At 68.3% G+C, this 56,422-nt stretch carries 51 protein-coding genes and 1 pseudogene (1 of these 52 running past the window's edge); 41 read left to right on the top strand and 11 right to left on the bottom strand.

Going from position 1 to position 56,422, the window contains the following annotated elements:
- The 3 genes and pseudogenes from MAY35_RS12885 to MAY35_RS12875 all read left to right on the top strand — a co-directional run.
- A pseudogene (locus MAY35_RS12885) lies at nt 1-432 on the top strand (serine/threonine protein kinase); the annotation flags it as partial.
- Nucleotides 433-611: 179 nt separating this feature from the next.
- The gene (gene dnaE / locus MAY35_RS12880) at nt 612-4,163 is read left to right on the top strand and encodes a DNA polymerase III subunit alpha (protein WP_238421681.1); all 3,552 of its coding nucleotides are present in this window, start codon (nt 612-614) and stop codon (nt 4,161-4,163) included.
- Nucleotides 4,164-4,271: 108 nt separating this feature from the next.
- Nucleotides 4,272-4,541 carry a hypothetical protein gene (locus tag MAY35_RS12875; RefSeq protein ID WP_238421680.1) on the top strand — a complete coding sequence of 90 codons (270 nt, stop codon included), beginning with the start codon at nt 4,272-4,274 and terminating at the stop codon, nt 4,539-4,541.
- Here MAY35_RS12875 and MAY35_RS12870 read toward each other — a convergent pair.
- Nucleotides 4,484-5,395: an SMP-30/gluconolactonase/LRE family protein gene (locus MAY35_RS12870; protein WP_238421692.1), complete on the bottom strand. Its 912-nt coding sequence runs from the start codon at nt 5,393-5,395 to the stop codon at nt 4,484-4,486. The genes MAY35_RS12875 and MAY35_RS12870 overlap by 58 nt on opposite strands.
- Nucleotides 5,396-5,694: 299 nt before the next feature.
- On the opposite strand from MAY35_RS12870, the gene ilvA reads away from it, so the two are divergent.
- Nucleotides 5,695-7,071 (top strand): threonine ammonia-lyase IlvA, encoded by a 1,377-nt coding sequence (gene ilvA / locus MAY35_RS12865; protein WP_238421679.1) that lies wholly within the window; start codon nt 5,695-5,697, stop codon nt 7,069-7,071.
- Nucleotides 7,072-7,228: 157 nt separating this feature from the next.
- A complete protein-coding gene (locus MAY35_RS12860) occupies nt 7,229-7,555 on the top strand; it encodes a hypothetical protein (protein WP_238421540.1) in 327 nt (108 codons plus the stop codon).
- A gap of 49 nt (nt 7,556-7,604) precedes the next feature.
- Here MAY35_RS12860 and treZ read toward each other — a convergent pair whose 3' ends face one another.
- Nucleotides 7,605-9,356: a malto-oligosyltrehalose trehalohydrolase gene (treZ, locus tag MAY35_RS12855; RefSeq protein WP_238421678.1), complete on the bottom strand. Its 1,752-nt coding sequence runs from the start codon at nt 9,354-9,356 to the stop codon at nt 7,605-7,607.
- 354 nt (nt 9,357-9,710) lie between these two features.
- Here treZ and MAY35_RS12850 point away from each other — a divergent pair, with 354 nt between their 5' ends.
- From MAY35_RS12850 to MAY35_RS12810, 9 genes are read left to right on the top strand one after another with little or no spacing between them, the layout of a single operon-like run.
- The gene (locus MAY35_RS12850) at nt 9,711-10,568 is read left to right on the top strand and encodes an ABC transporter permease (RefSeq protein ID WP_238421677.1); all 858 of its coding nucleotides are present in this window, start codon (nt 9,711-9,713) and stop codon (nt 10,566-10,568) included.
- Nucleotide 10,569: 1 nt separating this feature from the next.
- On the top strand, nt 10,570-11,436 hold the full coding sequence (locus MAY35_RS12845) for an ABC transporter permease (RefSeq protein ID WP_238421676.1): 867 nt from the start codon (nt 10,570-10,572) through the stop codon (nt 11,434-11,436).
- 10 nt (nt 11,437-11,446) lie between these two features.
- Entirely contained in the window at nt 11,447-12,787 is a 1,341-nt protein-coding gene (locus tag MAY35_RS12840; RefSeq protein WP_238421675.1) for an MlaD family protein, read from the top strand.
- Nucleotides 12,784-13,818, top strand: a complete 1,035-nt coding sequence (locus MAY35_RS12835) for an MCE family protein (RefSeq protein WP_238421674.1) — start codon at nt 12,784-12,786, stop codon at nt 13,816-13,818. Before MAY35_RS12840 ends, MAY35_RS12835 begins: the two co-directional genes overlap by 4 nt.
- Nucleotides 13,815-14,804, top strand: coding sequence for an MCE family protein (locus tag MAY35_RS12830; protein WP_238421673.1), 990 nt, complete (start codon nt 13,815-13,817; stop codon nt 14,802-14,804). Before MAY35_RS12835 ends, MAY35_RS12830 begins: the two co-directional genes overlap by 4 nt.
- Complete coding sequence (locus MAY35_RS12825; protein ID WP_238421672.1) at nt 14,798-15,919, top strand: MCE family protein; 1,122 nt, start codon at nt 14,798-14,800, stop codon at nt 15,917-15,919. The genes MAY35_RS12830 and MAY35_RS12825 overlap by 7 nt, the downstream gene beginning before the upstream one ends.
- Entirely contained in the window at nt 15,916-17,073 is a 1,158-nt protein-coding gene (locus MAY35_RS12820) for an MlaD family protein (RefSeq protein ID WP_238421671.1), read from the top strand. The genes MAY35_RS12825 and MAY35_RS12820 overlap by 4 nt, the downstream gene beginning before the upstream one ends.
- The gene (locus MAY35_RS12815; RefSeq protein WP_238421670.1) at nt 17,070-18,242 is read left to right on the top strand and encodes an MlaD family protein; all 1,173 of its coding nucleotides are present in this window, start codon (nt 17,070-17,072) and stop codon (nt 18,240-18,242) included. The genes MAY35_RS12820 and MAY35_RS12815 overlap by 4 nt, the downstream gene beginning before the upstream one ends.
- A 44-nt stretch (nt 18,243-18,286) precedes the next feature.
- Nucleotides 18,287-19,231 carry a hypothetical protein gene (locus MAY35_RS12810; protein WP_238421669.1) on the top strand — a complete coding sequence of 315 codons (945 nt, stop codon included), beginning with the start codon at nt 18,287-18,289 and terminating at the stop codon, nt 19,229-19,231.
- 92 nt (nt 19,232-19,323) lie between these two features.
- Here the strand turns inward: MAY35_RS12810 and treY are convergent, their stop codons facing one another.
- The 4 genes from treY to MAY35_RS12790 all read right to left on the bottom strand — a co-directional run bounded on the left by treY (nt 19,324) and on the right by MAY35_RS12790 (nt 27,206).
- Nucleotides 19,324-21,630, bottom strand: a complete 2,307-nt coding sequence (gene treY / locus MAY35_RS12805; RefSeq protein WP_238421668.1) for a malto-oligosyltrehalose synthase — start codon at nt 21,628-21,630, stop codon at nt 19,324-19,326.
- Between the two features lie 4 nt (nt 21,631-21,634).
- The gene (gene glgX, locus MAY35_RS12800; protein WP_238421667.1) at nt 21,635-24,187 is read right to left on the bottom strand and encodes a glycogen debranching protein GlgX; all 2,553 of its coding nucleotides are present in this window, start codon (nt 24,185-24,187) and stop codon (nt 21,635-21,637) included.
- Between the two features lie 109 nt (nt 24,188-24,296).
- Entirely contained in the window at nt 24,297-26,495 is a 2,199-nt protein-coding gene (locus MAY35_RS12795) for an acyltransferase family protein (RefSeq protein ID WP_374237951.1), read from the bottom strand.
- Nucleotides 26,496-26,648: 153 nt separating this feature from the next.
- Nucleotides 26,649-27,206, bottom strand: coding sequence for a TetR family transcriptional regulator (locus MAY35_RS12790; protein WP_238421666.1), 558 nt, complete (start codon nt 27,204-27,206; stop codon nt 26,649-26,651).
- A gap of 134 nt (nt 27,207-27,340) precedes the next feature.
- On the opposite strand from MAY35_RS12790, the gene MAY35_RS12785 reads away from it, so the two are divergent.
- Genes MAY35_RS12785 through MAY35_RS12760 form a run of 6 tightly spaced genes read left to right on the top strand, consistent with a single transcriptional unit; the run spans nt 27,341 to nt 32,699 of the window.
- A complete protein-coding gene (locus MAY35_RS12785) occupies nt 27,341-28,675 on the top strand; it encodes an adenosylmethionine--8-amino-7-oxononanoate transaminase (RefSeq protein WP_238421665.1) in 1,335 nt (444 codons plus the stop codon).
- An 11-nt stretch (nt 28,676-28,686) separates the two neighbouring features.
- Nucleotides 28,687-29,889 carry an 8-amino-7-oxononanoate synthase gene (locus MAY35_RS12780; RefSeq protein WP_238421690.1) on the top strand — a complete coding sequence of 401 codons (1,203 nt, stop codon included), beginning with the start codon at nt 28,687-28,689 and terminating at the stop codon, nt 29,887-29,889.
- Nucleotides 29,886-30,707, top strand: a complete 822-nt coding sequence (gene bioD / locus MAY35_RS12775) for an ATP-dependent dethiobiotin synthetase BioD (RefSeq protein WP_238421664.1) — start codon at nt 29,886-29,888, stop codon at nt 30,705-30,707. Before MAY35_RS12780 ends, bioD begins: the two co-directional genes overlap by 4 nt.
- Before the next feature lie 41 nt (nt 30,708-30,748).
- Nucleotides 30,749-31,786: a biotin synthase BioB gene (bioB, locus tag MAY35_RS12770; protein WP_238421663.1), complete on the top strand. Its 1,038-nt coding sequence runs from the start codon at nt 30,749-30,751 to the stop codon at nt 31,784-31,786.
- Between the two features lie 32 nt (nt 31,787-31,818).
- A complete protein-coding gene (locus tag MAY35_RS12765; RefSeq protein WP_238421662.1) occupies nt 31,819-32,058 on the top strand; it encodes a hypothetical protein in 240 nt (79 codons plus the stop codon).
- Nucleotides 32,055-32,699: a DUF2567 domain-containing protein gene (locus MAY35_RS12760; RefSeq protein WP_238421661.1), complete on the top strand. Its 645-nt coding sequence runs from the start codon at nt 32,055-32,057 to the stop codon at nt 32,697-32,699. Before MAY35_RS12765 ends, MAY35_RS12760 begins: the two co-directional genes overlap by 4 nt.
- Here the strand turns inward: MAY35_RS12760 and MAY35_RS12755 are convergent.
- On the bottom strand, nt 32,662-33,381 hold the full coding sequence (locus tag MAY35_RS12755) for an NUDIX hydrolase (protein WP_238421660.1): 720 nt from the start codon (nt 33,379-33,381) through the stop codon (nt 32,662-32,664). The two genes, MAY35_RS12760 and MAY35_RS12755, sit on opposite strands and share 38 nt — an antisense overlap.
- Before the next feature lie 56 nt (nt 33,382-33,437).
- On the bottom strand, nt 33,438-34,211 hold the full coding sequence (gene map, locus MAY35_RS12750; RefSeq protein ID WP_238421659.1) for a type I methionyl aminopeptidase: 774 nt from the start codon (nt 34,209-34,211) through the stop codon (nt 33,438-33,440).
- 134 nt (nt 34,212-34,345) lie between these two features.
- On the opposite strand from map, the gene MAY35_RS12745 reads away from it, so the two are divergent.
- The 4 genes from MAY35_RS12745 (at nt 34,346) to nadC (ending at nt 37,302) form a co-directional block, all read left to right on the top strand.
- Complete coding sequence (locus MAY35_RS12745) at nt 34,346-34,606, top strand: helix-turn-helix domain-containing protein (RefSeq protein WP_238421658.1); 261 nt, start codon at nt 34,346-34,348, stop codon at nt 34,604-34,606.
- Nucleotides 34,603-35,139: a DUF1990 family protein gene (locus MAY35_RS12740; protein WP_238421657.1), complete on the top strand. Its 537-nt coding sequence runs from the start codon at nt 34,603-34,605 to the stop codon at nt 35,137-35,139. Before MAY35_RS12745 ends, MAY35_RS12740 begins: the two co-directional genes overlap by 4 nt.
- 187 nt (nt 35,140-35,326) lie before the next feature.
- The gene (nadA, locus tag MAY35_RS12735; RefSeq protein ID WP_238421656.1) at nt 35,327-36,394 is read left to right on the top strand and encodes a quinolinate synthase NadA; all 1,068 of its coding nucleotides are present in this window, start codon (nt 35,327-35,329) and stop codon (nt 36,392-36,394) included.
- On the top strand, nt 36,391-37,302 hold the full coding sequence (gene nadC, locus MAY35_RS12730) for a carboxylating nicotinate-nucleotide diphosphorylase (RefSeq protein ID WP_245403982.1): 912 nt from the start codon (nt 36,391-36,393) through the stop codon (nt 37,300-37,302). The genes nadA and nadC overlap by 4 nt, the downstream gene beginning before the upstream one ends.
- A 4-nt stretch (nt 37,303-37,306) precedes the next feature.
- Here the strand turns inward: nadC and MAY35_RS12725 are convergent, their stop codons facing one another.
- From MAY35_RS12725 to MAY35_RS12715, 3 genes are all read right to left on the bottom strand, one after another.
- Nucleotides 37,307-37,627 (bottom strand): hypothetical protein, encoded by a 321-nt coding sequence (locus MAY35_RS12725; RefSeq protein ID WP_238421654.1) that lies wholly within the window; start codon nt 37,625-37,627, stop codon nt 37,307-37,309.
- Between the two features lie 102 nt (nt 37,628-37,729).
- Entirely contained in the window at nt 37,730-39,346 is a 1,617-nt protein-coding gene (locus tag MAY35_RS12720; RefSeq protein ID WP_238421653.1) for an HNH endonuclease signature motif containing protein, read from the bottom strand.
- A gap of 204 nt (nt 39,347-39,550) precedes the next feature.
- A complete protein-coding gene (locus tag MAY35_RS12715) occupies nt 39,551-40,006 on the bottom strand; it encodes a hemerythrin domain-containing protein (protein WP_238421652.1) in 456 nt (151 codons plus the stop codon).
- 158 nt (nt 40,007-40,164) lie between these two features.
- Here MAY35_RS12715 and hisD point away from each other — a divergent pair, with 158 nt between their 5' ends.
- From hisD to gltB, 17 genes are all read left to right on the top strand, one after another.
- Entirely contained in the window at nt 40,165-41,508 is a 1,344-nt protein-coding gene (gene hisD / locus MAY35_RS12710; RefSeq protein ID WP_238421651.1) for a histidinol dehydrogenase, read from the top strand.
- Between the two features lie 14 nt (nt 41,509-41,522).
- Nucleotides 41,523-42,650 carry a histidinol-phosphate transaminase gene (locus tag MAY35_RS12705; RefSeq protein WP_245404012.1) on the top strand — a complete coding sequence of 376 codons (1,128 nt, stop codon included), beginning with the start codon at nt 41,523-41,525 and terminating at the stop codon, nt 42,648-42,650.
- Nucleotides 42,647-43,285: an imidazoleglycerol-phosphate dehydratase HisB gene (hisB, locus tag MAY35_RS12700; protein ID WP_238421649.1), complete on the top strand. Its 639-nt coding sequence runs from the start codon at nt 42,647-42,649 to the stop codon at nt 43,283-43,285. Before MAY35_RS12705 ends, hisB begins: the two co-directional genes overlap by 4 nt.
- Nucleotides 43,282-43,923 carry an imidazole glycerol phosphate synthase subunit HisH gene (gene hisH, locus MAY35_RS12695; protein WP_238421648.1) on the top strand — a complete coding sequence of 214 codons (642 nt, stop codon included), beginning with the start codon at nt 43,282-43,284 and terminating at the stop codon, nt 43,921-43,923. Before hisB ends, hisH begins: the two co-directional genes overlap by 4 nt.
- Nucleotides 43,920-44,249 carry a hypothetical protein gene (locus tag MAY35_RS12690; RefSeq protein ID WP_238421647.1) on the top strand — a complete coding sequence of 110 codons (330 nt, stop codon included), beginning with the start codon at nt 43,920-43,922 and terminating at the stop codon, nt 44,247-44,249. The genes hisH and MAY35_RS12690 overlap by 4 nt, the downstream gene beginning before the upstream one ends.
- A gap of 66 nt (nt 44,250-44,315) precedes the next feature.
- Nucleotides 44,316-45,059 (top strand): bifunctional 1-(5-phosphoribosyl)-5-((5-phosphoribosylamino)methylideneamino)imidazole-4-carboxamide isomerase/phosphoribosylanthranilate isomerase PriA, encoded by a 744-nt coding sequence (priA, locus tag MAY35_RS12685; RefSeq protein ID WP_238421646.1) that lies wholly within the window; start codon nt 44,316-44,318, stop codon nt 45,057-45,059.
- Complete coding sequence (locus MAY35_RS12680) at nt 45,059-45,880, top strand: inositol monophosphatase family protein (protein ID WP_238421645.1); 822 nt, start codon at nt 45,059-45,061, stop codon at nt 45,878-45,880. The genes priA and MAY35_RS12680 overlap by 1 nt, the downstream gene beginning before the upstream one ends.
- 77 nt (nt 45,881-45,957) lie before the next feature.
- A complete protein-coding gene (gene hisF, locus MAY35_RS12675; protein WP_238421644.1) occupies nt 45,958-46,731 on the top strand; it encodes an imidazole glycerol phosphate synthase subunit HisF in 774 nt (257 codons plus the stop codon).
- 40 nt (nt 46,732-46,771) lie between these two features.
- Entirely contained in the window at nt 46,772-47,233 is a 462-nt protein-coding gene (hisI, locus tag MAY35_RS12670) for a phosphoribosyl-AMP cyclohydrolase (RefSeq protein ID WP_238421643.1), read from the top strand.
- Between the two features lie 75 nt (nt 47,234-47,308).
- Nucleotides 47,309-47,488: a tautomerase family protein gene (locus MAY35_RS12665; protein ID WP_004021167.1), complete on the top strand. Its 180-nt coding sequence runs from the start codon at nt 47,309-47,311 to the stop codon at nt 47,486-47,488.
- Complete coding sequence (locus MAY35_RS12660; RefSeq protein ID WP_238421642.1) at nt 47,485-49,077, top strand: anthranilate synthase component I; 1,593 nt, start codon at nt 47,485-47,487, stop codon at nt 49,075-49,077. The genes MAY35_RS12665 and MAY35_RS12660 overlap by 4 nt, the downstream gene beginning before the upstream one ends.
- 26 nt (nt 49,078-49,103) lie before the next feature.
- Nucleotides 49,104-49,832, top strand: coding sequence for a TIGR02234 family membrane protein (locus MAY35_RS12655; RefSeq protein WP_238421689.1), 729 nt, complete (start codon nt 49,104-49,106; stop codon nt 49,830-49,832).
- A gap of 170 nt (nt 49,833-50,002) precedes the next feature.
- Nucleotides 50,003-50,821 carry an indole-3-glycerol phosphate synthase TrpC gene (trpC, locus tag MAY35_RS12650; protein ID WP_238421641.1) on the top strand — a complete coding sequence of 273 codons (819 nt, stop codon included), beginning with the start codon at nt 50,003-50,005 and terminating at the stop codon, nt 50,819-50,821.
- Between the two features lie 66 nt (nt 50,822-50,887).
- Complete coding sequence (gene trpB / locus MAY35_RS12645) at nt 50,888-52,237, top strand: tryptophan synthase subunit beta (RefSeq protein ID WP_238421640.1); 1,350 nt, start codon at nt 50,888-50,890, stop codon at nt 52,235-52,237.
- The gene (gene trpA / locus MAY35_RS12640) at nt 52,234-53,043 is read left to right on the top strand and encodes a tryptophan synthase subunit alpha (protein WP_238421639.1); all 810 of its coding nucleotides are present in this window, start codon (nt 52,234-52,236) and stop codon (nt 53,041-53,043) included. Before trpB ends, trpA begins: the two co-directional genes overlap by 4 nt.
- Nucleotides 53,044-53,143: 100 nt before the next feature.
- A complete protein-coding gene (gene lgt / locus MAY35_RS12635) occupies nt 53,144-54,925 on the top strand; it encodes a prolipoprotein diacylglyceryl transferase (RefSeq protein ID WP_245404007.1) in 1,782 nt (593 codons plus the stop codon).
- Between the two features lie 312 nt (nt 54,926-55,237).
- Nucleotides 55,238-56,422 carry the 5' portion of a glutamate synthase large subunit gene (gene gltB, locus MAY35_RS12630; protein ID WP_238421637.1) on the top strand. 3,387 nt of this gene lie beyond the right edge of the window, so only the first 1,185 of its 4,572 coding nucleotides appear in the window; it begins with the start codon at nt 55,238-55,240; the stop codon falls past the right edge of the window.

Here is a 56,422-nt window from a genome sequence, read left to right as displayed (position 1 = left end):
CCCCCGAACCCGAAGCCCCCGATCCCGAAGGTCCCGAATTCCGCGCCCCCGCCACCCCGGCCGCATCGGCCCGCCGACCCGACGCCCGGGCCGCCGCGATCGCGGACCGTACGGCCGACGACCGGCGCCGATCCGGCGGTATGGCAGCACCCCCCGTCGAACCCGGTGCGCCAGAGCAACGATCACCTCCGGGCCACCCAGCCGCGTGCCGATCGGTTCCGCGCGGAGCCGTCGAGCGGTGGCGTCCCCCGTCAGGTCGCGGGCCGGCCCCTGTCGCCCGGTACGGGTCATCCCGCACCGGGCGGGCGTTCGATGGATGCGGTCCACGGCACCGAGCCGACAGGCGGCACGGGGAACCGATTGCCCGTGATCCTGGCCGTCGTGGCCCTGGTGGCGGTGATCCTGATCGTCGTCCTGCTGGTGGCGCTGTAGGCCGGATGGGGCCCGCCGCCGATACCACAGCCGTCACATCCGTCACGGTGCGGAGTGGCACCGGGGAGGTGTCGGTGGACGCGCCTAAAGTGGAGCCCGACTCGGACCCGGCAGACCCCTCACCGACTGAACGCATCCCCCGACTCGCACCCCCGACTCGCACCCCCAGAAGAGGCACAGTGACGGACTCGTTTGTACACCTGCACAACCACACCGAGTACTCCATGCTCGACGGTGCGGCCAAGGTGTCCCCGTTGTTCGCCGAGGCCAAACGGCTGGGGATGACCGCGATCGGCATGACCGACCACGGAAACATGTTCGGCGCGAGCGAGTTCTACAACACCGCCGTCAAGAACGACATCAAGCCGATCATCGGCATCGAGGCCTACATCGCCCCGGGCTCGCGGTTCGACACCAAACGCATCCAGTGGGGTACCCGCGAGCAGAAGAGCGACGACGTCTCCGGTTCGGGTGCGTACACGCACATGACGATGGTCGCCGAGAACGCGACCGGCCTGCGCAACCTGTTCAAGCTGTCGTCGCTGGCGTCGATCGAGGGACAGCTCGGCAAGTGGTCGCGGATGGACGTGGACCTGATCGCCGAGCATGCCGAGGGGATCATCGCGACGACGGGCTGCCCGTCCGGTGAGGTGCAGACGCGGCTCCGGCTCGGGCACGATCGTGAAGCTCTCGAGGCCGCGGCGAAGTGGCAGGAGATCTTCGGCAAGGACAACTTCTATCTCGAGTTGATGGAGCACGGCCTCGAGATCGAGCGGCGCGTGCGCGACGGTCTGCTCGACATCGGCCGCAAGCTCGGCATCAAGCCCATCGTCACCAACGACTGCCACTACGTCACCAAGGAGCACGCCGCGGCGCACGAGGCGCTGCTGTGTGTGCAGACCGGCAAGACCCTCTCCGACCCGACCCGGTTCAAGTTCGACGGTGACGGCTACTACCTGAAGTCCGCGGCCGAGATGCGCGAGCAGTGGGATTCGATCGTCCCCGGGGCGTGCGACAACACCCTCGAGATCGGCGAGCGCGTCCAGTCCTACAAAGAGGTCTTCACCCACCGCGACCGGATGCCGGTCTTCCCGGTGCCCGACGGCGAGACCCAGCAGACCTTCCTGCGCAAGGAGGTCGCGAAGGGACTCGCCGAGCGGCGGTTCGCCGGCACCGAGGTACCCGAGGAATACCTGCAGCGCGCCAACTACGAACTCGACGTCATCATCCAGATGGGGTTCCCGGCGTACTTCCTGGTGGTCGGCGACCTCATCCGCCATGCGCTCGAGGTGGGCATCCGCGTCGGACCGGGTCGTGGCTCGGCCGCCGGTTCGCTGGTCGCCTGGGCCCTGGGCATCACCAACATCGACCCCATCCCGCACGGACTCCTGTTCGAGCGGTTCCTCAACCCCGAACGTGTGTCGATGCCCGACATCGACATCGACTTCGACGACCGTCGGCGCGGCGAGATGGTGCGGTACGCCACCGATCGGTGGGGCAGCGACAAGGTCGCCCAGGTCATCACCTTCGGCACCATCAAGACCAAGGCCGCGATCAAGGACTCGGCCCGTGTCCAGTTCGGACAGCCGGGCTTTGCGATCGCCGACCGCATCACCAAGGCCCTGCCGCCGCCCATCATGGCCAAGGACATCCCGGTCTGGGGCATCACCAACCCCGAGCACGAGCGGTACAACGAGGCCACCGAGGTCCGCACACTCATCGAGACCGACCCGGACGTCAAGAAGATCTACGACACCGCGATCGGCCTGGAAGGCCTGATCCGCAACGCGGGCGTGCACGCCTGCGCGGTCATCATGTCGTCGGAACCGCTCACCGATGCCATCCCGGTGTGGAAGCGCGCGCAGGACGGCGCCATCATCACCGGCTGGGACTACCCGTCGTGCGAGGCCATCGGCCTGCTGAAGATGGACTTCCTCGGTCTGCGCAACCTCACCGTCATCGGTGACGCGCTCGAGAACATCAAGCTCAACCGGGGCATCGACCTCGACCTCGACGCGCTGCCCCTCGAAGACCCCAAGACCTACGAGCTCCTCGCCCGCGGAGACACCCTCGGCGTGTTCCAGCTCGACGGCGCGGCGATGCGCGAACTCCTGAAGATGATGCAGCCCACCGGGTTCGAGGACATCGTCGCCGTCCTCGCGCTGTACCGTCCCGGTCCCATGGGTGTGAACGCACACACCGACTACGCCAAGCGCAAGAACGGTCTGCAGGACATCCGGCCGATCCATCCGGAGCTGGAGGAACCGCTCAAGGAGATCCTCTCCGAGACCTACGGCCTGATCGTCTACCAAGAGCAGATCATGCAGATCGCCCAGAAGGTCGCCGGGTACTCGCTCGGACAGGCCGACCTGCTCCGACGCGCGATGGGCAAGAAGAAGAAAGAGATCCTCGACGAGGCCTACGACGGCTTCGCGGAGGGCATGCGCAACAACGGTTTCTCGCAGGCCGCGATCACCGCGCTGTGGGACACCGTGCTGCCGTTCGCCGGTTACGCGTTCAACAAATCGCACGCCGCCGGGTACGGCCTGGTGTCGTTCTGGACCGCCTACCTCAAGGCCAACTATCCCGCCGAGTACATGGCCGGCCTGCTGACCTCGGTCGGTGACGACAAGGACAAGGCGGCGATCTACCTCGCCGACTGCCGCAAGCTCGGCATCACCGTCCTGCCGCCCGACGTCAACGAGTCGCAGCGCAACTTCGCGGCCGTGGGCGCCGACATCCGGTTCGGTCTCGCCGCGATCCGCAACGTCGGGTCCGGTGTCGTCGGGTCGATCATCGCCGCGCGTGAGGAGAAGGGGAAGTTCACCAACTTCTCCGACTACCTGGGCAAGATCGACGTGACCGCCTGCAACAAGAAGGTGACGGAGTCGCTGATCAAGGCGGGCGCCTTCGACTCGCTCGGTCATCCGCGCAAGGGCCTGTTCCTGATCCACGGTGAGGCCGTCGAATCGGTCATCGGCACCAAGAAGGCCGAGGCGATCGGGCAGTTCGATCTGTTCGGCGGAGCCGGCGACGACGACGCTGCCGATCCGGGGCTGGCCGAGGTGTTCGCCGTCAAGGTTCCCGAAGAGGAGTGGGACACCAAGCACAAGCTCGCGATCGAGCGAGAGATGCTGGGGCTCTATGTGTCCGGCCACCCGCTGAGCGGCGTCGAACACGCGATCGCAGCGCATACCGACACCTCCATCACGACGCTCCTCGAGGGGAACGTCGCCGACGGCGCGCAGATCACGATCGGCGGCATCATCTCCTCGGTGACCCGGCGCGTGAACAAGAAGGGTGAACCCTGGGCCGCGGTCACCCTGGAGGACATGGTCGGTGGTGTCGAGGTCTACTTCTTCCCGCGGGCATATGTCGCGTACGGGATGGACATCGTCGCCGACAACATCGTTCTGATCAAGGCTCGGGTGAACCTGCGCGAAGACAGCATGATGATCAGCGCGAACGACCTGGCGGTGCCCGACCTCGAGACGGCCGGGGCGACCAAACCGGTGGCGCTGACCCTTTCGGCCCGGCTCTGCACGCCTGACCGGGTCCAGGCGCTCAAGCAGGTGCTGACCCGTCATCCGGGGATGGCCGACGTCCATGTCACCTTGGTGAGCGACAAGCGCCAGACTCAGCTGAAACTCACGGAGTCACTGCGAGTGGCGCCGAGCTCGGCTCTCATGGGCGACCTGAAAGCACTGCTCGGACCCAGCTGTCTGAGCTGACCGCGGTCTGCCGACACCACAAGTTCGGGCCCCCGAACATTTTCCTTCGTCAGGCGCTATACTCGACGTCACGTCCTGTACGGCGACCGGCTTGGGAGTGGTTTCGCGATGACGACACTGATCGACGTCAACCCTTGTCGCCCTGCGCCGCGTGCGGCACGCACCGTCGAGGTTCTCGGCGTGAGGTGGCCCGCGCACAAGGCCCACGCGGTCGTCGCGGGCCTTGTGGCGGCGGTGTTCGGACTGGTCTTCCTCGGGTCGCCCCAGGTCACGGCCTGGGTGACCGGTGTCGTGGTCCTCGCGGTCTGGTGGGGGGAGCGTTACCTCCCCGGGAAGGCCGCGGTCGCGCCGGCGTCGAATCCGCCGGGGATCTCGTAGATCCGTCCGTCGAATCCCGCCCGGAAGAGCCGTCCTGCCGAGAAGCCGCGGTTTCCGCGTCCGTAGGACACCACGCTCGACGTCGGTAGTCCTGTCGCGAGAACGCAGTAGCGACCGGGCGACGTGACGCGGACGACCTCGCCGGTGGCGTTGAAGGGCACGATCGGGCGGTCACGCGAATCCAGGGTCAGTCCGTCCGGGGTCGACGGCGCGCCCACCCCGAGCAGGCTCTGCACGATGCGAGGGTTCGCGGTCGAGATCCGGCTGACTCCGGGGTTGACGAAGGTTCGCGAGACGTAGAGCCATCCGTCGCCCCGACCGAGCACGGCCCCGTTGGCGCTCGGCAGCGCCCCCCACGCGGCCTGGACTGCGCCGTTCGGTGCCACCCGTCCGATGAGATTGCCGAAGTCGTTGGTGGCGTAGACATTTCCTCGCGCGGAGACGTCCATTCCGTTGGCCGCGGACAGTCCCGACACCCACGGTCGCAGCGCGCGAGTGGTGATGTCGAGTCGCGCGATCGAAGCATGGCGCAGGGCATCGCCGACGAAGACCCGCGGGTCCGCGCCGTACCCGACGAGCAGTGTGCCGCCCGGGGTCCAGGCGAGGGCCCCGGCGCCGCTGCCGCCGGGGACGCGTGCGATGGGTACGGCCGGCGCGCCGGGGCCGGCGAGCCGGTACACGCGGCCGGACACGAGATCGGTGGTGTACAGGCGGCCGCCCGCATCGACCGTCAGACCTTCGAGGGCGGCCCCCGGAACGGACCCGACGAGTCGTGCCGGTTGTCCGGCCCCGGGACAGACCGGGGCCGCGGAGGCCGGCGCGGGGTCGACCGCCGCGGCGAGTCCGAGTGTCAGTGCAACGGCGGCGCCGGCGGCGGCCAGTCGCGACAGGCGCCGCGCCCCGAGTGGAGGGCGTCGGTGGCCGGGCAAGAATCGGTGACGAGATCGGGTGGGACGTTGAGCTGTCATGGGCTGCTCCCGGGTGAGTTGGCGGAACTACGGCCGTATGGTTCCCGTTCTGCGCACTTTCACACGCGCCCGTCCAGTGTTACGCCTGCGCAGTGGTGCAGGAGGCGGCTTCGGGGTATCGATATCGCCCGCTGACGACCGTCGGGGTAACCCGCGCCGACGGATCGGGCGTCGACAGTGAGACCATGGCAGGCGTGAGTACGCACCACGTCCCGGTTCATCAGCAGGCCCTGTCGGTAGACGCGATCGAAGCCGCGTCGATCCGCATCGCCGATGCCGTGGCCCGTACTCCGCTGGAACCGTGCCCCCGGCTGTCGGCCGACGTGGGTGCCGACATCTTCCTGAAACGGGAGGATCTTCAGGCCGTCCGCTCGTACAAGCTGCGCGGCGCCTACAACGTGATGGCGCAACTGTCGGCGGCGGAACTGTCGCGTGGGGTGGTCGCGGCGAGCGCCGGCAACCACGCACAGGGCGTGGCCTTTGCGTGTCGCAGCATGAAGGTTCCCGGCCGGATCTATGTGCCGACCACCACCCCCAAGCAGAAGCGGGACCGAATCCTCTGGCACGGAGGCGAGTTCGTCGAACTGAAGGCGGTCGGGGAGACCTATGACGCCGCTGCCGCCGCTGCGCAGGACGACGTGATCCGGACGGGTTCGGCGTGGATACACGCCTTCGACGACCCGCGTACCGCGGCCGGCCAGGGCACGATCGCCCACGAGATCGTCACGCAGATGGGCCGCGTCCCCGACGTCGTCGTCGCGCCGGTGGGCGGCGGCGGATGTCTGGCCGGGATGGCAACGTATTTCCGCGGGTTGTCCGATGACGTCACCATCATCGGCGTCGAACCGACCGGCGCGGTGTCGTTGAGCGCCGCGCTGGTCAACGGCGGACCGGTCACCCTGGACGAGATCGACCCCTTCGTCGACGGTGCCGCGGTCAAACGGATCGGCACCATCGGACATCGGGTGCTCGCGCAGCTGGATGCCACGGTCAGCGACCATCCCGTGCTGTCCCAGATCACCTCGACACCCGCGACACGCATCCTGCCGGACGAATCCTTCTCGCCCGCATCGGGTTCCGCGCACATCATGCACGTCGACGAGGGAGCGATCTGTTCGGCGATGCTGGAGCTCTACCAGAACGAGGGCATCATCGCCGAGCCCGCGGGCGCGCTCGCGATCGCCGCCCTCGACAAACTGCAGCTGCCCGACGACGCCGCGGTGGTCTGTCTGATCTCCGGTGGCAACAACGACGTCTCCCGGTACGGCGAGATCATCGAGCGCTCGCTTGTGCATCGTGGCCTCAAGCACTACTTCCTCGTCGACTTCCCGCAGGAGCCCGGCGCCCTGCGCCGGTTCCTCGACGAGGTCCTCGGTCCCGACGACGACGTCACGATGTTCGAGTACGTCAAGCGCAACAACCGCGAGACCGGCGCCGCACTCGTCGGCGTCGAGCTCGGCCATCGGGACGGTCTCGGGGGTCTCATGGAGCGCATGGACCGCTCGCGACTCCATTGCGAGCGGCTGGAACCGGGTTCCCCGGCGTACGAGTACCTGACCTGAGGTCGGTGGTGCCGGGGGATACCCCGACACCACTACGCTCAGCCCCGCCATGTCGGCCGCTCGAACGACTCCTGCCGACCCGGGAACATTCCGGCCCGGTGCCGCCTCCAAGTACATGAACCGCCCAGAAGCACCACACCACTTGGAAGGACACACCATGAGCACCGAGATCCCCGCCGACGCCGTTCTCGTCGACACCGATGGCGACGGCATCGTCGACGCCGCACTCACCGACGTCGACGGCGACGGCACCACCGACGCCGTCCTCGACACCGACGGCGACGGCCAGGCCGACTCCATCGCCTACGACACCAACGCCGACGGTGAGATCGACATCATCGAAGCCGACACCGACGCCGACGGATACACCGACATCGCCGTCGCCGACACCGATGCCGACGGCACCTTCGACACCGCCGTCGACGACGAGGGCAACGTCGAGGTCGGCGACTTCGGCAGCATCGACGGCGGCGACGCCGTCTGACCCCACCCGCACATCCATAGCCCGAAGCCGCGGTCACCGCGGCTTCGGGCTATGAGACGGTCTCGGTGCGTACCCCGATGATCACGTTGTGGCCCGGCGACTCGAGTCGGCCGTCCGCCGATTCCACTGCGTCCCACGACAGTCGGACATCCATTGCGACCGGCACCGAGACCGCTGCCGCACCGGGAACGCACACGACCGACCAGTCCCCGCGTTCCATCGTGAACCACCCGGCGTTCTCGTCGAAGTCGACCGACACCGATGCGAAGCGCGGATCATGCAGAGCCGGTTCGGATCTGCGCAGCGCGATCAGGGTTCGATAGAAGTCGAGGAGGCGCGCGTGGGCGGGCTCGTCGGGTTCGGTCCAGTCGAGTGTCGACCGCTCGAACGTCTCCGGATCCTGCGGATCGGGCACATCGTCACTGTCCCAACCGTGTTCGGCGAACTCGGACTTGCGTCCCTCCGCCGTCGCGCGGCCCAGCTCCGGTTCCGGGTGGGAGGTGAAGAACTGGAACGGCGTCGCCGCGCCCCATTCCTCGCCCATGAACAGCATGGGGGTGAAGGGGGACAACAGGACCAGTGCGGCCTTGATGGCGAGCTGTCCGCCGTCGAGATAGGCGCTCGGCCGGTCGCCGATCGCGCGATTGCCGACCTGGTCGTGGTTGCAGGTGTACGCCAGCAGCGCCGACGCGGGGACGACGTCGGTCGGAATCGGCCGGCCGTGGCACCGACGCCGGAACGACGAATAGGTGCCGTCGTGGAAGAAGCCCCCCGTGAGGACCTTGGCGAGACACTCGAAGCTCCCGAAGTCGCTGTAGTACCCCTGCCGCTCGCCCGACACCAGGGTGTGGATCGCGTGGTGGATGTCGTCATCCCACTGTGCGGTCAACCCCAGACCGTTCACCGTGCGAGGCAGTATCATTCGCGGATCGTTGAGATCGCTCTCGGCGATCAGTGAGAGCGGCCGTCCGAGTTGGGCCGAGAGGGCGTCGGTCGCCGCTGCCAGCTCTTCGAGGATGTGGACCGCCCGGTGGTCGACGAGTGCGTGGACGGCATCGAGACGCAGGGCGTCGACGTGGAACTCGGTGAACCACCTCAGCGCGGTGCCGGTGATGAAAGCGCGCACCTCGTCGGAATCCGGATCGGACAGATTCACCGACGATCCCCAGGACGTCACACCCTGGCTCAGGTAGGGGCCGAAGTCGGGCAGGTAGTTGCCCGACGGTCCGAGATGGTTGTAGACGACGTCGAGAACGACGCCGAGTCCCTTTCCGTGGCAGGCGTCGACGAAGCGCGCCAGCGCCGCAGGTCCGCCGTAGGTCTCCTGCACCGCATACCAATCGACCCCGTCGTATCCCCAGTTGTGCACTCCGTTGAACGCGTTGACCGGCATCAGTTCGACGAAGTCGACCCCGAGCCCGACCAGATGGTCGAGGCGCTCGATCGCGGAATCGAGCGTTCCGTCGGGGGTGAACGTGCCGAGGTGTAGCTCGTAGACCACCGAACCCCGGATGTCGCGCCCCGCCCAGTCGCCGTCATGCCAGAACGAGTCGTCCACGGTGAACAGCGCCGAGAGTTCGTGGACGCCCTCGGGCTGCCGCACCGAGCGCGGGTCCGGGCGCGCCGGGCCGCCGTCTACCGAGAAGCCGTATCGGGCGTCGGGCCCGGCGGTGAGCGCGGCGCCCGCGTCGACCCGCCACCACCCGCCGGGCTCGGCCGACATGGGCACGGATTCTCGCGGCGTGCCGGGCCCGTCCGGCTCGACGACGAGCTCCACGACCTGCGCATTCGGTGCCCACACGCGTACCTCGTGCAGAGTGCGCGGCGACCGGAACGGAGTCGCAATGGAACGAAGTGGTAGGTTTTGTTCCCGTTGGTCGCTCGCCCAAGTTATTGTGCTCTGGTCATCAGCGGTAGCGGTCGGGGGATTCGTCACATCAAGCAAGGTATGTCGAACCTCGGGACAGTGCAGTCGAGCGCTACTGTGAGGCCGGACACAATCGCACCACGGAAATGAGGTACGTTACCCGCGACGCTTAGCCCGCGGGGGGCACGCGACGCAGTTCTGCGGAAACGATGACGCGAGTTCGAATGGACGCGCGCCGTCGAGACCTGACGGCCGGTGAACGGGTTAGCCGAGACGCAAGGGTAGGGATTGAGCACAAACGCAGTCACCTCGGAGAACGAGGAGGTCGGTCGCAAGAGACCGGGTGCGGTGCGGTCGTGGTTCAACGGCCACGTCGTGGCGTCGTTCGACACGTTCGGACGCCAGCTGGGCATGTTCGTCGAGGTGTTCCGGACGCTGTTCGTGGACCTCGCGAAGCGACGCTTCCCCTTCGGAGAGTTCGTTCGTCAGTGCGCTTTCATGGCCAGCACGTCGGTGTTCCCGACGCTGCTCGTCGCCATTCCGATCGGTGTGATCGTGTCGATCCAGGTGTCCAACATCGCCGGTCAGGTCGGCGCGACGTCGTTCTCGGGCGCGGCCACCGGTCTGGGCGTCATCCGCCAGGGCGCGCCCCTGGTCACCTCCCTGTTGCTCGCCGGCGCCGTCGGGTCGGCCATCGCCGCCGACCTCGGTTCGCGCACCATCCGCGACGAGATCGATGCCATGCGCGTGATGGGCGTCAACCCCATCGAACGCCTGATCTCGCCGCGTCTGCTCGCGACCATGGTCGTCAGCTTCCTGCTCTGCGGTTTCGTCTGCTTCGTCGGCTTCATCACCGGCTACGTCTTCAACGTGTACTTCCAGGGCGGCACGCCAGGCAGTTACACGGGTACCTTTGCGTCCTTCGCGACCACCGCCGACCTCATGTTCGCACTGGCCAAAGCGGTGATATTCGGCGCGATCGTGGCGATCGTCGCCTGCGATCGCGGCCTCTCGACCAAGGGCGGACCAGCGGGGGTGGCCAACTCGGTCAATGCTGCGGTCGTCAACTCGGTCCTGTTGCTCTTCACCGTGAACGTCATCTTGACGCAGCTGTTCACGATCCTGTTCCCGGCGAAGGTGGTGTGAGATGGCCGCGTCTCGGTATGTACCACCGGCCCTGCGACCGCTCGAGGCCGCGAAGTCGGTGTATCGCGGTCCGCGCGACGCGCTCGCGGCGATGGGGCACCTCATCACGTTCCTGGTCCGCTCCATCGGCGCGGTTCCGATGGCCTTCCGTCACTACAGCAAAGAGGTCTGGCGCCTGCTCGCAGACGTGGCCTGGGGTAACGGTGCCATCGTCGTGGGCGGCGGCACGGTCGGCGTCATGGTGATCCTCGGGGTCATGGGTGGCGCCACCGTGGGCATCGAGGGGTACACCGCGCTCAACCTGCTGGGCATGTCGCCGGTGACCGGCGGTCTGTCGGCGTTCGCGACGACCCGCGAGATCGCGCCCCTGCTCGCCGCAACGGCGTTCACCGCGCAGTCGGGGTGCCGCTTCACCGCACAGCTCGGGTCGATGCGGATCGCCGAGGAGATCGACGCGCTCGAAGCGATCGCGATCCGGCCGCTGCCGTACCTCGTCACCACCCGGATGTGTGCCGCGGTCCTGGCGATCGTCCCGCTCTACTCGGTGTCGCTGGCCGCGAACTACCTCGCCTGCCAGTTCATGTTCATGGTGCAGAGCGGCCAGGGTGAGGGCACCTACCTCTACTACTTCAACCAGTTCCTCGTCTCGTGGGACATGTTGTTCTCGTTCATCAAGGTGATCGTCTTCGTCCTGCTGACGACGTTCATCCAGTGCTACTACGGTTACTTCGCCTCAGGGGGGCCCGAGGGAGTGGGAGTCGCTGCGGGACACGCGATCCGCCTGGCGATCATCGTGATCGTGTTCGCGAATCTGGTCATGACACTGGTGTTCTGGGGCACGTCGCCCGGGATCAAGATCTCAGGATGAGGGGGAGACCGTGAACATCGCGACCGACGGGCGCAATCCCTCGCTGCTGCAATACGTTCTGCGCGGCGTCGCATTCCTCTTGGTGCTGCTGGTGATCTTCGTCCTGCTGTTCATGCGGTACCAGGGGACCTTCAGCAAGACAGTGGCCGTGACCGCAGACCTGGTCGACGTCGGCGACGGACTCGCCACCGGTGCCGACGTCCGCTTCAACGGTCTGATCGTCGGGACGGTCAAGTCCATCGCCGTCGACGGTGCGGCCCAGACCGATGCCGCGAACGTGACCAAAGCGGTCGGCATCGACATCGAGCCCGCACAGGCCGACGGCATCCCGGCCGCGGTGACCGCGCGCACGGTCCCGTCGAACCTGTTCGGCGTCAACTCCGTCGAACTCGTCGCGCCCGCTGAGGTCAACGGTGACCGGCTCGCCGCCGGCGACGTGATCGCGGCCGACACCTCGCTCGAGACGATCAAGCTGCAGGATGCGCAGAACGAGCTCAAGCAGATACTCGACGCGGTGCCGCCGGAGGAACTGGCCCAGGTTCTCGGGACCATCGCCGACGCGTTGAAGGGCGGCGGCTCGGTGTTCGGCTCCTTCGTGGGAGTGCTGCGGACCTACTTCGACTCGATCAACAACCAGTTCCCGCCCGGGGCGCCTCCGGGGTTCGACAACTTCGACAACGCGATGCAGGGTCTGTCGCAGTCGGCTCCGCAGCTGCTCGACACACTCGGGCGCAGCGTGATCCCGGCGGTGACCATCGCCGAGAAGCAGCGCGATCTGACCGCGGTGCTCACTGCCAGCCAGGGGATGCTCGATCAGACCCAGTTGCTGTTCGCCCGCAGCGGCAACGGGGGTCAGCGCCTCGTCACCGATCTCAACCGGATGCTGGGTGCACTCGTGCTCGAACCGAACTCGTTGCCGCAGGCCATCATCGCGCTGAACAATCTCGCCGCGCGTGTGCTGACGGTGTTCACCGGTGTCAACGGGCATGTGACACTCAATGCCGGTGTCAGCTTCGGTGCGTTCGAGCGCTACACGCGCCAGAACTGCCCGGTCTATGACGGCGGCCCGTACGGCACCCTCCGCGGACCCGGATGTGTGGGTCCGGGAACCGGCACGGGACCGACGATGTCGGGCCCGCTGGCGATCTACCCGTCCGACGGGATGCGCCGCAACAAGCCGGTCGGCAACGTGACCACCGACGCGGACAACAAGACGCTCGGCGCGGTGCTGCGCCGTACGCCGTCGGCCGCGGACACCATCATGCTCGGACCGCTGGTGCAGTCGCTCGAGGTTCGCGACGCCGCCGACGGTCCCCGGAAGACCACCGTCGGCCAGGGAGGGGGACGATGAGCGCGGCCTCAGACTCGATCCGCAAACCGCTGATCGGGTTCACCATCTTCGGCATCGCCGCGTTGCTGGTGACCTATGTGATCTTCTCGACGCTGCAACGTTCGGTGTCGGGGACGACCAACAGTTACACCACCTTCTTCGGCGACGCGTCGGGATTGGCCACCGGCGACGACGTCCGCATGGCGGGCGTCCGTGTCGGGCGCGTCGACAAGATCGACCTCGACGACGGCCGCGCGCGTGTCACCTTCGAGGTACAGAACGACCAGACGGTCTTCACCAACACCCGCGCCGCGATCCGCTACCAGAACCTGATCGGCCAGCGGTACCTCAACCTCACGCTGGTCGAGGGGCGCGACAGCCGGCCGCTGGACCCCGGGGCCACCCTCGAACTGCCCTCCGAGGACTCGTTCGACGTCACCAAGCTGCTCGCCGGCTTCCAGCCGGTGTTCGAGACGCTCACCCCCGAACAGGTGAATGCGTTGTCGCAGGGCCTGCTCGAGGCGTTCCAGGGCAACTCGGTGTCGCTGAGCTACACGGTCGCGGAGGTGGGCCGTCTCGCGGAAGACACGGCCAATCGCGACGTCGTCCTGGGGGCGATCATCAACAACCTGAGTTCGGTCATGCGCGACCTGTCCCGTCAGGGCGGGCAACTCGGCACGGTCATCGAATCCATGTCCGCGCTGATCGCCAACCTCAACTCCAACTCGGCGGCCTTCGGCAGTGCGGTATCCGACATCGGGCGCACGGCAAGCGGTTTCGCCGACGTTCTCAGCCGCAGCCGGCAGAGCCTCGCCGACGCCGCGACCGACGGCAGGCTGGCGACCAAGACGCTGATCCAGAACGGCGCCAAACTCGACCGGATGGCCGTCGACGCCCCGGTCTTCCTCGGTCACTTCCCGCTCGTGCTCGGTGAGGGTGCATATTTGAACATCTACGCATGCGATCTGGACATCGCCATCGGCGACGTGCTCCTGCCGCCCGGGATCTTCAACAAGATCGGCGGCACGAATCACTCGGTGGTGTGCCGATGAGCTGGTTCCGTAGGAGTTTCCGAGACAACCGGCGGGTGTGGTTCGGTCTGATCGGTGCCGTCGTCATCGTCGCCCTGTTGCTGGGCGTCACCGCGCTCGCCGGCGCGCACCTGGGCAAGAAGACGCTCACGGGTGACTTCGCCCAGGCCGGGGGAATCCGGCCGGGTGACAAGGTGCGAGTTGCCGGCATCGACGTCGGGGAGGTCACCGACACGGAACTGGCGGGCGACCACGTGGCGATCACGATGAAGGTCGACAGCGACGTACGGGTCACCGCCGACGGGTCGGCGGAGATCAAGATGTCGACGCTCCTCGGCCAGCGTTACATCGATGTCTCGCTGGGGGATTCGCCCGAAGAGGCACCCGACGGGCACATCGGCAAGACCGCCGTGCCCTACGATCTGCAACGCACCATCGAGGAGGGCGCACCGATCCTCACCGGTATCGACGACAAGACTCTCTCCGAGAGCATCCGGACGTTGAACCGGCAGTTGGCCGGCGTTCCCGCGATCACCGAGCCCACGTTCGAGGCCCTGACGCAGATGTCGAAGGTCATCACCAATCGCAAAGACCAGATCAATCAGCTGATCACCGACACCAAGACGATCACCAACATCGTCAACGACAATCAAGCCCAGCTCGCGATCATCGTCGGCCAGGGTCGCGATCTCACCCAGAAGATCGTCGCCCGTGAGGATCTCGTGACCCGCATGCTCGACGGTATCGCCGAACTCACCGAGCAGGCGAGCGCGGTCGCCGGCGAGAACGCGAATCAGTTCGCGCCGCTGATGGCCAACCTCAACACGATCACCCAGGGCCTCGAGAAGAACCGCAACAACCTGCGCAAGCTGCTGGAGATCCTGCCGGTGACCGCACGCCTGACGAACAACGTGATCGGCGACGGTCCGTATGCCAACGGTTACCTGCCCTGGGGGATCTTCCCCGACAACTGGTTGTGCCTCGCCCGGGTGGTGGACGGATGCTGACTTCACGAAACACTGTGCGCGCCAACGGAGCACGGCGACCGGTCATGCTGGTGGGCGTCGCATTGCTCGGCATCCTGGGACTGTCGGGTTGCTCGATGATCCCCGGCAGCTGGAAAGCGGCTGTCGGTCAGGCGATCGAGGTCACGGCCTACTTCGAGAACGTGGCCGGACTGTATGTCACCAACGACGTCGCCGTCCTCGGCATGCCGGTCGGCCAGGTGACCGCCGTGGAACCCCAGGGCGAACGGGTCAAGGTGACCATGACGATCGACGACGAGGTCCCCGTGCCGGCGGACGCGACGGCGGCGATCGTGAACACCTCGATCGTCACCACCCGCCACGTCGAACTCTCTCCCGCCTATCAGGGTGGGCCGAAGCTCACCGACGGCGCGGTGCTCAAGGAGACCAAGAGCCCGGTGTCCGTGGGCGAACTGTTCGACGCCATCGACGGTCTGGTGGTCGCCCTCAAGGGACAGGGCGGCGGTCCGGGGCCGCTTGCGGAGATGATCGACATCACCTCGGGAATCGCGACGGGCAACGGCGAGGAGATCCGGGCCGCACTCGACGAACTCGGTTCCGCCTCCGATGTCGTCGCCGGCAACAGTGACGCCCTCGTCGACATCATCGAGACCATCGAGGCCCTGACCACCAAGCTCGTGCAGAACTACCCGAAGATGACCGAGTTCTCCCGGTCCATCAACCAGGTGTCCGAGCTGCTGGGTGCCCAGTCGCCAGGTCTTCTCGCGACCCTGCGCAACCTGAACCAGACACTGCTCAACACCACCGCGTTCCTGCAGAACAACACGAACACCATCTCCGTGTCGTTCGACCGGCTCGCGGCACTCACCGCCAATCTCAGCGATTACTCGCGCCAGGTGGTGGAGACCATCGACGTGGGTCCGTTGCTGTTCCAGAACCTCAGCAATTCGATCTCGGCCGAGCAGGGCGCCTGGCGTGCACAGGCGTTGCTCGACAAGTCTCTGGTCGACAACGAGTTGCTGGCCGAGTTCTGCGAGGCGATCAACCTCCAGAAGGATGGCTGTCGCACGGGCAAGCTGAAGGATTTCGGTCCCGACCTCGGTATCTACTCGGCCATGCTGGAGCTGACGAAATGAGAGTGGTCACCAGGGAAGCCCTGGACACGCGGCCGGGTGCGTCCGGTTCGCGACGGCACCGCGCGCGGCGCGGCGGCGTACTCGCGCTGCTGGTCGCCGCTCTCATGGGTCTCACCGGTTGTGGTGTGCTCCCGAGCCTGACGGTCGAGGACATCCCGCTGCCCGCCCCGGGCGGGATCGGCGACTCGATCACCCTGAAAGCCAAGTTCGACAACGCGTTGAACCTGCCCGCGCAGGCCAAGGTCAAGTTGAACGGCACCGACGTCGGTCAGGTCACCGATCTCGTCGCCAAGGATTACACGGCCATCGTCACGATGAAGGTCAGCAAGAAGACCAAGCTCCCGGTGGGCACCGGCGCCGAGTTGCGCCAGGCGACTCCGCTGGGTGACGTCTTCGTGGCGCTGATGCCCGCCATCGAGGCCCGGGACGGCTACATGGTCGACGGCGACACGCTCACCGGCCCGACCTCGGCCGCCGCGACGGTCGAGGACCTGCTGATCAGCATGAGTGGCGTGGTGGACAGCGGCTCACTGAACTCGCTCACCGTGATCCTCACCGAGCTGAGCAGTGCGGTGTCGACCAACCCGTCCGACCTGAACGGCGCCATCCGCGGCCTCACGACCGGCATCCGGAAGCTCAATCAGAGTTCGGCCGCGGTCGATCGCTCCCTGGCGAGTACCCGCGTCCTCACCGGGCAGCTGGCCGACGGGCGGGCGCAGATCATGGCGTCGATCAACAAGCTCGGCCCCGCGCTCGAGGCGCTCAACGGTCAGATCGGCACGATCCTGACCACCCTGGACAAGACCCAGCAGGTCACGGCGGCCACCAATGACTTCCTCGACACCGACCAGGACAACCTCGTCGAGATGCTGGGACATCTCTCGACGGTGATGGCCGGCCTACGGCAGGCCGCGGGCCCGCTCGGGTCTCTTGCCGACAACCTGCACACGCTCACGCCGAAGTGGGTCAAGTCGACCCCGGGTAGCGCGGCCGCGGTGTCGGCGAAGGTCTACTGGCTGACCCCGGGCGTCGGATTCGACTCGGCCAGCAGACTTCCCGAGGTCCAGGACGTCGACGAGGCGTCGGCGGCGCTGCAGCAGACGCTCACCCGCATCCTGGCGCGGATCACTGGGACGAGGGGGTGTTGCGGATGAGCGGCCTGTTCGGCGTCCTGCGCAGGAATTCGGTGCTCGTGGGCAACATCGCCCTGGTGCTGGTGATGGTGGTCGGCCTGGCGTACCTCGCCCTCGGCGTCCTTCGATGGCAGCCGTTTGCCGACAAGTACTCGCTGACCATCGAGTTCCCCATCTCCGGTGGCCTGCAGGAGACCTCGGGGGTCACCCTCCGCGGTGCCCGGGTCGGCGACGTGGATTCGATTCAGGTGCAACCCGACTCGGTCAAGGTCCGGGTGTCGGTCGACGACCGGTACAAGATCAACCGGGACGCCGTCGTCGCGGCGCTCGGTCTGTCCGCGGCCGGTGAACAGTACGTCGACTTCCAGCCGCCGACCTCCGACGGTCCCTACCTGAAGGACGGCGACGTCATCAGGGCCGAGCAGACCGAGGTGACCGTTCCGTTCTCCCAGCTGCTGGAATCCTCACTCGAACTCATCAACCAGATCGACCCGGCGAAACTCCGCTCGGCCGTGGACAATCTGAAGATCGCGCTGTACTCCGAGGACGGCACCAACGACCTGTCGGTGATCTTCGACTCCGGCGGAACGATCTTCGCCGACCTCTACACGGCGCTGCCCGAGACCACCAAGTTCATCCAGAACGCGGGCACGATCTTCAAGACGACAGCGCAGATCCAGCCGGACCTCGGTGACACCGTGGCGGGGCTGAGCAGCCTGGTCAACTCGGCGGCGGCATCGGACAAGGAACTGCGGACCCTCCTCGACCGCGGGCCGTCCCAGTTCACGAGTCTCGCCGGTTCGATCAACCAGCTCACCGATCCGGTCACCGACGTCACCAAGCAGTTCGTCGACATCGCTCAGCAGGGCGCGCTCCGGGCACCGGCGCTGGCCACGCTCATGCCGGCCATCCGGGACGCGAGCATCAAGAGCCTCACCATGTTCCACGACGGCGCCTGGTGGGCACTGGCATCGGTGTACCCGCGGCCGAGCTGCAACTACCCGGTGACCCCCCGTCGGCCCACCCAGATCCTCGAACTCACCATTCCGACGAATCTGTACTGTGTGACCGAGGATCCGCGTCAGCAGATCCGTGGTTCGGCCAACGCTCCGCGACCGCCGGGTGACGACACCGCGGGGCCGCCTCCGGGTTACGACCCGAACGCGCGCACCGTGCCACTCGACAAGTGACCGCCGTTCGGCACCAGACGACAGACAAGTTGTGTGACCTGTAGATGACTGACCGGAATGACCCTGACGTGACATCGAAGCCCGCGAAGGAGGCCGACGCCGTGGCGCCCGAGACCGACACCGGTTCGGGGACGGAGAGCTCGAACGCCGACGACACCGGCACGACCGATACCGGCACGACCGGCACCGGCACGACCGACACCGGGGCGGCTCCGCGCGGCAAGTCCGCGCGTCGTTCCGGATCGGCAGTGGGTTTGTCGAAGCCGGCCGCGGACGACGATTCGGGCGAGTCGCGAACGGCGCTGTCGGACAAGGGCTCGGGCAAGGGCTCGGACAAGGGTAAGGGCAAGGGCCCCGACTCGGATCGTCGTGAGTTCTCCTTCACGGTCACCGGGAACGGCATCAAGAAGCTTCTCGCGGCGGTACTGGCGATCGCACTGGTCGCCCTCGTCGGATTCCTGGGCTGGCGCGCCTACGATCTCCAGCGCGAGGCGGACGCGTTCGCCGACTCGAAGACGGCGTCGGCGGACTTCGTCACCAAGCTCGTCACCACGCTCAACGCCGCGAACGCCGGCAATTCCAAGGAACTCCTGGGTCCGCTGTCGACGGGCGAGCTGCGTGATCGTCTCGAACAGGAGCGTGCCGACACCGAGGCCAACGTCGAGTCGTTGAACATCGAGGTGTCGTCGACGATCAGCGTCGTCGCGGTCGAGGCCATGGCGGCCGACACCGCCAAGACGGTGGTGATGGCGGAGGTCACCGGTCGTAGCTCCAAGTTGCCCAACGGCGGTACCAGTCTGATGGTGTTCCGACTGGATCTGAGCAAGGAGGACGGCAAATGGTTGGTGTCGAAGGTCGACGGCCCTCCGGGTAGCCCCAGCGGTCAGATCGACCCATCGCAATCACTGCCGGGCGGGGGCGCGCCGGCGCCGCAGCAGCCACAAGCTCCGCAGCAGGCACCGCAGCCCGCGCCTGCACCCGCCGGCTGACGGACTCGTTCGCCCCGGACCGACGAACTCACGCACCGCCGATGGGTGGTGCGTGAGTTCGTCTGTCGAGGGGTCTGTCGGGGGGGCTGTGCTCAGTCCCGCACGAGAATCGCCACCGGATGCGTCTGCCGGGCGGTGGCCAGGTCGACGGTTCCGTCGTGGACCGCGCCCGTTCGCACGTCGCGCCACCGCGATCCGGCGGGCAACCCGATCGTCGTCGCGCCCGCCGAGGCGGCGTCGAGGCTGTGGGTGTAGCGGGCGGTGATCGTCACCACCGTCGCCGCGTCGGCGGTGCCCCGAGCGAAGGCGATCACGTGATCGGATGCCGGGCCGTCGGCGTCCAGCCCGCGGTAGGTGCCCGCGGTACCGAACGCGTCCGGATGGGCGGCGCGGGTCGTCAGCGCCGACCGGACGAGGTGCGATTTCGGATGGTCGAGGGACCGGCCGAAATCCACCGGTCGTCGATTGTCCGGGTCGACGAGTGAGTCCTCCCACCACTCGGTGCCCTGGTAGATGTCGGGCACCCCGGGAGCCAGGATGGCTATCGCCTTGCGTGCGAGGGCTTCTTGCTCCCAAGCCGATGTCACACGCCGGACGAGTTCGGTGACCTCGGCCGCGACGGGACCTGTCGTGACCTGATCGATCCACGTGTGCACCGCGGTCTCGAAGTCCTCGTCGACATCGGTCCACGTGGTGCGCAGACCGGCTTCGCGTGTGGCTTTGCGGGCGTACTCGACGAGCCTGTCACGCAACTCGTCGGTGATCTCCCCGTCGGCGGGCCAGACCCCGAAGACGTTCTGTAGCAGGAAATAACAGGTGAAGTCGTCGGGGATGTCGGTGTCGCGCCACACCGTCTCGACGAGTCGCGACCACCGGTCGGGAACCTGTGAGAGAACCGCGATACGGGCGCGCACGTCTTCGCCGCGTTTGGTGTCGTGGGTCGACGACGCGGTCATGGCGAGCGGCCAGTGTTCGGCGCGTTCGGTGTAGTGCTGGTGGAACTCTCGGATCGACAGGATCGGGTTCGCCGGGTCGCCTCCGACTTCTTGTGCGGACACGAGGCGCGCCGTGCGGTAGAACAGGCTGTCCTCGACGCTCTTCGCGGTCACCGCACCGCATGTCTGCGCGAGTCGCGAGGTGGCGGCGCCGGGAACCGCAGTCGCGCGGACGATGAGGTCCAGCGCCGCGCTGAGCTCGGGGTTCTGGTCGGCGATCCGGGTGGCGACGGCCACCAGTCGCGGCCGCAACGACGGATAGTCGGCTCGGTACACGCCGAGTGCGGCGATCAGTTCGGCGCAGGCCGCGGCGATGTCGTCTCGATCGGCCGAGGGGTCGGAGTCGGCGACGGCGCGGACGAGTCGCCTGAGCTCGGTCGGGAAGGACTCGCGCAGCGTCGTGAGCTTGCGCTGGTGCTCGGCGGCCTCGATCCATCGCCCGTCACCGGTCTCGCCGGTGATCCGCTCGTGCAGTTCGGTCAGCTGCATCACCCCGGACGGTGCGACGAACAGCGCGTCGATGATCCGCATCTGGTCGTACCCGGTTGTTCCCTCCACCGGCAGAGTCGGCTCGAGGGGCTCATCGGGGCCGAGGATCTTCTCGATGTAGAGCAGGCGGTCGTCCCCGACATCGGCCCGCAGGCGTCGTAGGTAGTCCTGGGGATCCCAGAGGCCGTCCGGGTGGTCCACACGGACCCCGTCGATGAGGTCGGCGTCGAGTAGATCGCGGAGCCAGCCGTGGGTCGCGTCGTACACCTCGGGGACCTCTTGACGGAGTCCGGCGAGCTCGTTGACCGTGAAGAACCGGCGGTAGCCGATGAGTCCGCTGTTCCAGGGAACGAGCCGATAGTGCTGGCGGTCGTGCACCTGCACCGCGGTGCCGTCACCGGTGCCCGGTGCGACCGGGAACGCGTGGTCGTAGTAGCGGAGATGCCCGTCGGCGTCGATCTCGAGAGGACTCAGATCGCCGTCGGCGGCCACGACGGGCAGGGCGATCTTGCCGCCCACCCCGTTGTCGTCGGTGAAGTCGACGTCGAAGTAGGTGGCGTACTCCGAATCCCGGCCGTGGCGAAGGAGATCGGCGAACCACGGGTTGGCGAGGGCGTCGGCGACCCCGGTGTGGTTCGGCACGATGTCGATGATCAGGCCGAGTCCGCGGGCGGTCGCCGCGGCCCGCAGTTCCCGCAGCCCGTCGAGGCCACCGAGTGCGGGTGCGACCGCGGGTGGAGGCAGCCAGTCGTACCCGTGCGTCGATCCGGCCGACGCCGTGCCGATCGGGGAGAGGTAGACGTGACTCACCCCGAGTTCGACGAGATGGTCGAGTACGGCGGCGGCATCGGCGAAGTCGAAGTCGCTGTGCAGTTGAAGACGGTAGGTCGCTCGCGGCTCCGGGCGCGTGGTCATCTGGTCAGGACGTCTTTCGCAAGACCAACACCGAGCGTCCGCCTACAGAGACGGCCTGTCCCGCCTCCGCGGTCAGTTCGGTCTCGCCGGTGGGATGGGTGGTGTCGAGCTCGCCGACCCACTCGGTGCCGTACCACTCCGGCGGCAGGGCGAACTCGAGGTCCTCGTAGTGGGCGTTGAAGCAGATGAAGAACGAATCGTCGACGACCGGTTCGCCGCGTTCGTCCTTCTCACCGAGGCCGTTCCCGTTCAGGAAGACCGCGAGGCTCTTGCCGAACCCGCTGTCCCAGTCCTCGGCGGTCATCTCCTCGCCGGCAGGGGTCAGCCATGCGATGTCGAGAGCCTGGTCGCCCCATCGGATCGGCTTGCCGCCGAAGAACTTCCGCCGGCGGAACACCGGGTGGTGGGTGCGCAGCGCGATGGCCTTGCGGGTGAACTCGAGCAGGTCGGCGTTCTCCTCGGCCAGGGTCCAGTCCATCCAGGACAGTTCGGAGTCCTGGCAGTAGACGTTGTTGTTGCCCTGCTGCGTACGGCCGATCTCGTCACCGTGCGCGAGCATGGGGGTGCCCTGGGAAAGGAACAGCGTCGCCAGGACGTTGCGTTGCTGGCGTGCCCGCAGCGCGTTGATCTCCGGATCGTCGGTCGGCCCCTCGACCCCGCAGTTCCAGGACCGGTTGTGGCTTTCGCCGTCCCGATTGTCCTCGCCGTTGGCCGCATTGTGTTTCTCGTTGTAGGACACCAGGTCCCGCAAGGTGAAACCGTCGTGTGCGATGACGAAGTTGATGCTGGCGAGCGGGCGTCGCCCGGTGGCCTCGTACAGATCCGACGACCCGGTCAACCGCGAGGCGAACTCACCCAGCGTCGACGGTTCACCGCGCCAGTAGTCGCGCATGGTGTCGCGGTACTTGCCGTTCCACTCGGTCCACAGCGGGGGGAAGTTGCCGACCTGGTAACCGCCCTCGCCGACGTCCCACGGCTCGGCGATGAGCTTGACCTGGCTGACGACCGGATCCTGTTGCACCAGATCGAAGAACGCTGACAATCGGTCGACGTCGTGCAGCTCGCGAGCGAGCGTCGAGGCGAGATCGAATCGGAAACCGTCGACATGCATCTCGAGGATCCAGTACCGCAGCGAATCCATGATGAGCTGCAGCGTGTGCGGGTGACGACCGTTGAGGCTGTTACCGGTTCCCGTGTAGTCCATGTACATCTCGGGTTCGCCGTCGACGAGACGGTAATAGGCCGCGTTGTCGATGCCGCGGAACGACACGGTCGGACCCAGATGGTTGCCCTCGGCGGTGTGGTTGTAGACCACATCGAGGATGACTTCGATGCCCGCGTTGTGGAACTCGCGCACCATCGCCTTGAACTCGGTGACCGCGCTGGCCGGCTGGTCCGGGTTCGACGAGTATTCGATGTGGGGTGCCAGGAACCCGAAGGTGTTGTAGCCCCAGTAGTTCCGGAGTCCCTTGTCGCGCAGCACGAAGTCCTGCATGAACTGGTGGACCGGCATGAGCTCGATGGCGGTGATCCCGAGGGACTGGAGATGCTCGATGATCACGGGGTGGCACAGTCCCGCGTACGTGCCGCGCAGGTGCTCGGGTATGCCGGGATGCGTGGCGGTCATGCCCTTGACGTGGGCTTCGTAGATCACGGTCTGGTGGTACGGACGGTTGGGAGCGCGATCGTTCTGCCAGTCGAAGTACGGGTTGATGACCACCGACAGCATCGTGTGACCGAGCGAGTCCAGCTGGGGCATCGGATTCGGCTCGGGTTCGGGGGCCTCCTGCGGCTGGGCGGGTTCGGGGACGTCGCCGGACGGCTCTGCGGCGTCCGTTGCGGAATCCGCGGCGCCGTCCTGCCCGGCAGTGCCGGCGGAATCGTCCCCGCCGTCCGGGTCGGCGTCGACCTCCGGGCTGCCCTCGGCCGGGTCCTGGCCGGGTGCGGCGGACTCGGCCGTGCCGTCCTCGGGTGAACCGTCGGAGTCGTTCTCGTCGGGAGGCGTCGGCAACGGGTAGGAGAACAGCGAGGCGTCGCCGTCGAACTCCCCGTGGAATGCCTTGCCGTACGGGTCGAGCAGGAGCTTGCTCGGGTCGCAGCGGAGTCCCTGCGAGGGGTCATACGGGCCGTAGACGCGGAAGCCGTAGAACTGCCCGGGACCGATGTTGGGGAGATAGCAGTGCCAGCAGTAACCGTCCACCTCCTCGAGGCGGATGCGACGCTCCTTGCCGTCCCGATCGATCAGACACAGCTCGACTGCCTCGGCGACCTCGGAGAACAGTGAAAAGTTGGTTCCCACACCGTCATAGGTCGCGCCGAGCGGGAATGGAGTCCCCGGCCACACGGGGATGGGTTCCGGCTCGGGCTCGACGAGGACATCGGTGTGCGCGGGGTCGGCCGGTAGCTCCACCGAGCGGCCGCCTGCGTCCTCGCCCGACGGGGTGTCGGCGGCGCCGGTCGAGGTGTCCGGCTGAGGGGTCTGGGGAGAGGTGTTCGGATCGTCCGGCTGCTCACCGGGGGACGGCGGCACGGACTCACCCGCCTTCGGCGACGTCATGAGTCGACACTAGTCGCGTTGCGGCGGACGGTCATCTCGGAACGCCGGGGCGCTTCCGCGATGAGAGATGTCCCACGCGACGCCCTCGCGGGGGTTGGCCGGGCGCCGGTCAGGGTACCTGCGGGCCCGTCCACGGGAGCTGAGTCGCCATCTGCCGTCCGAGCTCGTCGGTGAGGCTGCGGACGTAGGTGGCGCTCAGGTGGTGGGGATCCTTGTAGACGGTGATGTTGCCGACGATCGCCGGGCACCGCTCGGCGTCGCAGATGCCGTCGGACATGTCCAGGGGATGGAAGTCGGGTCGGGTCGCGGCGAGGGCGGCCGCGGGATCCTCGGGAGCGAGGACGGCATCGCGGCGTGACCCGCAACTCTCGGCGTCGCCGCCGTCGGCGAGACAGATCGGGGTGTCGATCGTGCCCTTCGCGTTCTTCGGCCACGGGGTGTCGCGCATGCCGAGCACGGGGATCCCGGCGTCGAGGAAGCGATCGAAGATGGGTACGTAGTCAGGCGGTACCCAGTCGCCGGGCTCGTAGTCCCGGGGTCGGGTGGAGTTGGTGAGGACGGCATCGGGTTTGTCGGCGATGACCCGGTCGATGACGCGCTGGCCCCAGTCGTAGCACTCGGGGTAGGGGACCCCGCGCTGCTTGGGGACCGGGTTGGTCGACAGCGGACACCCCATCTTGAGGTAGGTCGTCACCTTGAAGCCGTTGCGTTTGCCGAGGATGTCGAGGGCGGAGATCCACATCTCGGCATGTGAGCCACCGGCCAGGGCGATGGTCCGGGTGGCGTTCGGGTCGCCGTAGACGCCGACATGGATGTCGTTGTCGGTGAAGTCGCTCATGTAGCCGTCGGTGGAGGTCTCCGGGAAGTCCTTGATCACGGCCAGCGCAGACGGCTGCGGGTCGACGGCGGGTACCGGCCAGCCGTCGAGCAGTGCACGCGCACCGGGGTAGGAACGCGGATCGAGGTTCTTGGTGTCGACGACGATGTTGGCGACGTGTCGTTCCCATACGGTGATCCCGATGCCGGTGACCAGGGTGGCCACCACCAGGATCGAGGTGACCACCGAGGTGTACGAGAGCCATCGGGACCGCCCGTCGCGCGTGCCACGGACGAGCGCCGACCGGTTGCCGCCACGTAGCGGATCTTCGATGTAGCGCTTGGTCAGCCAGGCGAGCCCGACCGAGACCGCGAGGATGCCCACGCCTTCGATGAAATTCGCGTGGTTCTTGTCGCGCCAGGTCAGGTAGAAGATGAGCAGCGGCCAGTGCCACAGGTAGAGCGCATAGGCAATGGTGCCGAGCCACACCGGCCAGCTGCCGGCGAGCCAGCGGTTGACGACGGGCATCTCCTGCGCGGCGGCATGGGCGCCGCTCGGTGCTTTCTGCAGGGCGGTGCCGCCGGCCCAGATGATGAGCAGCGTCGCGCCGACCGGGACGAGGGCCATCGGTCCCGGGTAGGCGTTCACGCCGTCGATCCAGAACCCGCAACTGACGATCAGTGCCAGAGCGAAGACCGTCGCGATGTTGCGCACCCAGTTGGGGACCCGCAGGGTCGGCAGCCAGATCGCCAGCAGACCACCGGCGAGCGGCTCCCACAGGCGCGACAGGGTGTCGTAGTAGTTGTAGGGCTGGTTGATCGCGAGCCCTCGATGCGCCCAGTAGAACGACACCAGCGCCACGAGCAACAGTGCACCGCCGACGACGAGTCGGATGATCCGCGGGTCGGCGAACGGCTGCGCCAGGCGGGCGCCGAGCTTGAGCAGCGCCGCGAACGCGAGTGCGACGAGGAGCGTCAGGACGAAGAACTGGCCCTGGACCGACATCGACCAGATGTGTTGCAGGGGACTGTTGGCCGAGCTCGCCGCGAGGTAGTCCTGGGAGTTCTGCGCCAGGTACCAGTTCTGGTAGTAGAGCGCGCTCGCGATGACCTCGCGTCCGACGTTGGCCCAGCGCGTCTGGGGCAGGATCAGAAGGGTGAGCAGCGTGACTGCGATCAGCACCGTGAACAGTGCCGGGAGCAGCCGCTTGAGGAGGCGTTTCAGTCGCGGCCACGGATTGAGCGTGTCCCGGAAGGTGACGTGCGGGGCCTGACTGGAGATCGCGTGGCGGAGCAGCGACCCGATGAAGAAGTAGCCGGACAACGTGAGGAAGACGTCGACTCCGCCGGAGACCTTGCCGAACCAGACGTGGAAACAGGCGACGAGGGCGATGGCGATGCCCCGCAGGCCGTCGAGGTCGGTTCGGTAGGCGGGCGTCGTCGGAGTCGAGGGCGCCGACTCCGGTGCCACCACTCGCGTCGTCGATGCCACAGAAGGTGTCTTTCCGGTCGGGGGTGGGCCGCCTCTCGCGGGGTCGGGCCGGGGCTGATCGGCTAGCAATGTACCCGCCGAAGCTGTGAAATTCCGATTCCGGCGGATGCGACACCCGGCCGATCGGGCCGCCCGGGAGCTGCCATCCGTAACCTACGCAGTCCGTCGCGTCCGGGCCCCGTCGAGGATGATCGACAGCCCGTCCCGGAACTCACCGCCGAAGTCGCGTCCCGACGGTTCGATGACACCGAGCCGTTCCATCTGCGCGCGGGTCTGTTCCTCGATGGTCAGGCCGATGACCAGCTGACACAGCGCCGTGCTCACGGCCTCGGCGTCACGGATCGACAGCCCGCCGGCGTGGCCGGCGGCGATGATGTCGGCGGTGATCGTCTTCGCGGACAGACCGCTGGCCCAGCTCGACGAGACGATCTCCGCGCTGTCGGGGACCTCGAGGAGTGCCGCCCGCATGTCGGTGGCCAGCCGGTCCAATCGGTCGTCCCATCGGATTCCGGCGTCGGGGATGGCGATCGAGCCGAGGATGTCATCGGCCAGCGCTGCGAGAAGCGTCTGCTTGTTCGGGAAGTGCCAGTACAGCGCGTTGGGCCGCACGCCGAGTTCGGTGGCCAACCGTCGCATCGACAGGTCGGCCAGGCTGTGCTCGCCGAGGATGTCGCGGGCAGCGCGGAGGACGTCGGTGCGGCTGTTGCTCACCAGCGTCAGCGTAGTGACCTCGGCGCAAGGCGCCGGAACCAGCCGCCTGTACACCGTCCAGGGTTGCCTGTACGGTGTTCAGGACTCCTGGACGCTGTCCAGGACTGCCGCCGTTGCCGAGAGGAGGGTGCACCGTGGACCCCGACGAGATCAGTCGCGTCGACGCCGAGCACATCTGGCATCCCTACGGTGCGATGCCCGCGCCCGCCAGCCCGCTGGTCGTCTCGTCCGCGTCGGGGGTTCGCCTGCAACTCGCCGACGGGCGGTCGGTCGTCGACGGGATGAGTTCCTGGTGGGCGGCGATCCACGGCTATCGGCACCCGCGCCTCGACGCCGCTGCGACCGCGCAGCTGGGCCGCATGTCGCACGTCATGTTCGGCGGCCTGACCCACGAACCCGCCGCTCGCCTCGCCCGGTTGCTGGTCGAGGTGACCCCGGCGCCGCTGCAGAAGGTCTTCTTCTGCGATTCGGGCTCGGTGTCGGTCGAGGTCGCGGTGAAGATGGCGCTGCAGTACTGGCGCAGCCGCGGGCAGTCGGGGCGTACGCGGTTGCTGACCTGGCGCGGCGGCTATCACGGCGACACTTTCACCCCGATGAGCGTCTGCGACCCCGACGGCGGGATGCACTCGATGTGGTCGGGGGTGCTGGCTCGACAGGTCTTCGTCGACGCCCCGCCCGCCGACTTCCGCCCCGAGTACGCCGCGCGTCTCGAGCAAGCGGTCCGCGAACACCGGGACGAACTCGCCGCGGTCATCGTCGAACCGATCGTGCAGGGCGCGGGCGGCATGCGTTTCCACGACGCGCAGTACCTGCGCACCCTCCGCGACATCTGCGACCGGCATGACGTCCTGCTGATCTTCGACGAGATCGCGACGGGCTTCGGCCGCACCGGCACCATGTTCGCCGCCGATGCCGCCCCCGGGTCGGCCGACCGGGCATCGACGACACCGGGTGTGTCGCCGGACATCATGTGCGTCGGCAAGGCCCTGACGGGTGGCTACATGACGCTCGCCGCCACGCTGTGCACGACCCGGATCGCCGAGGTCATCAGCGCGGGGGAGGCGGGCGGCCTCGCCCACGGGCCCACCTTCATGGCCAATCCGCTCGCCTGCGCGGTCGCGATCGCAGCGATCGAGTTGTTGCTCGAGTTCCCGTGGGCACAGCGGGTGCGCGCGATCGAACAGGGTCTGGCCGGAGGTCTGGCGCCGCTGAGGGAGGTCGACGGCGTGGTCGACGTCCGCGTGCACGGGGCCATCGGCGTCGTCGAACTCGACCGTCCGGTCGACATGGCCGCCGCCACCGAGGCCGCGGTGCATGCGGGCGTGTGGCTGCGGCCGTTCCGGAACCTGGTGTACACGATGCCGCCGTTCATCTGCTCGGACGAGGACATCGCCGTCATCGTCCGCGGGATCGGCGCCGCCGTCCGCGCGAGCGTCGGCGACCGCCGACCGGTGGGAGCAGGCGCATGACCTCCATCCAGATGCCGAGCGGTGTCGGTACCGATGGCCGCGTCGACGACGGTGAGGTCGGCGGTCAGGTCGGCGGCACTGACGTGGGGCTCGCGTGGCTGGCCGGCGCCGCACGTGACCGGCTCGAGGCCGGGCTGCATCGTGAGCCGCATGTCCGGCAGGCCGATGCCGACGAGATCAACCTCGGCTCCAACGACTACCTCGGCCTGTCGACGCACCCCGCTGTCGTCGCCGGCGCGCAGTCCGCCGCACAGCAGTGGGGCGGCGGTGCGACGGCCTCACGCCTCGTGGTCGGGACGACCAGTGCGCACACCGACCTCGAGGACGAGCTCGCCGCCTTCCTCGGTTTCCCTGCCGCACTGGCCTTCTCGTCGGGGTATCTCGCGAATGTCGGGGCGATCACCGCGCTGGCGCAGCGCGGCGACCTCATCGTGAGCGACACCGGGACGCACGCGTCGCTCATCGACGGTTGCCGGTTGTCGCGTGCCCGCGTGGTGGTCGTCGACCGCGGCGACCACGAGGCCGTCCGGTCCGCGCTGGCACAGCGCACGGAACGGCGCGCACTGGTCGTCACCGATTCGGTCTACAGCATCGACGGTGAACCGGCTCCGGTCGCCGACCTCTACGCCGCGGCGCGCGCTCATGGTGCCGTGTTGCTGGTCGACGAGGCGCATGCGCTGGGGGTTCGCGGACCCGGTGGTCGTGGGCTCCTCGCCGAGCACGGTCTGTCCGGGGCGCCCGACCTCGTGATGACGACCGTGCTGTCGAAATCTCTGGGGTCGCAGGGCGGGGTGGTGCTGGGGTCGGGACTTCTGCGGTCACATCTGATCGACTGCGCGCGCCCGTTCATCTTCGACACCGGTCTCAACCCGGCGGCGGTGGGAGCCGCGCGCGCAGCACTCGATGTCCTGCGCTCCGATCCCGGGCTGCCGGAACGGCTGCGCGACAACACCCGTCATCTCGCGCGGGCCTGCGGCGCCGACGAACCCGCCGCGGCGGTCATCTCGATCATCGTCGGTGACCCGCAGCGTGCGGTCGCGGCCGCCGCGGCGTGCCGGGCCCGAGGTGTCCTGGTCGGATGCTTCCGGCCCCCGTCCGTGCCGCCCGGTACCTCACGCCTCCGGATCACGGTGCGAGCCGATCTCGACGTCGCGACCCTCGACCATGTCGCCGGCGTGGTCGACGCGGCGCTTCGCGAGGTGGGGTCCCGATGACCGCGTCCACGCGCGGTCGCGTGCTCGCCGTCACCGGTACCTCCACCGATGTCGGCAAGACGATCGCGACCGCCGCGCTCGCCGCCGCGGCACGTGGCACTCCGCTCCCTGAGGTGCGCGGAGCTGTGCTCCCTGAGGTGCGCGGAGCGCAAGCGACGAGCCTCGAAGGGCCCACCAACCGGGTCGCCGTCTACAAACCGGTGCAGACCGGGATGGGTCCCGGCGAACCGGGGGATCTGGCCGAGGTCGTACGACTCGCCGGCGAGGTCACGACCGTGGAATCGTTCCGGTACCCGGAACCGCTCGCACCCGACACCGCCGCGCGGCGTGCCGGGATGGCGCTCGCCGATCCCGCCGCGATCGTCCGCACGGTGGACGAACTGGCCGAGTCGCATCCCCTGACCCTGGTCGAGGGAGCCGGCGGGGTGATGGTGCGGCTGGGTGAGACGGCCACGCTGCTCGACATCGCCGCCCGGACGCTCGTGCCGGCCACACCCGACGGCGTCGTCGTGGTGGTGACACCTGGTCTCGGCTCGCTCAATCATGCCGAGCTGACCGTCGATGCCGTGCGGTCGCGCGGGCTCCGACCGGCCGGCCTCGTGATCGGCTGGTGGCCGGACGATCCCGACCTCGCGATGCGCTGCAACCGCAGCGATCTGCCGCGCGTGACCGGCGTGCCCGTCGTCGGCGTCCTGCCCGCAGGCGCTGCAGCCCTGGAACCCGCGCGGTTTCGTCGGCTTGCACAGTCCTGGTTCGACCCGGACTGGCTCGCCACCACCTTGTCCGATCTTCCGGAACAGCTCGTCCGGACTTCGTAACCCGTTCCCGTCGAGGGACATACATCTCGAGGAGTACACCAGTGACCCAGGCAACCGTCGATGCCGCCGGCACGACCGAAACCGCCGACGACATCCTCGCCGTCGCCCGCGAGCAGGTGCTCGAGCGCGGCGAACCGCTCGATCAGGATCAGGTCCTGCGCGTTCTGCGCCTGCCCGACGAGCGCCTCACGGAGCTCCTGCAACTGGCGCACGACGTGCGGATGCGCTGGTGCGGACCGGAGGTCGAGGTCGAGGGCATCATCTCGCTGAAAACCGGTGGATGCCCGGAGGACTGCCACTTCTGTTCGCAGTCGGGACTGTTCGCCTCGCCGGTGCGCAGCGCCTGGATCGACATCCCGTCTCTGGTCGAGGCGGCCAAGCAGACCGCGAAGACGGGTGCGACCGAGTTCTGCATCGTGGCCGCGGTCCGCGGACCCGACAAGCGGTTGCTCAGTCAGGTCGCAGCGGGTATCGAGGCCATCCGCAACGAGGTCGACATCCAGATCGCGTGCAGTCTCGGCATGCTCACCCAGGAGCAGGTCGATCAGCTGCGCGACATGGGCGTGCACCGCTACAACCACAACCTCGAGACGGCGCGCAGCCACTTCCCGAATGTCGTGACCACCCACACCTGGGAGGAGCGGTGGGACACCCTGCGCATGATCCGCGACGCCGGCATGGAGGTCTGCTGCGGCGGCATCCTCGGCATGGGCGAGACCCTCGAGCAGCGAGCCGAGTTCGCGGCCGAGCTCGCCGAACTCGAACCCGACGAGGTGCCCCTCAACTTCCTCAATCCGCGTCCGGGAACCCCGTTCGGTGATCTCGACGTGCTGCCCGCGTCCGAGGCCCTCAAGTCGGTCGCGGCGTTCCGGCTGGCGCTGCCGCGCACGATCCTCCGGTTCGCCGGCGGGCGTGAGATCACCCTCGGTGATCTCGGTGCCAAACAGGGCATCCTCGGCGGCATCAACGCTGTCATCGTCGGCAACTACCTCACGACCCTCGGCCGGCCGGCGGAGGACGACCTCGACCTCCTCAGCGATCTGTCGATGCCGATCAAGTCGCTCAACGACACAATCTGACGGTGGGTTCCGGAGATCGGTAGCGTGTTCTCATGATCGACACCGTCCCGGGTCCTCTCGCCGAACCGTGCAGGTTCGGTGTTTACACCGGACTCGAACTGGAACTGCAGGCGCCCGAAGCGATTCCGCCGGCGGCCCGGCTCGGTCTCGAGCCGCCGCGCTTCTGCGGACAGTGCGGCCGGAGGATGGTCGTCCAGGTGCGGCCCGACGGCTGGGACGCCCGCTGCTCGCGCCATGGCACCGTCGACTCGACGGAGCTGGGTCGACGATGACCGTGCCCGACGGTCCGCAGCATCAGGAGCTGGACACCGGATCGCCGCGACGGCTGGACCGACCGCTCTCACGGCTGATCGCCGTGGCGCTCGGAGTGGTGGCGCTCGGTGCCGTCGCCGGCATCATCTGGGGGCTCCTCACCCCCGCTTCGACGGGGATCGTCGTCGAAGGTCTGCGCCGGGACGACGTCTCGACCGACTTCGGTGGGGTCGGGGCGTTCGCGCTCGTGATGTTCGCCTACGGCGGCATCGCAGCACTGGTGGTGTGGTTCGCGGCCAGGGCCTGGCGCGGGGTCAGCGGTTTCGTGTGGCCGGTACTGGCGAGCACTGCGGGTGGGGCGCTGGCGGCGGCGGTCGGCATGTGGGTTGCGGGCCTGCGTTTCCACGACGATCCGGCCTCGATGCCCGTCGAGGCGGTCTACCGCGTCGCGCCGGAGCTCTGGCTCGACGGCGGCACACGATCCGGACCCAGCGACCCGTGGACGCTGCTCATCTGCGCACCGTTCGCATTCGCGGTGGTGTACCTGGTGTGCGTGTTGTCCTCGCGGACCGCCGATCTCGGCGTCGGTGATCTCGACGAGGTGGACTGGTCGTCGAGCGACGTCACATCGGCGGACGCAGCGTCGCGAACTCGTCCGTGACGCGCAATTCCTTGTCGGCGAAGGCGTAGAGAGCCGGGGGCCGGCCACCGGAACGGCCGGTCTTGCCGACGGTTCCGGTCGCGACCACGACGGCGCGGCGACTGAGGATGCGCAGGAGGTTGGTCGTGTCGACAGGGTATCCCAGTGCGGCACAGTAGATCTCGGAGAGTTGCGACATCGGGAACCGGGCCGGCGCGAGAGCGAAGGCGATATTGGTGTAGGAGAGTTTCGCGGCCAGCCGGTGCCGGGCCGCGTGGATGATGTCCCCGTGATCGAAGGCGAGAGAGGGCAATCCGTCGACGCCGAACCAGGCGGCTCCGTCGGGCAGCGAGGCGGACGCGTCCGAGGGCACCAGACCCATGTAGGTCGACGCGATCGTGCGGACCACGGGCACCCGCCGCGGATCGGAGAACACCGACAACTGTTCGAGATGCGCTATCTCCCGGACGTCAAGGGTGTCGGCGACCAGTCGGCGGGCACTCGCCGACAGCGTCTCGTCGGTCCCGACGCCGCCTCCGGGAAGGGTCCAGCAATCGGCGGACGACCGGGACAGCAGCACACACAGCGAGGCCTGGTCGTCGGCGCCGGGCGAGGCCATCCGGATCTGGAAGACGACGCTGAGCACTTCCACCCGGAGCGTCGTGCCGTCGGCGATGGGCGGCTCGGACCCGGCGGCTGGCATGCGCTCGATTGTAGGGCCCGGCTCGCCGCATCGTGCCCGCCGGTGACGAGGTGACGCTACTGCGGTTCGTTCGACGTCAGGATCAGCGCCTCGCCGTCGGTGACCGCGATGGTGTGTTCGCTGTGGGCGCCCCGCGAACCGTCGAAAGAGCGGATGGTCCACCCGTCGGCATCGAACTTGATGCGGTCGGAGCCCAGCGTGAACCAGGGTTCCAACGCGAGGGTGAGTCCGGGGCGGAGCGTCATGCCGCGACCCGCCCTGCCCACGTTGGCCACGTGAGGGTCCTCGTGCATGGTGCGTCCGAGTCCGTGACCGCCGAACTCCGTGTTGACGCGATATCCGTACGACTTGGCGACCGCACCGATGGCGGCGGAGATGTCCCCGAGGCGGCCCTCAGGTCGTGCGGCGTCGATGGCGGCCGCCAGTGCCTCCTCGGTGGCGTCGACGAGACGTCGGTCCTCGGGTCTCGGTGTCCCGACGATGATGCTCCGGGCGGAGTCGGCCACCCAGCCGTCGATCGACACCGCGATGTCCATCGACAGCAGATCTCCGTCGGCGAGCACATGATCGTGCGGAAGGCCGTGCAGCACCGCATCGTTCACCGAGAGGCAGATGACGTTGCGGAACGGTCCGCGCCCGAAGGAGGGGGAGTAGTCCCAATAGCAGGACTGAGCACCGCGCGCGGCGATCAGCTCGCGTGCGCGTTCCTCCAGATCGAGGAGGTTCACTCCCACGTCGGCGCGGTCGGTCAAGTCGTCGAGCAGGTCGGCGATGAACCTTCCGGTCACCCCCATCGCGGCGACCTCGTCGGGTGTCTTCAGTTCGACCATCTGGTGTCCTTCGGTATGTGGTGAGCGTTGTCGAGTCGAGGCGGTATGAGTCCGGGCGCTGCCGGTCCGGGCATCGACGGTATAGAAATACCGTCGTTCCGGTATAGGTATACCGGATCGGCTACGATCGCCGCATGGTGCGTAACCCGTTGACCCCGGAACAGATCGCCGCCGGCCGCCGGCTGGGGGCTCGGTTGCGCGAGTTACGCGGGGGACGCCCGCTCGGCGATGTCGCGGTCGGCGCCGGGATCTCGCCCGAGACGCTCCGCAAGATCGAGACCGGGCGCATGCCCACACCGGCGTTCGCGACGATCGCCGCCCTCGCCAGGGCCCTCGACACCTCCCTCGACGACCTCGCCCTGGTGCTCGAGGCCGAGGTGGCACGCGCCGGATGACGACCCCGCGCCAAACGCCGGAAGGACGATCGGCCCTGACCTACCGGGAGGTCGGTGCCACGGCCGGAGAGCTGCCGGAGGGCTATCACCACGTGCGGCGCTCGCGCGTGGTCGGCACCGGACAGGACTGCTTCGTCACCGCCTCGTCGCGAATCATGAACTGGGACATGCATCGTGGTGCCGGTCTCGAGGTCGTCGCCGAACGCGACGGCGGGCTTCCGGCCGTGACGGTCGGCGCGTCGGTCACCCTGCGCCTGGGGATCGGGCGCGTGGGGCTGCCCGCACGATGCCGGGTGATCGAGGTGATCGACACCGACCGTGAGCGAGGCTTTGCCTACGGCACGCTGCCCGGGCATCCGGAGTCCGGCGAGGAGCGGTTCTGGGTGCAATGGTGCGACGACGACACGGTCGTCGGGCACATCGTCGCCTTTTCCCGGCCGGGTCGATGGTTCACCCGGCTCGGTGGCCCCATAGGCAGGTTCGTCCAGTCGAGGATGACCGACCGCTATCTCGACGCCCTCATGTGTTCCTGATCGGGCCGGTGCGCGATCACCGACGCGCCGCCGACGACCGTCGCGGGAATGCCGCCGGTGTGGCGAATGTTACGATGCATAGCGTTTTCGACCACGAGTCGAAAACCTGCCTCGGACACACGGCCCGTGATCTGGGGAACGAGCGTCCCGGAGCCGATCGTCGTTCCGGGCAGCCAGAGGAGTGGCAATGAGCATCACCAGCGATCGCCCGGCGGCCGTGACCGCGCCTGCAGTGCAGGCGCTCAACGATGCGCAGTGGTACGACGCGCCCGGCGGATACACCGGCGTCGAGCCGACCCAGGAATGGGCAGACGAGGTGCGGCGTCTCGCCAAGGCGCGCAACGCGACCCTGCTCGCCCACAATTACCAGCTCCCGGCCATCCAGGACGTGGCCGACCACGTGGGCGACTCCCTCGCGCTGTCGCGGATCGCGGCCGAGGTCGACTCGGACGAGATCATCTTCTGCGGCGTCCACTTCATGGCGGAGACCGCCAAGATCCTCAGCCCGGAGAAGCGTGTCCTGATCCCCGACGAGCGTGCCGGTTGCTCGCTGGCCGACTCGATCACCGCCGACGAACTGCGCGCCTGGAAGGCCGAGTTCCCCGACGCGCTCGTGGTGTCCTACGTCAACACGACCGCCGAGGTGAAGGGGCTCACCGACATCTGCTGCACGTCGTCGAATGCCGTCGACGTGGTGGCCTCGATCGATCCCGATCGCGACGTCCTGTTCCTGCCCGATCAGTTCCTCGGCGCACACGTCAAGCGTGAGACCGGCCGCGACAACATCCACATCTGGGCGGGCGAGTGCCACGTCCACGCCGGCATCAACGGTGATGAGCTGACCGCGCAGGCGAACGCCCACCCCGACGCCGACCTGTTCATCCACCCGGAGTGCGGCTGCGCGACGTCGGCGCTGTACCTGGCGGGCGAGGGTTTCGTGCCCGAGGAGAAGGTGAAGATCCTCTCGACCGGAGGCATGCTCGATGCGGCCCGCAAGACGGGTGCCAAGCAGGTCCTGGTCGCCACCGAGGTCGGGATGCTGCACCAGTTGCGCAAGGCCGCCCCGGGTGTCGACTTCCAGGCCGTCAACGACCGCGCGTCGTGCCCCTACATGAAGATGATCACCCCCGCCGCCATGCTCCGGTGCCTGCGGGAGGGTCGCGACGAGGTCTTCGTCGACGCCGATGTCGCCGAGAAGGCGCGCAAGAGCGTCGAGCGGATGATCGCGATCGGCAACCCCGGCTCGGGCGAATGAGCGCTGGCGTGAGCGACGATTTCGTCGGTCAGGCCGCGGGCGGCGAACTCGGAGTCGCGGTCACCGACGAGGTCCGCGCGTTGATCCGGACCGCCCTCGACGAGGATCTGCGGTACGGACCAGACGTCACGACCGCGTCCACGGTGCCCGCCGACGCGGTCGTCGACGCGGCGATCGTCAGTCGCGCGCACGGCGTCATCGCCGGTGTCCCCGTCGTCGAGGCGGTCTTCGACGAGGTGATCGGCGCGGGCGAGTACACGATCAGGACCCGGGTCGACGACGGCAGCCGCGTCGAACCGGGCACCGTCGTACTGTCCGTGCACGCCCCGACGCGCGCGCTGCTGACCGCGGAACGCACTGCGCTGAACCTGATCTCGCACATGTCGGGGATCGCGACGGCCACCGCGGCCTGGGTTTCGGCCGTCGAGGAGACGGGCGCGAGGATCCGGGATTCGCGCAAGACGCTGCCCGGAATGCGTCACCTGCAGAAGTACGCGGTGCGGGCAGGCGGGGGAGTCAACCATCGCATGGGTCTCGGCGACGCGGCGCTCATCAAGGACAACCACGTCGCCGCAGCCGGTTCGGTCGCGGCGGCGCTGCGAGCGGTGCGGGACGCGGCGCCCGGGCTGCCGGTCGAGGTGGAGGTGGACTCGCTGTCGCAGCTCGACGAGGTCCTCGAACTGAGGCCACAGCTGGTCCTGCTCGATAATTTCGAGCCGTGGGAGACGCAGATGGCCGTCCAGCGACGCAACACGCGCTCGCCGGAGACCAAATTGGAGAGCTCCGGTGGCCTGTCGCTCGACGTCGCCATCGACTATGCCCGCACCGGCGTCGACTACCTCGCGGTCGGTGCGCTGACCCATTCGGTCACCGTGCTCGACCTCGGGTTGGACATCCCCGCGCCCTGAGAGATCAGCTGCCCGGATCGCCGGTCCGGACATCGACCTCGAACACCTCGGTACGGGCGATGACCCGGTCCCGTTCGTCGGCGAGCGCCGTGCGACGCGGATCGGCGAGATAGGCGTCGAGTGCACCGCGGTCGGCGAGACGCAAGATCTGCACCTCGTGCGGCGTACCGCCCTGTCCGTCGCCGATCACCCGGCTGAGCACGACACCGTCGTGCTCGGGAAGCAGATCGAGAACGGTGTCCTCGTAGCGGGTCAGGGCACCGGCCGCGTCGTCGTGCGCCCAGAGCAGGCAGCAGACGTGTAGCGGCTTGTGAGGTTCGGGCACGGACCGGAGGCTATCGAAGTGAGCCGCAGGTGGCGACGGAATTGTCGCGCCGCGGTCGGGTCGTTGAGGTTCGTTGGTGGTGGGTGTCGCTCCGGGCACAGGTCAGAGGGTGGCGAGGAGCGTCGTGAGATGCGCCTCCACGAGGGACGGGCGAGGCGTCGGTGGTCCGGGTCGGGGTGGTCGGACGTCGATGACGTGGCTGATGTTCAGGCGCAGGTCATCTGGGCGTGCGTCATGGCCGGACGGCGTTGGTGGTCCGTGGATCTCGTCGCGCACGGTGTTGAGGTGGTGGGCGAACCACCGGGGTATGTCGGGTCGGCGGTTGATGTGTTCGGGGTTGGGTGGCGCGCCGGGTTCGGCATTCAACCTCCAGACGCAGCGGCCTTCGTCGGGTCCGGACCGTTCGATCCGGGTGGTGTACTGCCCGGGCTGATCACCGACCATCCGATTGTGCCGCGGACAGGCCGGGGCGAGGTCGTCGATGTCGGTGAGACCACCCTTGGCCCAGTCTTTCTGGGCGTGGTGGAGTTCGACGTGGGTGGCGGGCTGATCACAACCGGGCGCCGAGCACACCTCACCGTCGGGGCGGGCGAAGGAAGCGAGGCGTTGTGCACGGGTGGCCAGACGTCTGCCGCGTCCGAAGTGCAGCGGCACCGCGGTGGCGTCTTTGAAGATCGCCAGCCACGGCTGAACGTCGGCGGCCATCGCGATCAAGTCGGGGATGGGCAGCAGGGTTCCGGTGGCGGTCGTGGCCAGCCCGGCTTCGCGGATCAGGTCGTTCAGGTCGGCTTTGATGATCAGCTGCACGGGCAGCCCGCGGTGAGACTTGCCGAGCAGTCCGTCTTCGAGCACCGCTTTCAGCAGGGCATTGAGTGCGTCGTGGTTGATCTGGGCGGGCGTGCGGTCGTCGCGGTCGGCTGCTGCAGCCAGGGCGTCGGGGTCGGCGTCCTCGACTGACCCGGTGGGCGAATACGGATCGTTGGGGTTGTTCATTCCGGGCTTGGCCCAGACGGCAAGCAACATGGTCACCCGGGCAGCCAACTCGGGGGTGAGGGTGGCTGTCATCTTCGCGGTGCCGTCGGCTCGTTGGCGGTTGACCCATAGGTTGCGGCGCCGTTTACGGTCGGAGTCGTCGGCCAGGGTGCCGTCGGGGTCGAGGTGGGCGAGCAACCGCGCACCGAGTTGGGTGATGTCGGCAGGGGTGTGATCGGCGGCGATCTCGGCCATCTGTCGTTCGGCGGCGACTTTCACGTCGTGGGCGACGGCCAGTGGGATGCGGTCGAGGACGTCGAGGGCGGCCTGGACGTGGGCGGTCCCGACCGTTCCTGCGGCGAATGCTGCGGCCAGGGTGGGGTGTTCGGGTTCGAGGCGGTCGCCGCTGAGGCACGTGAGCGTGGCGGTGGCGTTGAGGTGCTTGCGCCGCCGAACCGGGTTGGTGACGCGGAGTCGGTGGTTCATGAACTGGATGAGGGTGCGGTACCCGGTCTTGCGTGGCAGGTCACGACCCTCGACTTCGGCGACTTGCCGGTCACCGGCGTAGGTGGTTCGGGCGATGGCGCGTTCGGTCGCGGCGGCGACCTCGATCAATTCTTCGTCGGTGCACGGAGACAGATTGACGGTCTGCAGTTCGTCGAGGATCGCATGCAGCTCGGCCACCAGCTCGACGGCACGCGGTTGGGGCGCAGCCGAATCATCGACGACAGATGTGATGTCGGCCATGACGGTTACCTCCCCTGAGAACCGTTGCTGCGAATGTACGTTCGAGTGTACCCGAGAATCGGGTAACGGAGAATTCGAAATATGTTGTCGCGCAGAGCTTTCACTCAATCTGGGGCGGTGGGAGCTGTCGGTGTCGTGTGGTAGGCGCCATCTGGTCAGCCCGGCGACCAACTTCAGGCCGGCGTGTGGGTACCCTCCCGACGCCTACACGCCGTGGTCGAGCAGTTTCTCCCCGGGATGCGCCTGCTGCCAGGCGACGATCGCGGCATCCCACTGATCGCCGTCGAGGGTCGTCACCGACGCAGGGAACAGCGCGTCCTCCTCTTTCGCGATGTGCTGGTGGAGCCCGTCGACCTCGCGTCGGAACCGGTCGCGGTCGGCAGGATCGGACAGGTCCATCGACGTCAGGAACGCGTCGAGCTCCCGGTGCTCGGCGATGAGCGGGTCGATGTACCCGGCGAAGAGGTCCCGGTCGGTGTCGAGCAACTGGACGAACAACCCGTCTTCCTCGCCCCGCCAGTGTGACCGCAGTTCGACGACGAGCCGGTCCGCGAGCCGGCGGGCGGTGTCACGGTCGTCGGCATCGAGCGCCCGCACGGCGTCGCCGCCGAGGTTCACGGCCCGTTCGTGTTCGGCGGTGTAGTCGCGGAGCAACGGCATGTCCCGGCACCCGCAGTATTGGCACACTGTCGCGTCCTCACGGTCGTGGGCGATTCCGTTGTCCAGCGTAGAAGAACCGTCGCACCACCCGCACCAGAAACCCACTGGCATCCGACACGTATCCTTGTCGGGTAAATCCGCAGCCACCAGGAGAGATCATGCTCGCCCGAATTGACCTGCGCGGTAGCACGCCGACGCTCGCCGAGTTGCGTCGTGCGCTGCCCCGCGGGGGTACCGACGTCAATGCCGTCCTCGACACGGTGACGCCGGTGGTGCATGCGGTGGCCGAGAACGGCACCGAGGCCGCACTCGACTTCGGCGAGAAGTTCGACGGCGTCCGCCCCGCATCCGTCCGGGTGCCCGCCCAGGTCATCGCCGACGCGCTCGCCGAGCTCGACCCGCAGGTCGCCGACGCCCTGCGCGAATCCATCCGGCGCGCGCGCACGGTCCACGCCGACCAGCGTCGCGAGACCACGCGCACGCAGGTCGTCGACGGCGGCGTCGTGAGCGAGAAGTGGATTCCGGTCCGCCGCGTCGGTCTGTACGTTCCCGGCGGCAACGCGGTGTACCCGTCGTCGGTCATCATGAACGTCGTGCCCGCCCAGGAGGCCGGGGTCGGCTCGCTGGTCGTCGCGTCGCCGCCGCAGAAGGACTTCGGCGGCTGGCCGCACCCGACGATTCTCGCCGCCTGCGCGCTCCTCGACGTCGACGAGGTGTGGGCCGTCGGCGGCGCCCAGGGGGTGGCCCTGCTCGCCTACGGAGGTCACGACACCGAGGCCGCCGACGCGCCGAACTCCGTCCTCGACCCGGTCGACCTCATCACCGGGCCGGGCAACATCTATGTCACCGCCGCCAAGCGGCTCTGCCGCAGCGTGGTGGGCATCGACTCCGAAGCCGGACCGACCGAGATCGCGATCCTCGCCGACGATTCGGCCGATCCCGGCATCCTCGCCTCGGACCTCATCAGCCAGGCCGAACACGACGTGCTGGCGGCCTCGGTGCTCGTCACCGACAGCGCCGAACTCGCCGACGCCGTCGACGCCGCGCTCGACACCCAGGTCGCGGCCACCAAACACCGGGAGCGTGTGCTCACCGCGCTGTCGGGGGAGCAGTCGGGCGTCGTTCTCGTCGACGATCTCGACGCCGGACTCGCGGTCGTGGACGCCTACGCGGCCGAACACCTCGAGATCCAGACGCGCGACGCCGCCGCGGTCGCCGACCGCGTGCACAACGCGGGCGCGATCTTCGTCGGCCCGTACGCCCCGGTGAGTCTCGGTGACTACTGCGCCGGCTCCAATCACGTTCTGCCGACGTCGGGTTCGGCGCGCTTCGCCTCGGGTCTCTCGGTGCAGACGTTCCTCAAGGGCGTCCACGTCATCGACTACGACGAAGCCGCGCTGCGCGAGGTCGCCGACAAGGTGGTGACCCTGGCCGACGCCGAGGACCTGCCCGGTCACGGCGACGCGGTCAAGCAGCGTTTCGTGGGGAGCGCGGGCCGGTGACGGCGGCCGATCCGATGACGGGTGCGCCCGGCAGCGCGATCACCGTCGACGAGCTGCCGCTGCGGGAGAACCTGCGCGGCAAGACCGCCTACGGGGCACCCCAGCTCAAGGTGCCGGTGATCCTGAACACCAACGAGAACCCGCACGCACCGTCGGAGGCACTGGTCGACGACCTCACCGCGTCCGTACGCGACGCGGCGGCCGAACTGCACCGCTATCCCGACCGGGACGCCGTGGCCCTGCGCGCCGACCTGGCCGCCTATCTGACCCGGGCGACCGGAGTCCGCCTCGGCGTCGAAAACCTGTGGGCGGCAAACGGTTCCAACGAAGTCCTGCAGCAGCTGCTCCAGGCATTCGGCGGCCCCGGACGCAGCGCGCTCGGGTTCGTCCCGTCGTACTCGATGCACCCGATCATCTCCGACGGCACGGACACCACCTGGCTGGTCGCCGCGCGGGCGGGCGACTTCTCCCTCGACACCGAGTACGCGGTCGCCGAAGTCGCCAACCGACGGCCCGACGTCGTCTTCGTGACCTCGCCGAACAACCCGACCGGCGGCTCGATCCCGCTTGCCGACCTCCGCCGGATCGTCGAGGCCGCACCGGGCATCGTGATCGTCGACGAGGCGTACGCCGAGTTCTCCGCGGCGCCGAGCGCTGTCGAGCTCATCGACGAATTTCCGTCGAAGGTCGTCGTCAGTCGCACCATGAGCAAGGCGTTCGCCTTCGCCGGCGGACGCCTCGGTTATCTCGCCGCGGCGCCGGCCGTCGTCGACGCGATCCAGCTCGTCCGGCTGCCGTACCACCTGTCCGTGCTGACCCAGGCTGCGGCGCGCGCGGCCCTCCGGCACAGCGACGACACCCTCGCAGGTGTCGCGGCGATCATCGCCGAACGCGACCGGGTGGCCGCGGCCCTCACCGAGGCGGGGTACCGCGTCGTCGAGTCCGATTCGAACTTCGTGTTGTTCGGCGGTTTCCGGGATGCAGCGGCGTCGTGGCAGCGTTACCTCGACCAGGGCGTCCTCATCCGCGACGTCGGGATCGCCGGCCACCTGCGGGTGACCGTCGGACTCGCGCACGAGAACGACGCCTTCCTCGACGTCAGCCGCACGCTCGCCACCACAGATCTGGAGAACACCCAGTGACCAACCCCGCATCCGAGAGCCGGGCACCACGCATCGCGAAGGTCGAACGGACCACCCGGGAGTCGTCGATCGCCGTCGAACTGAACCTCGACGGCACCGGCGTGACGAACATCTCGACGGGCATCGCGTTCTTCGACCACATGCTGACCGCGTTCGGACAGCACGGCAGCTTCGACCTCACGGTCAAGGCCGACGGCGACATCGAGGTCGAGGGCCACCACACCATCGAGGACACCGCGATCGTCCTGGGCCAGGCCCTGGGCCAGGCACTCGGGGACAAGAAGGGCATCCGCCGCTTCGGCGACTCCTGGATCCCGATGGACGAGACCCTCGCCCAGGCGGTCGTCGACGTCTCGGGTCGTCCGTACTGCGTGCACACCGGGGAGCCCGAGCACATGCTGACCGCCGTGATCGGGGGCCACCCCGGGGTGCCGTATTCGACGGTCATCAACCGGCACGTCTTCGAGTCGATCGCTCTCAACGCTCGGATCGCCCTGCACGTCCGCGTGCTCTACGGCCGCGACCAGCACCACATCACCGAAGCCGAGTTCAAGGCCGTGGCCCGTGCACTGCGCGCCGCCACCGAATACGACGCGCGCGTCACGGGTGTGCCGTCGACGAAGGGGGCGTTGTGAGCGCCACCGACGTCGCCATCCTCGATTACGGGTCGGGCAACCTGCGGTCGGCGCAGCGCGCGCTGGAACGGACCGGGGCGCAGGTCACGGTGACCTCGGACTTCACCACCGCGCTCGAGGCCACCGGATTGGTCGTGCCCGGAGTGGGCGCGTTCGCGGCCTGCATGGAAGGGCTACGCGCGGTCAAGGGCGACCGGATCGTGGGCCGCCGCCTGGCCGGCGGCCGCCCGGTGCTCGGCATCTGCGTGGGAATGCAGATCATGTTCGAGCACGGCGTCGAGTTCGGCGTCGAAGCCGAGGGCTGCGGCGAGTGGCCGGGCAGCGTGACCCAGTTGCCCGCACCGGTGCTCCCGCACATGGGGTGGAACACCGTCGACGCCCCGGAGGGCTCGGTGTTGTTCGACGGGCTCGATGCCGGCACCCGCTTCTACTTCGTCCACTCCTATGCCGCGCAGACGTGGGACATGGACAACGTCGGGTCGCCGTTGCGCGCACCCAAGCTGACCTGGTCCGATCACGGAGGCCGCTTCCTGGCCGCAGTCGAGAACGGCCCGCTGTCGGCCACCCAGTTCCACCCCGAGAAGTCCGGCGACGCCGGAGCCCACCTGCTGGAGAACTGGGTGCGGGGACTCTCATGACCGGGGCCGCGCCGGGTCGCGACGACGGCGAGTTCCCGGCCGACCCCCAGCGGTCCGGGGCGAGCGATTTCTCGATCGCCAAACTCGCCTTCTACGCTCTCGGTGCAGGCGTGCTGGTGCTGGTCGTGTCGGTGCCGATCATCGTGCTCTGCGCACACTGGTCCCCGATCGCCGGCCTGGTCGCGGCCCTGGTGGCGGTGGCCGCGATGATCGCCGCCATCGGTACCGTTGCCAACCGCATGGTGGACCGGGCCCGGGCCGGTCTGCTCGCCGAGCGGGCCGGGCAGGTGCGAGGCCCACGCCCGCCGCTGAACGGCCCGGAGTGACACCGAACGACCGCTCGACACGCATACAGACCGCGACACGCATACAGATTAGGAAAAGACTCACCCATGGGTAGCACCCTCGAACTCCTTCCCGCCGTCGACGTCGCCGACGGGCAGGCAGTCCGCCTGGTCCAGGGCGCGGCCGGCACCGAGACCTCCTACGGCTCCCCGCGCGATGCCGCGATGGCGTGGCAGCGCGACGGCGCGGAGTGGATTCATCTGGTCGACCTCGACGCCGCATTCGGACGGGGCGACAACCGCGATCTGCTGGCCGGCGTCGTCGGGGAACTGGACGTCAAGGTCGAGTTGTCCGGCGGCATCCGCGACGACGACTCGCTCGCCGCGGCACTCGCCACCGGATGCACCCGGGTGAATCTCGGCACCGCAGCCCTCGAGAACCCGGAATGGTGTGCTCGTGCGATCGCCGAGCACGGTGACCGGATCGCGGTCGGACTCGACGTGATCCGCGACGGTGCGTCGTACCGGCTGCGTGGTCGCGGGTGGGTGACCGACGGCGGCGACCTCTGGGAGGTTCTCGAGCGGCTCAACCGTGACGGCTGCGCGCGATACGTGGTGACCGACGTGTCCAAGGACGGCACGTTGGCCGGTCCCAATCTCGAACTGCTCGCGGAGGTCGCCGCCGCCACCGACGCGCCGATCGTCGCCTCCGGGGGTGTCTCCGCCCTCGACGACCTCGTCGCCATCGCCGGTCTCACCGACCAGGGCGTCGAGGGCGCGATCGTCGGCAAGGCACTGTACGCGGGCCGGTTCACGCTGCCCGAGGCCCTGACGGCGGTCGCCGAGGCCTGATGACCGCATCGCACACCACCCTCGATCTCCCACGGCTCCTCGACACCGCCGGGTCGATCCTCGACGACGCCGTCGAGCGGTTCGTCGACGGCCAGGGCGCGCCCAGTGCCGTGGACAAGGGCGGGACGGACTTCGCCACTCAGATCGACCTGGATCTCGAACGCCACATCGGCGCGGCACTCGCCGAACGCACCCAGATACCGGTCCACGGTGAGGAATTCGGCGGCGCCGACGTCGTTGACGGCCCGGTCTGGGTGCTCGACCCGATCGACGGCACCTTCAACTACTCGGCCGGGATGCCGCTGACCGGCATCCTGCTCGGCCTCGTCGTCGACGGCCAGGCGACCCTCGGTCTGACCTGGCTGCCGCTGGTGGGCCGCCGCTACGCCGCACACGTCGGCGGGCCCCTCCTGCTCGACGGCGCACCCGTCGCCCCCGCTCCCGACATGGAACTGTCTGAGGCGGCCGTCGCGTTCGGTCCCTTCGACGCCCGCGGCGGCGGCCGGTACCCCGGGACCCGCCGCGCGGATCTCCTGCGCGAACTCAGCACCCGCGCCGCCCGGATCCGGATGACCGGTTCCACCGGAGTGGACATGGCTTTCACCGCGGCCGGTGTGTTCGGCGGTGCGATCGCATTCGGCAGACACCCGTGGGACAACGCCGCGGGCGCCGCGCTCGTTCGCGCCGCCGGGGGAGTGGCCACCGACATCGCGGGCCGGCCGTGGACCGTGTCGTCACCGTCGCTCGTCGCGGGCACCCCGACCGTCCATGCCGGACTTATGCGTGTCATCCGCGAGACGATCGAGGAGTGGTCGGAATGAACGCCGGCACTCCCGACACCACGGCACCTGCAGCAGCGCCCGCTTCCGATGTACAACCATCCGGCGATGGAGTCCCGATGACCTTGGCCACGCGGGTGATCCCGTGTCTCGACGTCGACGACGGCCGCGTCGTCAAGGGCGTCAACTTCGCGAACCTCCGCGATGCCGGCGACCCCGTCGAACTCGCGGAGCGGTATGACCGTGAGGGCGCCGACGAACTCACCTTCCTCGACGTCACCGCCTCGAGCTCAGGACGCTCGACGATGATCGACGTCGTCAAGCGGACCGCCGATCAGGTCTTCATTCCGCTCACGGTCGGCGGCGGCATCCGCACCGTCGACGATGTCGACACCATGCTGCGGGCCGGTGCCGACAAGGTGAGCGTCAACACCGCGGCCATCGCCCGTCCCGAGGTCCTCGCCGAGATGAGCCGACGCTTCGGCTCCCAGTGCATCGTGTTGTCGGTCGACGCCCGCACCGTTCCCGACGGTTCCGAGCCGACGCCGTCGGGCTGGGAGGTCACGACACACGGCGGCCGCAAGGGCACCGGGATCGACGCCGTCGAATGGGCACGCCGCGGCCAGGATCTCGGCGTCGGGGAGATCCTGCTGAACTCGATGGACGCCGACGGCACCAAGCAGGGCTTCGATCTCCGCATGCTGCGCGCCGTGCGTGCAGCGGTCTCGGTACCGGTGATCGCCAGCGGAGGTGCGGGACGCGTCGAAGATTTCGCCCCCGCGGTGCAGGCGGGCGCCGATGCCGTCCTCGCCGCGTCGGTGTTCCACTTCGGCGAGCTGACGGTCGCTCAGGTGAAGTCCGCGATGCACGACGCCGGGATCACCGTCCGATGAGCGCCGCACGCCGCGACCGACGCACCGTGGGAGTCCGCTGATGGCCCTCGATCCCGATCTCGCCGCCCGTCTCAAGCGCAATGCCGACGGTTTGTTCACGGCAGTCGCGCAGGAACGCAGCACCGGAACGGTGCTGATGGTGGCGTGGATGGACGACGTGGCGCTCGAGCGCACCCTGGCGACCCGTAAGGGTACGTACTACTCCCGGTCGCGCCAGGAGTACTGGGTGAAGGGCGAGACCAGCGGTCACACCCAGTACGTGCACGACGCGCGACTCGACTGCGACGGCGACACGGTCCTGCTCGTCGTCGACCAGATCGGCGCCGCCTGCCACACCGGGAACCACAGCTGCTTCGACACCGAGTCCCTCGAATTCGACACCGAGTCCCTCGAATTCGATACCGAGCCGCTCGAATTCGACTCAGGCGCACAGCAATTCGGCGACCAGGACGGTCCTGCCGGGGTCGACGCCGCACGCGAACCGGTCGACCCAGCACAATAGAACGGTGAGACGGGTCCCGGGACGCGAACCCCGGGACCCCGCCAGAGCTCGAGACCTTCGAAAGGCGGTGCGTCCATGCCCCTCATCCAGATCTCGCAGACACCGGGACTGTCCGATCGTGTCAAACGCGAGACCATCGCGGCGGTGACCGAGGCGTACGCCAAGGCCACCGGCAAGAACCCCGATTCGGTCTGGGTCACGATCACCGAGGTGCCGCGTAATCAGTGGGGCGTCGGCGGCGAGCCGCTCGGATGACCGCCACCACCGCGGGCGGCCGGGCCGGAACAGCGGGCTCGTCCACCACGTCGCTGCCGGAGTTCCTCGACCTCGCCCGTGACCACCGGGTCGTCCCCGTCACCCGCAAGGTGCTGGCGGATTCGGAGACGCCACTGTCGGCGTATCGCAAACTCGCCGGCGATCGGTCCGGTACCTTCCTGCTCGAATCGGCCGAGAACGGTCGGTCGTGGTCGCGCTGGTCGTTCATCGGTGCCGGTGCGCCGTCGGCGCTCACCGTCGTCGACGGTCAGGCGCACTGGTGGGGCTCGGTGCCCGTCGGCGCCCCCGAGGGTGGCGACGCCCTCGAGGTCCTCGCCGAGTCGCTGCGCCTCCTGCAGACCGATCCGCTTCCGGACATGCCGCCGCTCACCGGCGGTTTCGTCGGGTTCATGGCCTACGACATGGTCCGCCGCCTCGAACGTCTTCCCGAGACGACGGTCGACGACCTCGGCCTGCCGGACATGATGATGGTGCTGGCCACCGACCTCGCCGCGGTCGATCACCACGAGGGCACGATCACGCTCATCGCCAACGCGGTCAACTGGGACGGTTCCGACGAGCGGGCCGAGGACGCCTACGCCGACGCCGTCGCCCGCCTCGACCGGATGACCGAAGCCCTCGCGGCGCCCGCACCGTCGACGGTGTCCACCTTCGACCGACCCCGGCCCGACTACCGCGCGCAGCGATCCCTCGAGGAGTACAGCGAGATCGTCACCGCGCTCGTGGGGGAGATCGAGGCGGGCGAGGCGTTCCAGGTCGTTCCGTCGATGCGCTTCGAGATGGACTCCGACGCCGATCCGCTCGACGTCTACCGGGTGTTGCGTGCGTCGAACCCCAGCCCCTACATGTATCTGCTGCGCATGCCGGGCACCGAGGAGAACAGCGAGACCGGTTCGCCCGACGCCATCGCCCGCAAGCCGTTCACCATCGTCGGCAGCAGTCCCGAGGCACTGGTGACCGTGGCCGACCGGATCGCCACCACCCATCCCATCGCCGGTACGCGCTGGCGGGGTGCCACCGAGGAGGAGGATCAGCTCCTCGGCAAGGGCCTCCTGGAGGACGAGAAGGAGAACGCCGAGCACCTGATGCTGGTGGACCTCGGACGCAACGACCTCGGCCGGGTCTGTGTGCCCGGCACCGTGAAGGTCAGCGACTACCGCCACATCGAGCGGTACAGCCACGTCATGCATCTGGTGTCGACGGTCTCGGGGACCCTGCGCGACGACAAGCACGCGCTCGACGCGGTGACCGCCTGCTTCCCGGCCGGGACGCTGACCGGAGCGCCGAAGGTGCGTGCGATGGAACTGATCGACGAGCACGAGAGGACGCGCCGCGGTCTGTACGGGGGCATCGTCGGTTACATCGACTTCGCGGGCAATGCCGACACCGCGATCGCCATCCGCACCGCGCTGCTCGCGCGCGGCACCGCCTACGTGCAGGCCGGTGGCGGCGTGGTCGCCGACAGCGAACCCGAGTACGAATACAACGAGGCGCGCAACAAGGCCACGGCGGTGCTCAACGCCGTCGCGGCCGCCGCCACGATGCGCCGAGTGGGGGAGAGCTCGTGACCACGTCACCGCCCGATGCCGAGACCATGCGCCGCAAGGGCGTTCGACGGTTGCAGGTGATCGCTGCGCTGCTCATGGCTGCGACAGCCGCCGCGTTCTGGGGGTCGAGCCGCATGACCTGGGCCACCATCTCGGCCGAGGACGGGCTGTCACCGCAACGCGCGTTCGAGGTCAACGGCGGGGACTGGAGCCCGTGGCTCACGCCCCTTGCCCTGGTCTACCTCGCCGGCATCGCGGCGGCCCTGTCGGTCCGCGGCTGGGCACTGCGGGCGGTCGCCCTGCTGGTCGCGGCCGGCGGCGTCCTGGCGGCGTTCCCGGCGATCTCTCTGATCACCGGCGGTGCCGACTCGGACTACGCCGCAGACGCCGGCAGCATCCCGGATCGCTACATCGTGCTCTACATCGACACCAACACGATCGCCGCGCTGGTCGTCCTCGTCGGCACGGTGTGCGCGGTGGGTGCCGCGGTGGCGCTGCTGCGCGTCGCCAAGGGGGCGACCCTGTCGTCGAAGTACCGGACTCCCGCCGCGCGGCGCGAGGAGATCGAGACCGAGATCTTCGCCGACTACGAGAAGCGCAGATCCGCCGGGACGACGTCGCCGACGTCGGCAACCGGGACCGACTCCGCGGACGCGTCGACCGGTGACGCGTCGACCGGTGGGAAACCCTCGCCGGACGCCAACGAACGCATGATGTGGGACGCCCTCGACACGGGCATCGACCCGACCGAGCCCTCGGACCCCGGCGACAAGTGACGACGCCACGGGCGGGCGCCTCGTGCGGGCGGTCAGTGGCGGCGAGACGACGTGATGGCGGTCCCCGGGAAGCGTGTCGTGGGACACGTCAACGGCCAACCCGGCCGTATGTCGCCGGGACGGCCGGTCTACCCTGAGAACACACGACGAGCGGAAGGGAGCCAGTCGCTGTGAGCATGCCCAACGTTCTCGAGTCGATCATCGAGGGAGTGAAGGCCGACGTCGCGGCCCGCGAGGCAGTGGTCGATTTCGCGGCCGTCAAGGCGGCCTCCGCCAAGGCTCCTGACCCCAAGGATGCGCTCGCCGCGCTGCGGCTGCCCGGCATCGGCGTCATCGCGGAGGTCAAACGCGCGAGTCCGTCGAAGGGCGAACTGGCGAGCATCGGCGACCCCGCCGAGCTGGCCCGCGCCTATGAGGACGGCGGCGCCCGCATCATCAGCGTGCTCACCGAGGAGCGCCGGTTCCACGGTTCGCTCGCCGATCTCGACGCCGTCCGGGCCGCCGTGGACATCCCGGTGCTGCGCAAGGACTTCATCGTCGGCACGTACCAGATCCACGAGGCGCGGGCGCACGGTGCCGACGTCATCCTGCTGATCGTCGCCGCGCTCGAACAGAACGTCCTCGCCTCGCTTCTCGATCGCACCGAGAGCCTGGGCATGACCGCCCTCGTCGAGGTGCACACCGAGGAAGAGGCAGACCGGGCCCTGGAGGCCGGGGCCTCGGTCGTGGGTGTCAACGCCCGCAACCTCAAGACCCTTCAGGTCGAGCGAGACACCTTCTCGCGCATCGCCCCCGGGCTGCCCACCGAGACCATCCGGATCGCCGAATCGGGCGTCCGCGGCACCGCCGATCTGCTGGCCTACGCCGGCGCCGGTGCCGACGCGGTCCTCGTGGGCGAGGGTTTGGTCACCAGCGGTGACCCCCGCGCCGCCGTGCGTGAACTCGTCACCGCCGGCACCCACCCGTCGTGCCCGAAACCCGTTCGCTGACTTCGCCTTCGCCTTCGGGTCGATCTCGGCCCATGTTGTCGTCGGCCCGATCGACTGTGAGATGTAGTGACCGCTCAGCCTGATTCGCCCGAAGCCCCCGTTTCCGCCGATGCCGTCGCGCTGCCCCCGGCGAGCGCGGGTCTGACGACACGCACGTCGATCGAGCCCGATGAGCACGGGCATTTCGGCGTCTACGGCGGTCGTCATGTCCCCGAGGCCCTGATGGCCGTCATCGACGAGGTGACCACGACCTTCCAGAAGGTGCGCTCCGACGACGACTTCCTCGCCGAACTCGACCGCCTGCAGCGCGACTACGCGGGCCGCCCGTCGCCGCTCTACGAGGCGAAGCGACTGTCGGAGTTCGCTGGTGGGGCGCGTGTCTTCCTCAAGCGCGAGGATCTCAACCACACCGGCTCGCACAAGATCAACAACGTTCTGGGGCAGGCGCTGCTTGCACAGCGGATGGGCAAGCATCGCATCATCGCCGAGACCGGTGCGGGCCAGCACGGCGTCGCCACCGCGACGGCCTGCGCCCTGCTCGGTCTCGAGTGTGTGATCTACATGGGGCGCGTCGACACCGACCGCCAGGCACTCAACGTCGCCCGGATGCGTCTGCTCGGCGCAGAGGTCGTCGCCGTGGACAACGGCTCGGCGACTCTCAAGGACGCGATCAACGAGGCGATGCGTGACTGGGTCACCAACGCCCACAACACCTATTACTGCTTCGGCACCGCTGCCGGGCCGCATCCGTTCCCGCTCATGGTCCGCGATCTCCAACGCGTCGTCGGCCTCGAGGCCCGCGCCCAGATCCTGGACAAGGCCGGGCGGCTACCCGATGCGGTGACCGCATGTGTCGGCGGTGGTTCCAATGCCATCGGCATCTTCCACCCGTTCATCGACGACGAAGGCGTGCGCCTGGTCGGTTTCGAGGCCGCCGGAGACGGCGTCGAAACAGGCCGTCACGCAGCGACTTTCACCGGCGGGACGCCCGGTGCATTCCAAGGTGCCTACTCCTACCTGCTGCAGGACGACGACGGCCAGACCATCGAGTCACATTCGATCTCGGCCGGCCTGGACTACCCGGGTGTCGGACCCGAGCACGCCTACCTCAAGGACACCGGGCGGGCGGAATACCGTCCCATCACCGACACCGAGGCCATGGACGCCCTCTCGCTGCTGAGCCGGCGCGAGGGCATCATCCCGGCGGTCGAGTCCGCCCATGCCGTGGCAGGTGCCCTGAAGCTGGGGCAGGAACTCGGCGAGGGTTCGGTCATCGTCGTGAGCCTGTCCGGGCGTGGTGACAAGGACGTGGACACCGCGGCGCGCTGGTTCGGGCTGTTCGACGCCCCGCCGTCGCAGGACGAGGCCGCCATCTCGCAGTCGTCGGACGTCCACAAGCCGGGAGAGCAGGCATGACCACCCAGACCGCCCCGTCCAAGCTCGGTCCCGTCTTCGCCCGTTGCCGGGAGGAGGGGCGCAGCGCGCTCATCGGCTATCTCCCGGTCGGCTTTCCGACCCTCGACGATTCCCTGACCTCGTTCAAGACGATGGTCGACGCCGGTTGCGACATCATCGAGGTCGGGGTGCCCTACTCGGACCCGGTCATGGACGGACCGACCATCCAGGACGCCGCCGATCTCGCCCTCACGAACGGTGTGCGGGTCCGCGATGTGTTCACCGCGGTCGAGGCGATCACCTCGGCGGGAGGCAATGCCGTGGTGATGAGCTACTGGAATCCGGTGCTCAAGTACGGTGTGGACACCTTCGCCCGCGACCTGGCCGCTGCCGGGGGCGCCGGTCTCATCACCCCGAATCTGATCCCGGAAGAGGGGGCGCAGTGGCATGAGGCGTCCGACGCGCACGGGCTCGACCGGATCTACCTCGTCGCCCCGTCGTCGACCACCGAACGGATCGCCCTGACGGTCGACGCCTCACGTGGCTTCGTCTACGCAGCGTCCACGATGGGGGTGACCGGCGCGCGGGATGCCGTGTCGGACATGGCACCTGAGCTGTGTGCCCGGATCCGCGATCACTCCGACATCCCGATCGGCGTCGGTCTCGGGGTGCGTAATCGCGAGCAGGCGGCTCAGATCGCCTCCTATGCCGACGGGGTCATCGTCGGGTCGGCTCTCGTCACGGCCGCCAACGCGGGACAGGATCGTCTGGCCTCCCTGGTCTCCGAGTTGGCCGAGGGTGTGCGCTCGCGCCGCGCTTCCGTCTGATCCATCGCCCGGACGACTCCCGCGTGGGGTGGGCCGACGGCCGCGCGGTACGTCGTGTCCGTTCGGTTAGGGTGGCACGGTGACCGCGCCGAGTTCGACGATGCTGGCCTACCTTCCCAGTCCGCCCCAGGGTGTGTGGGACATCGGACCGTTCCCGCTGCGCGCGTACGCGCTGTGCATCATCGCCGGCATCATCGTCGCGGTCTGGTGGGGCAACCGGCGATGGATCGCCCGTGGTGGTCAGGACGGCGAGGTCCTGGACGTCGCGATCTGGGCCGTCCCGTTCGGACTGCTCGGCGGTCGCCTCTACCACCTCATCACCGACTGGAAGACCTACTTCGGGTCCGATGCACTGAAGGAACCGATCGACGCCCTCAAGATCTGGGACGGTGGTCTCGGGATCTGGGGAGCCGTGGCGTTGGGTGCGGTCGGTGCCTGGATCGGCGCACGCCGGCACGGCATCCGGCTGCCCGCATTCGGCGATGCCATCGCGCCGCCGATCCTGTTGGCGCAGGCCATCGGCCGGTTGGGCAACTACTTCAACCAGGAGCTCTACGGCCGCGAGACGACACTCCCGTGGGGACTCGAGATCTTCGAGCGGGAGAACGCCGCCGGATACTCCGACCCCGGACTGATCGACGGCGTGTCCAACGGCGTCGTCGTCGCGGTGGTGCACCCGACGTTCCTCTACGAGCTGCTGTGGAACGTGCTCATCGTGGTGCTGCTCGTGGCCGTCGATCGGTTCTTCCGGATCGGCCACGGCCGGCTGTTCGCGCTCTACGTCGCCGGATACTGCCTCGGCCGGTTCTTCGTGGAATTGCTCCGCGACGATCGTGCCGCCGTCGCCAACGACATCGCGGGAATCCGACCCAACCTCTTCACCGCGGCCCTGGTCTTCCTCGGGGCGATCATCTACTTCGTGGTGGCCACCAAGGGACGTGAGCAAGGGCTCGAGATGTACCACGACGACCGCGCCGCCGAACTCGAGGAGCAGGGGGTCGCCGGCTACGTCGACGACTGGTACGACGAGGACCTCGAACCGGACAGGTCCGAGTCGAAGGTGACCGCAGCGGCCGCCGCCGGCACAGCAGCAACCGCGGGCGTCGGGTCGTCGCTGTTCGATGACGACAGCGACAGTGACGACAGCAAGAGTGACGACAACAAGAGTGACGACAACAAGAGTGACGACAGCAAGACCGGCGACAGCGAGAGTGACGACAACCGGGCCGACGAGCCGGGCTCGGACGACTCCACGACGACCGAAGGCGAGACGGCCGACGGTGAAGTGACCGACGGCGTCGCCGACAAGTCTGCAAGCGTCGACCCGGTCGAGACCGCAGACCCGGCCGGGACCGGTGTCGGGTCCGAGCGCGAGGCCGAGTCCGGGAGCGACTCCGTAGGCGAAGACGACAACGCCCCGGCGGATGCGGGCACTGCGGACGCGGACGACGCCGGGGTCACCGACTCGACCGACGCCGAGCCGACTGATGCCGACCCGACTGATGCCGACTCGGCAGATGTCGATCGGACAGATGTCGTACCAGCTGAGGGCACAGCGGCTGAGGGCGAAGCCTCAGGTGATGAAGTAGCGGGTGACGAAGTAACAGGAGACGACGTAACCGGAGACGACGACGCGGCAGAGGACGAGGGGGCAGCGTCCGACACGGCCGTCTCGGACCCCGAGGTGACAGACGTGACCGAAGCGGCGACCGAACCCGAACCCGAACCCGAGGCCGAGTCCGACGCCTCGACCGACTCCGACTCGGCATCCAACTCCGTCGACGCTGCCGAATCCCTCGACTCCAACTCCGACGACGCTGCCGAGCCCGCCGACCCCACACCCGGCGAGGACGGTCCGGCCGGCGATCGCGCCCAGTCCTGACCCATGGTCTGACGATTCGGCCGCTCGCCCGTTGAGGGCCGCGCGGTCCGGTCGCGAGCGTCACAGGTCTCGGGTGCGGACGCCGGGTGCCCCGTTCGGATATCATCGAAAGCTCACGGTGCGCGATCCCTCCGCCCGGTACCACCGTCACGGCACTCTTCATGGTTCACAGGTTCTGACTGACAGCTTGTGACACAGCCCGGTACCGATCTCGGCACGGTCACTCGCATGCCGCGCAATGCTCCGCGGGCCAGCGCTGTCCCAATGGACACTCAGCAGCGGACCGTCGTCTCGGTCCGAGTGGAGGTACAGATGCTGTTTTCCGCGCTCCCGGCCAAGCAAGGGCTCTACGACCCGGAGGCCGAGGTCGATTCGTGTGGCGTGGCAATGGTCACCGACATCCATGGTCGCCGTTCGCATTCGATCGTCGCCGACGGGCTTCTCGCACTCGAGAACCTGGAGCATCGCGGGGCCGCCGGCGCCGAGACGAACAGTGGTGACGGCGCCGGAATCCTCATCCAGCTACCCGACGAATTGCTCCGCGCAACCGTGGATTTCGACCTTCCGGAGCCGGCGGCGGACGGTTCACAGTCGTACGCCGCCGGCATCTGTTTCCTGCCGATGGACGTCGCTTCGCGACGCGCGGCGATCGAGCGTGTCGAGGCACTCGCGGCCGATGAGGGCATCACCGTCCTGGGCTGGCGAGACCTGCCGGTGGACCATGAGCGTGCCGACGTCGGCGGCACCGCCGTGGCCTGCATGCCGTACATGATGCAACTGTTCGTGACCGTGGACCCCGAGGCGGGTGCGGAGCGCATCTCCGGGCTGGCGCTCGATCGTCACATCTACCCGTTCCGCAAACAGGCCGAACGTGTGACACCGGAGATCGAGGAGGCCGGCACCGGCCTGTACTTCCCGTCGTTGTCGAGCCGCACCATGGTCTACAAGGGCATGCTCACCACGATGCAGCTTCCCCTGTACTACGCGGATCTGCGTGACGATCGCTGCCAGAGCGCGATCGCCATCGTGCATTCGCGCTTCTCCACCAACACCTTTCCGTCATGGCCGCTCGCCCATCCGTTCCGATTTGTCGCGCACAACGGCGAGATCAACACGGTCCGGGGCAACCGCAACCGGATGCGGGCCCGCGAAGCCCTCCTCGAAACCGACCTCATCCCGGGCGACCTCCGACGCGCCTTCCCGATCTGCACTCCGGAGGCCTCGGATTCCGCTTCGCTGGACGAGGTGCTCGAACTCCTGCACCTCGGCGGTCGCAGTGTTCCGCACGCGGTGATGATGATGGTCCCCGAGGCGTGGGAGAACGTTTCCGACATGGATCCCCGGCGACGCGCGTTCCTGCAGTTCAACGCGTCGCTGATGGAGGCGTGGGACGGCCCCGCCTGCGTCACCTTCACCGACGGCACCGTCGTCGGCGCTGTCCTCGACCGCAACGGTCTGCGGCCCGGGCGCTGGTGGCAGACCCGCGACGGTCGCGTC

Source organism: Gordonia sp. 'Campus' (assembly GCF_022206305.1).
GTDB lineage: Bacteria > Actinomycetota > Actinomycetes > Mycobacteriales > Mycobacteriaceae > Gordonia.
The sequence above is the reverse complement of the archived record's forward strand: the minus strand, read 5'-3'. Positions and strand labels throughout refer to the sequence as shown.

What these genes read in the sequence shown, in the direction of transcription:
- MAY35_RS12875 (WP_238421680.1), top strand. Translation starts at nt 4,272, where the DNA reads ATGACGACACTGATCGACGTCAACCCTTGTCGCCCTGCGCCGCGTGCG.
- ilvA (WP_238421679.1), top strand. Translation starts at nt 5,695, where the DNA reads ATGGCAGGCGTGAGTACGCACCACGTCCCGGTTCATCAGCAGGCCCTG.
- MAY35_RS12860 (WP_238421540.1), top strand. Translation starts at nt 7,229, where the DNA reads ATGAGCACCGAGATCCCCGCCGACGCCGTTCTCGTCGACACCGATGGC.
- MAY35_RS12845 (WP_238421676.1), top strand. Translation starts at nt 10,570, where the DNA reads ATGGCCGCGTCTCGGTATGTACCACCGGCCCTGCGACCGCTCGAGGCC.
- MAY35_RS12835 (WP_238421674.1), top strand. Translation starts at nt 12,784, where the DNA reads ATGAGCGCGGCCTCAGACTCGATCCGCAAACCGCTGATCGGGTTCACC.
- MAY35_RS12830 (WP_238421673.1), top strand. Translation starts at nt 13,815, where the DNA reads ATGAGCTGGTTCCGTAGGAGTTTCCGAGACAACCGGCGGGTGTGGTTC.
- MAY35_RS12825 (WP_238421672.1), top strand. Translation starts at nt 14,798, where the DNA reads ATGCTGACTTCACGAAACACTGTGCGCGCCAACGGAGCACGGCGACCG.
- MAY35_RS12820 (WP_238421671.1), top strand. Translation starts at nt 15,916, where the DNA reads ATGAGAGTGGTCACCAGGGAAGCCCTGGACACGCGGCCGGGTGCGTCC.
- MAY35_RS12815 (WP_238421670.1), top strand. Translation starts at nt 17,070, where the DNA reads ATGAGCGGCCTGTTCGGCGTCCTGCGCAGGAATTCGGTGCTCGTGGGC.
- MAY35_RS12810 (WP_238421669.1), top strand. Translation starts at nt 18,287, where the DNA reads ATGACTGACCGGAATGACCCTGACGTGACATCGAAGCCCGCGAAGGAG.
- treY (WP_238421668.1), bottom strand. Translation starts at nt 21,630, where the DNA reads ATGACCACGCGCCCGGAGCCGCGAGCGACCTACCGTCTTCAACTGCAC.
- glgX (WP_238421667.1), bottom strand. Translation starts at nt 24,187, where the DNA reads ATGACGTCGCCGAAGGCGGGTGAGTCCGTGCCGCCGTCCCCCGGTGAG.
- MAY35_RS12780 (WP_238421690.1), top strand. Translation starts at nt 28,687, where the DNA reads ATGCCGAGCGGTGTCGGTACCGATGGCCGCGTCGACGACGGTGAGGTC.
- bioD (WP_238421664.1), top strand. Translation starts at nt 29,886, where the DNA reads ATGACCGCGTCCACGCGCGGTCGCGTGCTCGCCGTCACCGGTACCTCC.
- MAY35_RS12765 (WP_238421662.1), top strand. Translation starts at nt 31,819, where the DNA reads ATGATCGACACCGTCCCGGGTCCTCTCGCCGAACCGTGCAGGTTCGGT.
- MAY35_RS12760 (WP_238421661.1), top strand. Translation starts at nt 32,055, where the DNA reads ATGACCGTGCCCGACGGTCCGCAGCATCAGGAGCTGGACACCGGATCG.
- MAY35_RS12755 (WP_238421660.1), bottom strand. Translation starts at nt 33,381, where the DNA reads ATGCCAGCCGCCGGGTCCGAGCCGCCCATCGCCGACGGCACGACGCTC.
- map (WP_238421659.1), bottom strand. Translation starts at nt 34,211, where the DNA reads ATGGTCGAACTGAAGACACCCGACGAGGTCGCCGCGATGGGGGTGACC.
- MAY35_RS12745 (WP_238421658.1), top strand. Translation starts at nt 34,346, where the DNA reads ATGGTGCGTAACCCGTTGACCCCGGAACAGATCGCCGCCGGCCGCCGG.
- MAY35_RS12740 (WP_238421657.1), top strand. Translation starts at nt 34,603, where the DNA reads ATGACGACCCCGCGCCAAACGCCGGAAGGACGATCGGCCCTGACCTAC.
- nadA (WP_238421656.1), top strand. Translation starts at nt 35,327, where the DNA reads ATGAGCATCACCAGCGATCGCCCGGCGGCCGTGACCGCGCCTGCAGTG.
- nadC (WP_245403982.1), top strand. Translation starts at nt 36,391, where the DNA reads ATGAGCGCTGGCGTGAGCGACGATTTCGTCGGTCAGGCCGCGGGCGGC.
- MAY35_RS12720 (WP_238421653.1), bottom strand. Translation starts at nt 39,346, where the DNA reads ATGGCCGACATCACATCTGTCGTCGATGATTCGGCTGCGCCCCAACCG.
- MAY35_RS12715 (WP_238421652.1), bottom strand. Translation starts at nt 40,006, where the DNA reads ATGCCGTTGCTCCGCGACTACACCGCCGAACACGAACGGGCCGTGAAC.
- hisD (WP_238421651.1), top strand. Translation starts at nt 40,165, where the DNA reads ATGCTCGCCCGAATTGACCTGCGCGGTAGCACGCCGACGCTCGCCGAG.
- MAY35_RS12705 (WP_245404012.1), top strand. Translation starts at nt 41,523, where the DNA reads ATGACGGGTGCGCCCGGCAGCGCGATCACCGTCGACGAGCTGCCGCTG.
- MAY35_RS12690 (WP_238421647.1), top strand. Translation starts at nt 43,920, where the DNA reads ATGACCGGGGCCGCGCCGGGTCGCGACGACGGCGAGTTCCCGGCCGAC.
- priA (WP_238421646.1), top strand. Translation starts at nt 44,316, where the DNA reads ATGGGTAGCACCCTCGAACTCCTTCCCGCCGTCGACGTCGCCGACGGG.
- MAY35_RS12680 (WP_238421645.1), top strand. Translation starts at nt 45,059, where the DNA reads ATGACCGCATCGCACACCACCCTCGATCTCCCACGGCTCCTCGACACC.
- hisF (WP_238421644.1), top strand. Translation starts at nt 45,958, where the DNA reads ATGACCTTGGCCACGCGGGTGATCCCGTGTCTCGACGTCGACGACGGC.
- hisI (WP_238421643.1), top strand. Translation starts at nt 46,772, where the DNA reads ATGGCCCTCGATCCCGATCTCGCCGCCCGTCTCAAGCGCAATGCCGAC.
- MAY35_RS12665 (WP_004021167.1), top strand. Translation starts at nt 47,309, where the DNA reads ATGCCCCTCATCCAGATCTCGCAGACACCGGGACTGTCCGATCGTGTC.
- MAY35_RS12660 (WP_238421642.1), top strand. Translation starts at nt 47,485, where the DNA reads ATGACCGCCACCACCGCGGGCGGCCGGGCCGGAACAGCGGGCTCGTCC.
- MAY35_RS12655 (WP_238421689.1), top strand. Translation starts at nt 49,104, where the DNA reads ATGCGCCGCAAGGGCGTTCGACGGTTGCAGGTGATCGCTGCGCTGCTC.
- trpA (WP_238421639.1), top strand. Translation starts at nt 52,234, where the DNA reads ATGACCACCCAGACCGCCCCGTCCAAGCTCGGTCCCGTCTTCGCCCGT.
- lgt (WP_245404007.1), top strand. Translation starts at nt 53,144, where the DNA reads ATGCTGGCCTACCTTCCCAGTCCGCCCCAGGGTGTGTGGGACATCGGA.